Genomic DNA, 57,671 nt, shown 5'->3' on the forward strand with positions numbered 1-57,671 from the left:
GCCATTGTGGGTGTCGCGTGCCGACTGCCCGGCGCGGACGATCCGGGCGCTTTCTGGCGCCTGCTGGCGGACGGCCGCGACGCGGTCACCGAAGCACCGGCGCACCGCTGGGGGAGCGCGGGAGATCGCCCACGCGGCGGCTTCCTGGACCGCGTCGACGGCTTCGACCCGGGCTTCTTCGGAATCGCCCCGCGCGAGGCGGCCACCATGGACCCCCAGCAGCGCCTCATGCTGGAGCTCGGCTGGGAGGCCCTGGAGGACGCGGGCATCGTCCCGGACGCCCTCTCCGGCACGCGGGCCGGTGTCTTCGTCGGCGCGATCGGGGACGACTACGCCACCCTGTTGCGCGGCCTCGGCACCGACGGCATCACCCCGTGGACCCTGACCGGCACCAACCGGGGCATCATCGCCAACCGACTGTCCTACGTGCTCGGGCTGCGCGGCCCCAGCCTCACCGTGGACGCGGCCCAGGCCTCCTCGCTGGTCGCCGTCCACCTGGCCGCGGAGAGCCTGCGCGACGGCCGTTGCAAGGTCGCCCTGGCCGGCGGCGTCAGCCTCAACCTGGTCCCGGAGAGCACCCTCACCGCCGCCGCGTTCGGTGGCCTGTCGCCCGACGGGCACTGCTACACCTTCGACGCCCGGGCCAACGGTTACGTCCGCGGCGAGGGCGGTGTGGTGCTCACCCTCAAGCTGCTCACCGACGCGCTCACCGACGGCGACCAGATCTATGGCGTGGTACGCGGCAGCGCGGTCAACAACGACGGTGGCGGCGACAGCCTCACCACGCCCACCAGCGACGGCCAGACCGACGTGCTGCGCGAGGCGTACCGGCAGGCCGGGGTGGACCCGTCCGTGGTCCAGTACGTGGAGCTGCACGGCACCGGCACCCGGGTCGGTGACCCGGTGGAGGCCGACGCGCTCGGTGCGGTCCTCGGAGTGGCGTCCGGCCGGCGGCAGCCGTTGCTGGTCGGGTCGGCGAAGACGAACGTCGGGCACCTGGAGGGTGCGGCGGGTGTGGTCGGGCTGCTCAAGACCGTCCTGGCGCTGCATCACCGGGAGCTGCCACCGAGCCTGAACTTCGCCACGCCGAACCCGCAGATCCCGTTCGACGAGCTGCGGTTGCGGGTGCGTACGACCCACGGGGCGTGGCCGGAGACGGACCGTCCCCTGGTCGCCGGGGTGAGTTCGTTCGGCATGGGCGGCACGAACTGTCATGTCGTGCTGTCCTCGGCGCCGGCCTGGCCGTCCGTGGCCGGACCGGTGGCCGGCCCCGCGTCCGGTGGGCCGGTGGCGTGGCTGCTGTCGGGGCGTACCCCGGCCGCCGTGCGGGCGCAGGCCGCTCAGTTGCGTGACACGCTCGCGCAGGACGCGCGGCCGGTGGACGTGGCGTACTCGCTGGCCCGGCACCGGAGCGACTTCGACCACCGGGCGGCCGTGGTCGGCGCGGACCTGGCCACCCTGAAGGAGCGACTGACCGCACTGGCCGACGGTGAGTCGCCGGTGCAGCGGGTCGGCGATGGCCCGGTGGCGTTCCTGTTCGCCGGTCAGGGCTCACAGCGGGCCGGGATGGGCCTCGATCTCGCGGACACCTACCCGGTGTTCGCAGACGCCCTCGACGACACCTGCGCCGCACTCGACGTGCACCTGGACCGCCCGCTGCGCGAGATCATCGCGGAGGGGACGGAGCTGGACCGGACCGTCTACACCCAGGCCGCCCTGTTCGCCTTCGAGGTGGCGTTGTTCCGGCTGGTCGAGTCGTTCGGGGTCACCCCGGACTACCTGGTCGGGCACTCGATCGGGGAGATCGCCGCCGCGCATGTCGCCGGGGTGCTGTCCCTGCCGGACGCGGCGAAGCTGGTCACCGCCCGCGGCCGGCTGATGCAGGAGCTGCCGGCCGGCGGCCTGATGGTCGCGGTGCAGGCGTCCGAGGCCGACGTGGTGCCACACCTCACCGAGGGCGTCGACATCGCGGCGGTCAACGGCCCCCGGTCCGTCGTGCTGTCCGGTGCTGCGGACCCGGTCGCTGCTGTCGCGGCGGAGTTCGAGAAGACCAAGCAGTTGCGGGTCAGTCACGCGTTCCACTCGGCGCTGATGGAGCCGATGCTGGCGGAATTCGCCGCGGTTGCGGAGACGCTGACCTATTCGTCACCGAACATTCCCGTCATCTCCAACGTGACGGGGCGGATCGCCGAGACGCAGGACGCGGCCTACTGGGTGCGGCACGTCCGGGAGGCGGTCCGGTTCGCCGACGGCCTCGCGACCCTGGAAGGCGAAGGCGTCACCACGTTCGTCGAGATCGGCCCGGACGGTGTGCTCAGCGCGATGGGCGCCCACTGCGCTCCGGCCGGTGCGTTCGTCCCGGCCCAGCGCCCGGACCGCCCGCAGGCGGAGACCTTCGTCGCCGCCCTGGCCCAGCTGCACGGCCGCGGCGTCCCCGTCGACTGGACGCCGTCGCTGACTGGCGGGATCCGCGTCCCGCTGCCCACGTACGCCTTTCAGCGGGAGTCCTACTGGCTGTCCGCCGACGCCGCCGTGGCACCGGCCGCGCCCAGCGCCGCGCGCACCGAGGACGAGCTCCTCGATCTGGTACGGACGCACGCCGCCGCCGTCCTCGGCCACCCGGACCCGTTCACCCTCGACCCCACCCACTCCTTCAAGCAACTCGGGTTCGACTCGCTGACCGCCGTCGAACTGCGCGACCGGCTCGGTGCCGCCCTCGACCTGGCGCTGCCGGCCACGCTGCTCTATGACAGCCCCGACCCGGTGGCGCTCGCCCGGTGGCTGCACACCGCGTCGGACGGTCCCCGACCCTCGGCCGTCGAGCAGCCCGGGCAGCCGGTGCGGGCCGGCGCCGACGAGCCGATCGCGGTCGTCGCCATGGCCTGCCGTTACCCCGGTGGCATCACCGAACCGGACGAGCTCTGGCACCTGGTGTCCGGCGGCGGTGACGCCATCACCGGCTTCCCCACCGACCGGGGCTGGGACCTGACCGCCCTCTACCACCCGAACCCCGGCCACCCGGGCACCAGCTACACCCGCTCCGGCGGATTCCTGCACGACGCCGCCGAGTTCGACCCGGGCTTCTTCGGCATCTCGCCGCGCGAGGCGCTGGCCATGGACCCGCAGCAGCGACTGCTGTTGCAGGCCTCCTGGGAGGCGGTGGAGCGGGCCGGCATCGTGCCGGGCGCGCTGCGCGGCAGCCGCACCGGCGTCTTCGTGGGCGCCACCTCCCACGAGTACGGGGCACGCCTCGCCGAACCCGCCGACGGTCTCGACGGCTACGTGCTGACCGGCAGCACGATGAGTGTCGCCTCCGGCCGCATCTCGTACGTGCTCGGCCTCGAAGGGCCGGCGCTGACCGTCGACACCGCCTGCTCGTCGTCGCTGGTCGCCCTGCACCTGGCCGCCCAGTCGCTGCGCCGGGGTGAGTGCGAACTGGCCCTGGCCGGCGGTGCCACGGTGATGGCGGGCCCCGGTATGTTCGTCGAGTTCAGCCGCCAGCGGGGTCTCGCCGGCGACGGCCGGTGCAAGGCCTTCGGCGCGGGCGCCGACGGCACCGGCTGGGGCGAGGGCGTCGGGGTGCTGGTCCTGGAACGGCTCAGCGACGCGCAGGCGAACGGCCACCAGGTCCTCGCCGTGATCCGCGGCAGCGCGATCAACCAGGATGGCGCGTCCAACGGCCTCTCCGCCCCGAGCGGCCCCGCCCAGCAGCGGGTCATCCGGGCCGCCCTCGCCGACGCCGGGCTCACCGCCGCCGACGTCGACGTGGTCGAGGCCCACGGCACCGGCACCACCCTGGGCGACCCGATCGAGGCGCAGGCGCTGATCGCGACCTACGGCGCCGACCGGCACGGGGACGCCCCGCTGTGGCTGGGCTCGCTCAAGTCCAACATCGGCCACACCCAGGCAGCCGCCGGTGTCGGTGGCGTGATCAAGATGATCCTCGCGCTGCGGGCCGAGGTGCTGCCCCGCACCCTGCACGCCGACGAGCCGTCACCGCACGTCGACTGGTCCGCCGGCACCGTCCAACTGCTCACCGAGCCCCAGGACTGGCGGCGCTCCGAACAGCCCCGCCGGGCCGGCGTCTCCTCCTTCGGCATCAGCGGCACGAATGCCCACCTGGTGCTCGAAGAGGCACCGGTCGCCACCCTGGTGCTCGAAGAGGCACCCCAAGCTGACGCCCCGGCCCGCCCCGACGTGCGGCGAACCGTGCCGGTGCTGATGTCCGCGCGCACCCCGCAGGCCCTGCGACGGCAGGCCGCCCGGCTGCGCGACCGGATCGGGGAGAACGACACCCACCTCGCCGACATCGCGTACACCCTGAACGTCACCCGGACCCGGTTCGCGCACCGCGCGGTCGTCCTCGCCGAGGGCCCGGACGACCTGCGCGACGGTCTGGCTGCACTGGCCGACGACCGGTCGGCGGGGAACGTCGTCACCGCACACCCGGCCGAGCCGGGCCGGATCGCGTTCGTGTTTCCGGGACAGGGTTCCCAGTGGCTGGGCATGGCGGTCGAACTGGCCGAGGCCGAGCCGGTGTTCCGTGACCACCTGACGGCCTGCGGGGAGGCGCTGCTCCCGTACACCGGTTGGGATCTGCTCGCCGCGCTGCGCGGCGGCGACGACGCGCCGTCGCTGGACCGGGTCGACGTGGTCCAGCCCGCGCTGTGGGCGGTGATGGTCTCCCTGGCCCGGCTCTGGCAGGCCGCGGGCGTCCGACCGGCCGCGGTGATCGGGCACAGCCAGGGCGAGGTCGCGGCCGCGCACATCGCCGGCGCCCTCACCCTGGACGACGCCGCCCGGATCGCGGCCCGCCGCAGCCAGGCCATCGTCGCGCTGGCCGGGCGGGGCGGAATGGTCGCGGTGCAGGCGTCCGCCGCCACAGTGGAGCCGATCCTGGCCCGCTGGGGTGGCCGGATCAGCATGGCCGCCGTCAACGGACCGACCGCCGTGGTGGTCGCCGGGGAGCCCGCAGACCTGGACGACCTCGAACCGGCGCTGGCCGCCGCCGGCATCGAGGCGAAGCGCATCAAGGTCGACTACGCCTCGCACTCCGCCCACGTCGAGGTGATCCGTGAGGACCTGCTGGACGCGCTCGCCGGGGTCGAACCGCGCGTCGCCGAGATCCCGTTCTACTCCACTGTCTACGGCTCCCGGGTGGACACCACCGAGCTGGGCGCCGACTACTGGTACACCAACCTGCGCCGCCCCGTCCGCTTCGCCGAGACGGTCGACGTGCTGCTGTCCGACGGGTACCGGGCCTTCGTCGAGACCAGCCCGCACCCGGTGCTCGTCGCCGCCGTGCAGGACTCGGCCGAGCAGGCCGGAGTGGACGCCGCAGTGCTGCGGACGTTGCGACGCCACGACGGCGGTCCGGCCCGCTTCCGGGTCGCGCTGGCCGAGGCGTACGCGCGGGGGCTCGCTGTCGACTGGACGGACCTGACCCCGGACGGTTCGCTGGTGGCCCTGCCCACCTACTCCTTCGAGCGGGAGCACTTCTGGCATCACCCGGCCGTGCCGGGCAGCGCCGACGACCCGGCCAACGACCCCTTCTGGGCGACTGTGGAGCGCGGGGACGCCGCCGCGCTCGCCGCCGATCTGGCCCTGGCGCCGGGCACCCTGGACGAGATCGTGCCGGTGCTGGCCGCCTGGCGTCGCGAGCAGCGAATCCGCGCAGGTGCCGCCGGTTGGCGCTACGTCGTCGAGTGGAAGCCGCAGCCGGACTCCCCGGTGGCTGCCGGCGGGCACTGGATCGTCGCCGTCGCCGGCTACGACCCCACCACCACTGTCGTCCTGCACGCCCTCGGCGACGCCGGGCTCGCCCTCGACGTGGTCGTCGTGGCGGCCGACGCCGACCGGGCCACCCTCGCCGAGCGGCTCGCGGCACATGCCGACGGTGTCCTCTCCCTGCTCGCCTTCGCGGAAGGACCCCTCGGCGAGGGCCTTCGCCGCACCCTGACCCTCACCCAGGCGCTCGGTGACGCCGGCGCCGACGCCCCCCTCTGGTTGGTCACCCGAGGTGGGGTCGACACCGGGCCCGCGGACCGGGTCGATGACCCCGAGCAGGCCCTGATCTGGGGTCTCGGCCGGATCGTCGCCCTGGAACACGCCGACCGCTGGGGCGGCCTGGTCGACCTGCCCACCGATGTCGACGAGCGGGCCGCCGAGCGGTTGCTCGCCGCGGTCACCGGGGAGGACGACGAGGACCAGGTGGCCATCCGGGTCGACGGCCGCTACCTGCGCCGGCTCGGCCATGCGCCCCGCCCGACCCGGGTGGCCGGCGGCCTGCGCCCGGACGGGCCGGTGCTCATCACCGGCGGCACGGGTGCCCTCGGCGCCACTGTCGCCCGCTGGCTCGCCGAACGCGGCGCGCCGCACCTGATCCTGCTCAGCCGCCGCGGCCCGGACGCCCCCGGCGCCGCCGACCTGGTCACCGAACTGGCCGAACTCGGCGCCACCGCCTCGGTGGTGGCCTGCGACGCCGGCGACCGCGACGCCCTCGCGGCAGTGCTCGCCGAGCACCCGGTGCGCGCTGTCGTACACGCCGCCGGGCTGCTCGACGACGGCACCGTCGACACCCTCACCACCGACCAGGTCGACCGGGTGCTGGCCGCGAAGGTCGCCGCCGCCCGTCACCTCGACGAGCTCACCCGGGACCGGGACCTCAGCGCGTTCGTCCTGTTCTCGTCGATCGCGGCGAGCATCGGCATCCCGGGGCAGGGCAACTACGCGCCGGGCAACGCGTACCTCGACGCCCTGGCGGAGCAGCGCCGCGCCGACGGCCTGGCCGCCACCTCGATCGCCTGGGGCCCGTGGGCCGGCGGCGGCATGGCCGCCGACGCCGCGGTCGGCGACCTCATGCAGCGCCACGGCATCACCCCGATGGACCCGCAGATCGCGCTCGCCGCCCTGCAACAGGCCCTGGACGACGACGCCACCACCCTCACCGTCGCCGACCTCGACTGGGACCGGCTCGCCCTCGCGCTCACCGCCGGGCGTCGCCGCCCGCTGATCGAGGACCTGCCGGAGGTGCAGCGCGCCATCGGTGCCGGCGCGGTCGCCGCATCCGGCCCCCTCGCCGCCGGCGGTCCCGCCGAGAGCCTGGCCACCGCGCTCGCCGCGCTGCCCGAGGCGGCCCGCGAGCGGGCCCTGATCGGCCTGGTGCGCGAGCAGGCGGCGCTCGTGCTCGGCCACGCCGGCCCGGACGCGGTCGACCCGAACCGCCCGTTCCGCGAGCTGGGGTTCGACTCGCTCGCCGGTGTCGAGCTGCGCAACCGGCTTCGCACCGTCACGGGCCTGCGCCTGTCGACCACCCTGGTCTTCGACCACCCCACCCCGGCCGTGCTCGCAGCGCACCTGCACGACGAGCTGACCGGCACGCTGCCGGCCCGGCCCACCGACGACCCCGCCACCGTACGAGGACCCGACGAGCCCATCGCGATCGTGGCGATGGCGTGCCGCTACCCCGGGAACGTCAACTCGCCCGCCGACCTGTGGCGACTGCTGGACGACGGCGGTGACGCGATCGGCGGCTTCCCCGTGGACCGTGGGTGGGACCTGACCCACCTCTACCACCCGGACCCGGACCACCCGGGCACCTCGACCACCCGGCACGGCGGGTTCCTCTACGACGTCGCCGACTTCGACCCGACCCCGTTCGGCATCTCGCCACGGGAGGCACTGGCTATGGACCCGCAGCAGCGGCTCCTGCTGGAGACCTCGTGGGAGGCGTTCGAACGGGCCGGCATCGACCCCGCGACGCTGCGCGGCCGGCACGCCGGGGTCTACGTCGGCCTCACCTACCAGGACTACGCGTCGCGGGTCCGGCAGGCGCCCGCCGACCTGGAGGGCTACCTGCTCACCGGCAGCACCGCGAGCGTCGCCTCCGGCCGGATCGCGTACGCCTTCGGCCTCGACGGACCGGCCGTCACCGTGGACACCGCCTGCTCGTCGTCGCTGGTCGCGCTGCACCTGGCCGTGCGGGCCCTGCGGGCCGGCGAGTGCGACCTGGCCCTGGCCGGTGGCGTCGCCATCATGTCCACCCCGCACATGTTCGTGGAGTTCAGCCGCCAGCGTGGTCTCGCCCCGGACGGCCGCTGCAAGCCCTTCTCCGCCGACGCCGACGGCTTCGGCTCCGCCGAGGGCGTCGGCATGCTGCTGGTCGAACGTCTCTCCGACGCGCAACGGCACGGCCACCCGGTCCTCGCCGTGGTCCGTGGCACCGCGGTCAACTCCGACGGCGCGTCGAACGGTCTCACCGCACCGAACGGCCCCGCCCAGCAGCGGGTGATCCGGGCCGCGCTCGCCGACGCGGCCCTGGCGCCCGCCGACATCGACGTGGTGGAGGCGCACGGCACCGGCACCCCGCTGGGCGACCCGATCGAGGCGCAGGCGTTGGGAGCGACCTACGGCCCGGACCGCCCGTCGCAGCGGCCGTTGTGGCTCGGCTCGGTCAAGTCGAACCTGGGGCACACCCAGGCCGCCGCCGGTGTCGCCGGGATCATCAAGATGGTCGAGGCCATGCGGCACGAGGTGCTGCCCCGCACCCTGCACGCCGGGACCCCGAGCCCGCACGTCGACTGGGCGGACAGCCCACTGCAACTGCTCGACGTGCCCCAACCGTGGCCGGCGGATCTGCCGCGCCGGGCCGCCGTGTCGTCGTTCGGCATCAGCGGCACGAACGCCCACGTGATCCTGGAGGCGCCGGCCGCGGCCGCAGCGCCACCCGACGCCTCTCCGACCGCCGACGGTGAGCCGCGCGGGGTGGTGCCGCTGGTGCTCAGCGGGCAGTCGGCCGAGGCGCTGCGCGCGCAGGCGGGCCGCCTCGCGGACCGGCTGACCGAGCCGGGCGCACCCTCGCTGCGCGACACCGGCTGGACCCTGGCCACCGCCCGGGCCGCGTTCGCGCACCGCGCGGTGCTGCTCACCAGCGAGAGCGACGCGGTGGGTGCGCTGCGCGAGCTGGCGGCGGGCCGGGACCACACGAGCATCCACACCGATGGCGTACGAGCGGGAGGTCTGGCCTTCGTCTTCTCCGGCCAGGGATCGCAGCGACCCGGTATGGGCCTGGAGTTGGCGGCGTCGTTCCCGGTGTTCGCCGAGGCGTTCGACGCGGCCTGCGCGGAGCTGGACCTGCACCTGGACCGCCCGTTGCGCGAGGTGATCGCCGAGGGCGACGACCTGGACCAGACGCTCTACACGCAGACCGCCCTGTTCGCCGTCGAGGTGGCGATGTTCCGCCTCGTCGAGTCGTTCGGCGTGACGCCGGACTACCTGGTCGGCCATTCGATCGGGGAGATCGCCGCCGCTCATGTGGCCGGGGTGTTGTCCCTGTCGGATGCGGCGAAGCTGGTCGCGGCCCGAGGCCGCCTGATGCAGGCCCTGCCCGCCGGTGGCGCCATGGTGGCGGTTCGCGCCACCGAGGCCGACGTGCTGCCGCTGCTGACCGACGGCGTGTCCATCGCCGCGATCAACGGCCCTCACTCGGTGGTGCTGTCCGGTGCCGCCGACGAGGTGACCGCCGTCGCCGCCCAGTTCGAAAAGTCCAAGCGGCTGCGGGTCAGTCACGCGTTCCACTCGGTGCTGATGGAGCCCATGCTGGCCGAGTTCGCACAGGTCGCCGAGACGTTGATCTACTCGTCGCCGCGGATCCCGGTGGTGTCGAACGTGACCGGGCAGGTCGCGGAGACGCAGGACGCCGGCTACTGGGTGCGGCACGTGCGGGAGGCGGTCCGGTTCGCCGACGGCATCGCCACCCTGGAGGGTCTGGGTGTCAGCACGTTCGTCGAGATCGGCCCCGACGGGGTCCTCTCGGGAATGGGCGCCGAGTGCGTAACCGACGCGGTGTTCGTACCCGTGCAACGCGCCGACCGGGACCAGACCGCCGCCCTCCAGACGGCCCTCGCCCGCGTGTTCGTGCGCGGCGTCGCCGTCGACTGGACGCCGTGCCTGACCGGTGGTCGCGTCGTCGACCTGCCCACCTACGCCTTCCAGCGGCAGCGCTACTGGTTCGAGGACGACAGCGCCGGCGACACCCCCGACACCCCGTTCTGGCGGGCCGTCGACAGTGGAAACCTGGCGGACCTGCTCGGCGTGGCCGCCGACCGGCCCCTCGACGAGATCCTGCCCGCGCTGCGCGCCTGGCGTCGGCAGGGCACCGACCTTGGCCTGCGTTACCGCCTCGACTGGCCGGTCCGCGACGTTCCGGCCACCGCCGCCCGCCCGGGCCGCTGGCTGGTCGTCGTCCCCAGCCTCGACCTGCCGGTGGCCGCGAACATCCTGACTGCGGGCGGTCCCGACGTGGTCGCGGTGCCGGCCGGCGACCTGCCCGCCATCGACCCGGACGAGGTCGCCGGGGTGCTGTCCCTGCTCGCCCTGGACGAGCGCCCCGACCCGGACCACCCGCACCTGTCCCGAGGGCTGACCGGCACGGCGGCGCTGCTCCGCGACCTCCCGCCGGGCACGCCGCTCTGGGCCGTGACCAGCGGCGCCGTGCGGGTCGGCGACGAAGCTCGGATCAGCCCGCACCAGGCCACCGTGTGGGGGTACGGCCGGGTCGCCGCCCTCGAACTCCCCGGCACCTGGGCCGGCCTCGCCGACCTGCCCGAGAACCCCGGCGCCGAGGCACTCGCCCAACTCTGGGCGGTCGTGCGCGGCACCGGCACCGAGGACCAGGTCGCGATCCGGCACACCGGTGTGCACGTCCGCCGCGTCGTACCGGCCGCCCCGCCCGCGACGCCACGGCCCTGGTCACCGCGCGGCAGCATCCTGATCACCGGCGGCACCGGCGCGCTCGGCGCGCACGTGGCCCGCTGGCTCGCCGGCGCCGGTGCCCCGCACCTGGTGCTGACCAGCCGGGCCGGCGCGGACGCACCGGGCGCCGACCGACTCCACGCCGAACTGACCGCGCTCGGCGCCCGGGTCACCATCGCCGCCTGCGACGTGGCCGACGCCGACACCCTCGCCGACCTGCTCGCCACCGTCGGGGACCTGAGCGCCGTCTTCCACACCGCCGGCGCCCTGCGGTTCGCCGGGGTGCTCGACGACGACCCGGCCGGGCTCGCCTCGGTCGCGGCGGCCAAGGTGGCCGGCGCCGCCAACCTGGACCGGCTGCTCGGCGACACCCCGCTCGACGCGTTCGTGCTGTTCAGCTCGATCGCCGCGCTCTGGGGCAGCGGCGAGCAGAGCGGCTACGCCGCCGCCAACGCCTACCTGGACGCCCTCGCCGACGACCGGCGGTCCCGTGGTCTGACCGCCACCTCGATCGCGTGGGGTCCGTGGGGCGACGGTGGCATGGTCGACGCCGGCACCGAAACGCTGCTGTTCCGCCGTGGCCTGCCGGTTCTCGATCCGGAAACCGCTGTCGCCGCGCTGCGGCAGGCCCTGGACGCTGACGAGACCTACGTGGCGGTCGCCGACGTCGACTGGTCCCGTTTCGCACCCATCTTCTGCGCCGCCCGGCCCCGGCCGCTGATCGCCGACCTGCCGCAGGTGCGGGCGCTGACCGCCCAGACCGTGGAGGACACCGCCACGCCGCTGGCCGACACGCTGGCCGCGCTGGCGCCGGCCGAACAGGAACATCACCTGCTCACCCTGGTCCGGGTTGTCACCGCCGCCGTGCTCGGCCACGACGGGCCGGACGCGGTCGGCCCCGAACAGGCGTTCCGGGAGATGGGCGTCGACTCGCTCACCGGCGTGGACCTGCGCGACCGGCTGCGACGCGAGGTCGGCTTCGCACCGCCCGCCACCCTCGTCTTCGACCACCCCAATCCGCTCGCGGTGGCCCGCTACCTGCGCGACCGGCTGCTCGACCAGCCCGCCGCCGCACCGGCGCCGGTCCCGGCGCTGGCTGTGGCACCCGACGACGACCCGATCGTCGTGGTCGGCATGTCCTGCCGGTTCCCCGGCGGGGTGCAGGGGCCCGACGACCTGTGGCGACTGGTCGCCGACGAGGCCGACGTCGTCTCCGGCTTCCCCGCCGACCGTGGCTGGGCCCTGGACGCGCTCTACCACCCGGACCCCGACCACCAGGGCACCGCGTACACCCGCTCCGGCGGCTTCCTGCACGACGCGGCCGACTTCGACGCCGACCTGTTCGGGGTGAACGGCCGCGAGGCCCTGGCCATGGACCCGCAACAGCGGCTCCTGCTGGAGACCGCCTGGCAGGCGCTGGAGAACGCCGGCCTGCCACCACGCGGCCAGCGCGGACGCCGGACCGGCGTCTTCGTCGGCGGCGCCCACCTCGGGTACGGGGAGGGCGCGGAACCACCACCCGGAGTCGAGGGCTACCGCCTCACCGGCAACGCCACCAGCGTGATGTCCGGCCGCGTCGCCTACACGTTCGGCTTCGAGGGACCGGCCGTCACCATCGACTCGGCGTGCTCGTCGTCGCTGGTCGCCCTGCACTGGGCGGCCCGCGCGCTGCGGCAGGGGGAGTGCACGCTCGCCCTGGCCGGCGGGGTCGCGGTCATGTCGAGCCCGGCGGTCTTCGTCGAGTTCAGCCGGCAGGGCGGGCTCGCCCCGGACGGCCGGTGCAAGGCGTTCGCCGCCGGGGCCGACGGCACCGGCTGGGCCGAGGGCGCCGGCTTCGTGGTCCTGGAGCGGATGTCGGACGCGCTGGCCAACGGGCACCACGTACTCGCGGTGCTGCGCGGCAGCGCCGTCAACCAGGACGGTGCCTCCAACGGCCTGACCGCCCCGAACGGTCCCGCGCAGCAGCGGGTGATCGCCGAGGCGCTGGCCGACGCCGGTCTGTCCACAGCAGACGTCGACGTGGTCGAGGCGCACGGCACCGGCACCACGCTCGGCGACCCGATCGAGGCGCAGGCGCTGCTGGCCACGTACGGGCAGGGTCGGGCGGCCGACCAACCGCTGCTGCTGGGCTCGCTCAAGTCGAACATCGGGCACGCCCAGGCGGCCGCCGGCATCGGCGGGATCATCAAGATGATCCAGGCGATGCGGTACGGCCTCGCGCCGCGGACCCTGCACGTGGACGAGCCGACCCCCCACGTGGACTGGTCGGCCGGCGCGGTGCGGCTGCTGACCTCGGCGCAGCCGTGGCCGGAGACCGGACGGGCCCGTCGTGCCGCCGTCTCGGCGTTCGGGGTCAGCGGCACCAACGCCCACGTCATCCTCGAACAGCCGGAACCCGCCGCGCAGCCGGTGACCGCGCCGGACGCGGACGCACCGCCGAAGCACCTGCCCTACATCCTGTCCGGACGGTCGGACCGGGCGCTGCGGGAGCAGGCGGAGCGGCTCCTCGCGGCCGGCGTGGACCGGCACGTCGGGGCCGGCGCCGGCGTGGCCCTCGCCCGTTCCCTGGCCACCACCCGCTCCGCCCTCGACCACCGGGCGGTCGTCCTGGCCACCGACGCCGCCACCCTGCGCGACGGCCTGCACGCCGTCGCGATCGGCGAACCCGACCCGTCGGTGATCGGTGGCACCGCCACCGCCACCGGCAAGCTCGCCTTCCTCTTCACCGGCCAGGGCAGCCAACGCGCGGGCGTGGGCCGGGACCTGTACGCCACCGAGCCCGTCTTCGCCGTCGCGCTCGACGAGATCCGGGCCGCCATCGACCCGCACCTCGACCGCCCACTGCTCGACGTCATGTTCGCCGACCCGGGCACCCCCGAAGCGGCACTGCTGGACCGGACCGAGTTCACCCAGCCGGTGCTCTTCGCCCTCGAAGTGGCCCTGTACCGCCTCCTCGAAGCACACGGAGTGACACCCGACTACCTGCTCGGCCACTCCATCGGTGAGCTCGCCGCCGCCCACGTCGCCGGCGTGCTGTCCCTGTCCGACGCCGCGCAGCTGGTCGCCGCGCGGGGCCGGTTGATGCAGGCGCTCCCGTCCGGCGGCGCGATGCTGGCCATGCAGGGCACCGAGGCGGAGATCCGGCCGCTGCTCACCGGCGACGTGTCGATCGCCGCGGTCAACGGACCCGACTCGGTGGTCGTCTCCGGTGACGCGGACACCATCGACCTGATCGCCGAGCGCTGGCGCGCCGACGGGCGACGGGCCAAGCGGCTCACCGTCAGCCACGCATTCCACTCCGCCCAGATGGACGCGATGCTCGACGAGTTCGGGCGGATCGCGGCCGGGCTCACGTACGCGCCGCCGAGCATCCCGCTGATCTCCGACCTGACCGGCGAGCCGATCGGCCAGCCGGACGCCGACTACTGGGTGCGGCACGTACGCGAGGCGGTGCGCTTCGCCGACGGAGTCACCGCCCTGGACGCCCGGGGTGTCACCGCGTACTGCGAGGTCGGCCCGGGTGGGGTGCTGACCGCGCTGGCCCGGGACTGCCTGCCCGCCGCGAAGCAGGTAGACGCCGTCCTGGTCGCCGCGCTGCGCGGCGATCGGAGTGAACCCACCGCCGTCGCCGAGGCGGTGGCCGGCCTGCACGTCGGCGGCGTGCCGATCGACTGGTCGACAGCGCTGCCCGGCACCGGGACCGTGCCGCTGCCGACCTACCCGTTCCAGCGCCGCCGGTTCTGGATCGCCCCGGCCCCGGTCGGCGGCACCGCCGCGGATCCGTCGGACGACCCGTTCTGGTCCGCAGTGGAGCACAACGACCTGGAGACGCTGGGCACGATGCTCGGCGACGCCCGGGTCGGCGAGGTGGCACCGGCGCTGCCGGTCCTGGCCGACTGGCACCGTGGCCGACTGGCCCGTGGCTCCGCCGACCGCAGGCGCTACCGGGCCCAGTGGGAACCGGTCGCCATGCACGGGACCGCCCGTCTGACCGGGACCTGGCTGGTCGCTCTTCCCGGCCCGGTCGACGCGTACGCCCGTACCGTCATCGAGGCCCTGACCGAGGCCGGTGCCCGCACCCGGCCGATGGTGCTGGACGGCCGCGACCGCGCGGCGATCGTCGCCGAACTGGCCACGGCCGACGAGGTCTCCGGCATCCTGTCGCTGCTCGCCCTGGACGACCGGGAGCTGCCCGGCCACCCCGGGGTGCCCAACGGGCTGGCCGCGACCCTGGCCCTGATCCAGGCGGCCGGCGACGCCCACCTCGACGCGCCGCTGTGGGCCGTCACCCGGGGTGCCGTCTCCGCCACCGCCGAGGTCACCCACCCCGCGCAGAACGCCGTGTGGGGTCTCGGCCGGGTCGCCGCCCTGGAACACGCCGCCCGCTGGGGTGGTCTGATCGACCTGCCGGAACGCGTCGACGGCCCCGCGCTCTGCCGGGTGCTCGCCGACGGCGGCGAGGACCAGGTGGCCCTGCGCGACGCCGGCACGTTCGTCCGCCGCCTGGTCCGCGCACCACTGCCGACCACCACAGCCACCCCGTGGACACCGCGCGACACCGTCCTGATCACCGGCGGCACCGGCGCGCTCGCCGGGCACGTGGCCCGCCGGCTCGCCCAGGACGGCGCCGGTCACCTGGTCCTGGCCAGCCGCCGAGGTGGCGACGCCCCCGGCGCGGACGACCTGACCGCAGCGCTGACTGCGCTCGGCGCCCGGGTCACAGTGGTGGCCTGCGACCTGACCGACACCGACGACGTCGCCGAGCTGCTCCGCCGGGCCGACGCCGACGCGTTGCCGCTGCGCGCCGTGGTGCACACCGCCGGCATCGGCGACTCGGCCCCGCTCGCCGAGACCACCCCGGAGCTGCTCGCCGGCATCGTGGCGGCGAAGATCGGCGGCGCCCGGCACCTGGAGGACCTCCTCGGTGACCGTGACCTGGACGCGTTCGTCTGCTTCTCCTCCATCTCGGGGGTCTGGGGCAGTGGCGGGCAGGCCGCCTACGCCGCGGGCAACGCCTTCCTCGACGCGTTCGCCGAACGACGCCGCGCGAGAGGCCTGGCCGGCAGCGCGATCGCCTGGGGACCGTGGGGTGAGGGCGGCATGGTCGCCGACACCGGCACCGAGGAGCACCTGCGGCGCCACGGGCTCACCCCGCTGGTGCCGTCGGCAGCTGTCGACGCCTTCGCCCGCAGCCTCGACCACGGCGACATCACCGTCGCGGTCGCCGACGTGGACTGGGCCCGCTTCGCCCCCGCCTTCACCGCCGCCCGTCCCAGCCCACTGCTCGACGGAGTCCCGGAGGTCCGCGCGGCGGTCGCCGAACCGGTCGCGCAGGTCCAGGCCGCCGGGCCGATCGACGGGCTCACCGACCTGCCCGAGGCCGAACGCGGGCACCTGCTGCTCGACCTGGTCCGGACCGAGACGGCCGCGGTCCTCGGCCCGGGCGGCGGCTTCGAGGCGAACCGCGCCTTCCGCGAACTCGGCTTCGACTCCCTGACCGCTGTCGAGATGCGCAACCGGCTCACCACTGTCACCGGGCTCAGCCTCCCGGCCACCCTGGTGTTCGACCACCCGACCCCGGCGGTGCTCGCCGCGCACCTGGACACGCTTCTGATGCGCGAGCACCGTCCGACCGCGCCGACAGTGGTGGGCCGGCTCGACGACCTTGAGGCGGCCCTCGCCGCCACGCCGGTCGACGACGCCGACCGGCCGGCCCTGGTGGCCCGCCTACAGGCGCTCGCACACCGCTGGGCCACCGCCGAGGAACCGGCGGAGGCGGGCGGCGACGAAATTGGCGACGCGACCGCCGACGAACTGCTCCAGATCATCCAGAACGAATTCGGCAGATCTTGATCCGCGCAGCGGGAACGGGGTACGTGTCATGGCGAACGACGAGAAGCTGCTCGACCACCTCAAGTGGATGACCGCCGAGCTGCGACGCAGCAAGCGACGGCTCGAAGAGGTGGAGACGGCGGCCGGCGAGCCCGTCGCGATCGTCGCGATGACCTGCCGCTACCCGGGCCGGGTCAGCACGCCCGAGCAGCTCTGGGAGCTGGTCGCCGCCGGCGGGGACGCGATCGGTGACTTTCCGGACGACCGTGGGTGGGACGTCGACGGGCTCTACGACCCCGACCCGGACGCCAAGGGCAAGAGCTACGCCCGCGAGGGTGGGTTCCTCGCCGAGGCGGCCGACTTCGACCCGGCGCTGTTCGGTATCTCGCCGCGCGAGGCCCTGGCCATGGACCCGCAGCAGCGCCTGCTGTTGGAGACCGCCTGGGAGGCGTTCGAGCGGGCCGGTATCCCCAGCGACAGCGTGCGGGGCAGCCGGACCGGCGTGTTCGTCGGGATCAGCGGCCGCGACTACGACACCCTGCTGCAGCGGCACACCCAGGACGGCATCGAGGGCTACCGGCTGACCGGCAGCGCGGCCAGCGTGCTCTCCGGGCGGATCGCGTACCAGTTCGGCCTGGAGGGTCCGGCGGTCACCATCGACACCGCCTGCTCGGCCTCACTGGTCGCGCTGCATCTGGCGGTCCAGTCCCTGCGGCAGCAGGAGTGCTCCCTGGCCCTCGCCGGTGGCGCCACAGTGCTCGCCACCCCGGAGGCGTTCGTCGAGTTCAGCCGTCAGCGTGGCCTCGCCCCGGACGGCCGCTGCAAGCCGTTCGCCGCCGCGGCCGACGGCACCGGCTGGTCCGAGGGCGCCGCACTGCTCCTGCTGGAGCGTCTCTCCGACGCCCGCCGCAACGGCCACCCGGTGCTCGCCGTCATCCGGGGCACCGCGGTCAACCAGGACGGCGCCTCCAACGGTCTCACCGCCCCCAACGGGCCCGCGCAGCAGCGCGTCATCCGGGCCGCGCTCGCCAACGCCCGACTCACCGCGGCCGACGTCGACCTGGTGGAGGCACACGGCACCGGCACCCGGCTCGGCGACCCGATCGAGGCGCAGGCGTTGCTCGCCACGTACGGCCAGAGCCGTCCGGACGGCGAACCGCTCTGGCTCGGCTCGCTCAAGTCCAACCTCGGCCACACCCAGGCCGCTGCCGGTGTCGGTGGCGTGATGAAGATGGTGCTCGCACTGCGGGCCGGCGTCATGCCGCGCACCCTGCACGTCGACGAGCCCACCCCGCACGTGGACTGGACGGCCGGCAACGTCCAACTGCTCACCGCCGAGCGCCAGTGGGCGCCGGGGGAGCGACCACGTCGTGCGGCGGTCTCCGCGTTCGGCATCAGCGGCACCAACGCCCACGCGATCATCGAGGAGGCCCCGGCGGCGGACGCCCCGGCGACGCCACCGCCGGCCGGCACCGACCCGGTCTGGGTGCTCAGCGGCCACACCCCGGAGGCGCTGCGGGCCCAGGCCGCCCGTCTGAGCGCCTTCGCGGCCACCGCCACGGCGACCCACGCCGACATCGCCTACTCGCTCGCCGCGACCCGCTCACCGCTGCCGGTCCGGGCCGTGGTCACCGGCACCGACCTGCCGGGTGCCCTGGCGGCCCTGGCCGACGGCGTCGCCACCGCCGGGGCCGTCACCGGCTCGGTCCAGGACGGCCGCACCGCGTTCCTGTTCTCCGGTCAGGGCTCCCAACGCCACGGTATGGGCCTTGAGCTCGCCGCGCGCTTCCCGGCGTACGCGCAGGCACTCGACCTGGTCTGCGCGGAACTGGACCCGCACCTCGACCGTCCGCTGCGCGAGGTGATCGCCGACGGGGTCGACCTGGAACAGACCGCCTACACGCAGGCCGCCCTGTTCGCGGTGGAGGTCGCCCTGTTCCGGCTGGTCGAGTCGTTCGGGGTCACACCCGACTACCTCGTGGGGCACTCGATCGGGGAGATCGCCGCCGCGCACGTCGCCGGCGTGCTGTCCCTCGCCGACGCCGCGACGCTGGTGGCGGCGCGGGGCCGACTGATGCAGGCGCTGCCGGCCGGCGGGGTGATGGTGGCGGTACGGGCGACCGAGGCCGAGGTGCTGCCGCTGGTGACCGAGGGCGTGGACATCGCCGCGGTCAACGGTCCCCGGTCGGTGGTGCTGTCCGGTGCCCCCGACGCGGTGGCGGCGGTCGTCGCCCACTTCGAGAAGTCCAAGCCGCTGACGGTCAGTCACGCGTTTCACTCGGCGCTGATGGAGCCGATGCTGGCCGAGTTCGCGCAGGTGGCGACCACCCTGACCTACCACGCGCCGGTCATCGGTGTCGTCTCCAACCTCACCGGGCAGCTCGCCGGCACGCAGGACGCCGACTACTGGGTCCGGCACGTACGCGACGCGGTCCGGTTCGCCGACGGCATCGCCTGGCTGCGGGGCCGCGGCGTCACCCGGTTCCTGGAGATCGGCCCGGACGGCGTCCTCACCGCGATGGCACGGGAGAGCGACGACAGCGAAGCCGCCTACCTGCCCCTGCTGCGCCGGGGTCGCCCCGAGGTGACCTCCCTGATCACCGGGCTGGCCGAGGCGTACGTGCGGGGCGCCGCGGTGGACTGGACCGTGCTGGCCACCGGCGGCAGCCGTGTCGACCTGCCCACCTACGCGTTCCAGCAGCAGCGGTACTGGCCCGCCACCGGCGTCGCGCCGGCCGGGGACACCCGGGGCCTCGGCCTCACCGGTGTCGACCACCCGCTGCTCGGCGCCTCCGTCTCCCTGGCCGGTGCCGACGAACACCTCTTCACCGGCCACTGGTCCGCCGCCGGGCACCCGTGGCTCGCCGATCACCAGGTCGCCGGGGACCTCGTCGTCCCCGGCACCGCCCAGCTCGAGGCGGTCCTCGCGGCCGGTGCCGAGATCGGCTGCGAGACGGTCGAGGACCTGGTCCTCGCCACCCCGCTCGTGCTGCCGCCCGCGGGCGTGCAGGTGCAGGTCCGGATCGGCGCCCCGGACGCCGACGGCCGCCGCAGCGTCAGCGTGCACAGCGGTGACGGCGAGACGTGGACCGTGCACGCCTCCGGCACCCTTGCCGTCACCGGCAGCGCGGCGCCCGCCCCGGCCGAGTGGCCGCCGCCGGGCGCCGAACCCGTCGACCTCACCGACCTCTATCCCGCGCTGGTCGAACGCGGTCTGGCCTACGGGCCCGCGTTCCGTGGCCTGGAAGCCGTCTGGCGCGGCCCGCTGGGGGACACGTTCGCCGAGATACGCGCCCCCGAGAGCATCGACTCCACAGGCTTCGGGCTGCACCCAGCGCTCCTCGACGCCGCCCTGCACGCCCTCGGCTGCACGGGCACCGGCGACGAACCGGCCGCCGTCCCGTTCGCCTGGAACGGCGTCACCCTGCACGCGGTCGGCGCCGACACGATCCGGGTCCGGCTGCGCGGCACCGGGACCGTCGCCCTGGACGTCTGGGACACCACCGGGCAGCCGGTCGCCACTGTCGGTTCCCTGGTGCTCCGCCCGTACGCCCCGCCCACCCCGAAGGCACTCCCGGTGGCCGACGCCCTGCACCGCCTCGCGTGGGCCCCGATCGTCGCCTCGCCGCCCGCTGGAACGGCCACCGTTCCGGCGCAGGTCTGGCGCCCGGAGACCGCCGGTGACGATCCGGTGGCCACGGTGCACACCGCGACCGCCGCCGCGCTCGACCTGCTCCAGCGGTTCCTGCGCGACACCACCGACGCGGGCAGCCGCCTCGCCGTGGTCACCTCCGGTGCGGTGGCGACCTCGCCCGACGAGGACGTACCCGACCTGGCCGGGGCGGCGGTCTGGGGTCTGGTCCGGACCGCCCAGACGGAGAACCCGGACCGCTTCGTCCTGGTCGACCTGGACGGCCACGACGACGACACGGCGCTCGCCGCCGCGCTCGCCACCGGGGAACCGCAGATCGCCGCCCGCAACGGCGCCCTGTTCGCCCCCCGCCTGGCCCGCGCCGCGACCGGCCCCGCCCTGATCCCGCCGGCCGGCGTCCCCTGGCGCCTCGACGTCCCGGTGAAGGGCACCCTGGACAACCTCGCCCTGGTCCCGTGCCCCGAGGTCGACGAACCGCTCGGCCCGGGCCAGGTCCGGATCGCTGTCCGCGCCACCGGCCTCAACTTCCGCGATGTCCTGATCGCCCTGGACATGTATCCGGACGTCGCCCAGCTCGGCAGCGAGGGCGCCGGTGTCGTCACCGCCATCGGCCCCGGTGTCGACGGGGTGCGGGTCGGCGACGCGGTGATGGGCATGTTCTACGGCGCGTTCGGCCCGGTGACCGTCACCGACCACCGGCTGATCACGCCGATCCCGGCCGGCTGGACGTTCGAGCAGGCCGCCGCCGTGCCGATCGTCTTCCTCACCGCCTACTACGCCCTGGTCGACCTGACCGGCCTGCGTGCCGGGGAGTCGCTGCTGGTGCACGCCGCCACCGGTGGCGTCGGCATGGCCGCCGTGCAGCTGGCCCACCATCTCGGCGCCACCGTCTACGGCACGGCCAGCCCCGCGAAGTGGGACACGCTGCGCGGTCTGGGTGTTGCCGGCGACCGGATCGCCTCGTCCCGGACCACCGGGTTCGAGGAGAGGTTCCGCGCCGCGACCGGCGACCACGGGGTCGACGTGGTGCTCAACTCGCTCACCGGCGAACACGTCGACGCCTCGCTGCGGCTGCTGGCCGCTGGCGGTCGGTTCGCCGAGATGGGCAAGAACGACGTCCGCGACCCCGCCGCGATCACGGCCGCGTACGGCATCAGCTATCAGGCCTTCGACACCATCGAGGCCGGACCGGACCGGATCCAGCAGATGCTGCGCGCCCTGGTCGATCTCTTCGAGGCCGGAGCACTGCGACCGCTGCCGGTGACCACCTGGGACGTCCGCTCGGCCGGCGCCGCGTTCCGGCACGTCAGCCAGGCCGCCCACGTTGGCAAGGTGGTCCTCACCGTCCCGCCCGCCCTGGACCCGGATGGTGTCGTCCTGCTCACCGGCGGCACCGGCGCGATCGGCGCGGCCGTCGCCCGGCACCTGGTCACCACCCACGGCGCCCGGCACCTGGTGCTGGCCGGCCGACGCGGCTCGGACGCCCCCGGGGCCGCCGACCTCGCCGACGAACTGCGCGGCCTGGGCGCGAGCGTGACAGTGGCCGCCTGTGACGTCGCCGACCGCAGCGCCGCCGCGGCCTTGGTCGCGGCCAGCACCACGGACCGGCCGCTGACCGCTGTCGTCCACCTGGCCGGCGTCCTCGACGACGGCGTGCTCGACGCGATGACACCCGATCGGCTGGCCGGCGTGCTGCGCCCCAAGGCCGACGCCGCCTGGCACCTGCACGACCTCACCAGGGATCAGCCACTCGCCGCGTTCGTGCTCTTCTCGTCGCTGTCCGGGCTGCTCGGCGCTGCGGGCCAGGCCAACTACGCGGCCGCGAACGCGTTCCTGGACGGGCTCGCCGCGCACCGGCGCGCCCAGGGCCAGCCGGCGATCTCGCTCGCCTGGGGTCCCTGGACCGCCACGACCAGCATGGCCGGGCGGCTCGACGACACCGACACGCGGCGGATGGACCGCACCGGTGTGCTCGGCTTCAGCACCGCCGAGGGACTGGCGTTGCTCGACGCGGCGCTCGGCATCGACGAGTCGTTGAGCGTGCCGGTGCGGCTGGCCCGTACGGTCGCGGCCGGCACCACCCCACCGCCGCTGCTTCGCGGTCTGGTCCGCGGCGCCACCCGCCCGGCTGGCACCGCCGGACCGGCCGACGCGGCGACCGCGCTGCGCCGTCGCCTGGCCGCCGCCCCCGCCGAGGTCGAACGGATCCTCCTGGAGATCGTCGTGGCGGACGTCGCGGCGGTCCTCGGGCACGACCCGTCCGGCATCGTCGCTGGTCGTGCCTTCAAGGAACTCGGGTTCGACTCGCTGACCGCCGTCGAACTCCGCAACCGGCTCGGCGCGGCGACCGGGCTCCGGCTGTCCGCGACCCTCGCCTTCGACCATCCGAGCCCGCTGGCACTCGTCGCCCACCTGCGCGACGAACTGCTCGGCGGCGCGATCCCGGAGGCACCGCAACCGTCTGCCGAGGTCGCCGGGGACGACGACGACCCGATCGCGATCGTCGCGATGGCCTGCCGCTACCCGGGTGGCATCAGCACCCCGGAGGAGTTGTGGCGGCTGGTCGCCGACGGCGCCGAGGGCATCACCGCCGTCCCGACGGACCGTGGGTGGCGGGCCGACCTCTTCGACACCGGACGGGACGGCGGCTCGGCCACCGACCGTGGGGGCTTCCTGCACGACGCCGCCGACTTCGACGCGGACTTCTTCGGCATCTCGCCCCGCGAGGCCCTGGCGATGGACCCCCAGCAGCGGCTGCTGCTGGAATCCACCTGGGAGGCCCTGGAACGCGCCGGCATCGACCCGGAGACGGTCCGCGGCGAGCCGGTCGGCGTGTTCGTCGGCGCATCGGCCCAGGGGTACGACACCCTGCTCCAGGGTCGCGACGCCAGCGCCGGCTACCTGCTCACCGGCACCGCCGCCAGCGTCATCTCCGGCCGGCTCGCGTACACGTTCGGCTTCGAGGGCCCGGCCGTCACTGTGGACACGGCCTGCTCGGCGTCGCTGGTCGCGCTGCACCTGGCGATCCGGGCGATCCGCAACGGCGAGTGTGCGATGGCCGTCGCCGGCGGCGCCGTGGTGATGGCCACGCCCACCATGTTCCTGGAGTTCTCCCGACAGGGCGGGCTCGCCGCCGACGGGCGCTGCAAGGCGTTCGGGGCGGGCGCCGACGGCACCGGCTGGTCCGAGGGCGTTGGTGTGCTGCTGGTCGAGCGGCTGTCCACGGCGGTCCGGCGCGGTCACCCGGTGCTCGCGCTGGTCCGCGGCACGGCCGTCAACCAGGACGGCGCGTCGAACGGTCTGACCGCCCCGAACGGGCCCGCCCAGCAGCGGGTGATCCGGGCCGCGCTGGCCGACGCCGGTCTGTCCACCGCCGATGTCGACGTGGTGGAGGCCCACGGCACCGGAACGGTGCTGGGTGACCCGATCGAGGCGCAGGCGCTGCTCGCCACGTACGGCCAGGGCCGCGCCGCCGACCGGCCGTTGTGGCTCGGCTCGATCAAGTCGAACCTGGGTCACGCGCAGGCCGCCGCGGGGGTCGGCGGCATCATCAAGATGGTCATGGCGATGCGGGCCGGCCTGATGCCCCGCACCCTGCACGCGGACGAGCCGACCACGCACGTCGACTGGTCGTCGGGTTCGGTCGCCCTGCTCACCGAGGCCCGCGAGTGGGCGGGTGACGGGCGTCCGCGCCGGTCGGCGGTCTCCTCGTTCGGTGTCTCCGGCACCAACGCACACGTCATCCTCGAAGCCGCACCCGACCCGGACCCGGTCCGGGGCAGCGAGCGGGCGGACGCCGCCAGCGACGTACCGCTGGTGCTCACCGCCCGCAGCCCGCAGGCGCTGACCGCGCAGGCCGCCCGGCTGCTGACCGACGGTGACCGGGATCTGGCCGACGTCGCGCACACCCTCGCCGGCCGGGCCCGCCTCCCGCACCGGGCGGTGGCGTTCGGCCGTGCCGCGCTGGAAGCCCTCGCCGCCGGTCAGGCGGCCCCCGCCCTGGTCACCGGCACATCGGTGCCCGGCCGGACGGCGTTCGTGTTCTCGGGCCAGGGGTCACAGCGGCCCGGAATGGGTCTGGAGTTGGCGTCGTCGTTCCCGGTGTTCGCGGAGGCGTTCGACGCGGCGTGCGCGGAGTTGGACGTCCACCTCGACCGGCCGTTGCGCGAGGTGATCGCCGAGGGCGATGACCTGGATCAGACCGTCTACACGCAGACGGCGCTGTTCGCGGTCGAGGTGGCGTTGTTCCGCCTCGTTGAGTCGTTCGGTGTCACCCCGGACTACCTGGTGGGGCACTCGATCGGTGAGATCGCGGCCGCGCACGTGTCCGGGGTGCTGTCCCTGTCGGATGCGGCGAAGCTGGTCGCCGCCCGGGGTCGGCTGATGCAGGCCCTGCCGTCCGGTGGGGTGATGGTCGCGGTGCGGGCCACCGAGGCGGAGGTGCTGCCGCTGCTGACCGACGGGGTGTCCGTCGCGGCGATCAACGGTCCCCGCTCGGTGGTGCTCTCCGGCGTGGAAGGCGAGGTCGCCGCTGTCGCCGCCCAGTTCGAGAAGTCGAAGCGGCTGCGGGTCAGTCACGCGTTCCACTCGGTGCTGATGGAGCCGATGCTCGCCGAATTCGCACAGATCGCCGAAACGTTGACCTACGCGCAGCCCCGGATCCCGGTCGTGTCCAACGTGACCGGGCAGGTCGCGGAGACGCAGGACGCCGACTACTGGGTGCGGCACGTGCGGGAAGCGGTCCGGTTCGCCGACGGCATCGCCACCCTGGAGGGTCTGGGCGTCGCGATGTTCGTCGAGATCGGCCCCGACGGGGTCCTGTCCGCGATGGGCGCGGACTGCGTCAGCGACGCGGTGTTCGTACCCGTGCAACGCTCTGACCGCGACCAACCGACCACGCTGCTCACCGCCCTGGCCCACGTCTTCGTGCGCGGCGTCGCGGTCGACTGGACGCCGTGCTACCCCGGTGGACGCCTCATCGACCTGCCCACCTACGCCTTCCAGCGCCGCCGCTACTGGCCGGCCGCCGCCGTCGGCGAAACCGGCACCGGCGGGCACCCGCTGCTCGGCGCGATGGTCCCACTGGCCGGCAGCGACGACGAGCGGGTGCACACCGGCCACTGGACCACCGGTTCGGTGCCCTGGCTGGCCGACCACCGCATCGCCGGATCGGTCGTCGTGCCCGGCACCGCGCTGCTCGAACTGGTCCTAGCCGCCGGCACCGAGGCCGGCTGCGAGCACGTCGACGACCTCGTCCTCTCCGCTCCCGTGGTGGCCGGCGAACGCGGCGTGCAGCTCCAGGTCCGGGTCGGCCCGGCGGACGACGCCGGCCGCCGCCCGGTCGCGGTGCACGCCACCACCGACGGCGTACGGTGGGCGGCGCACGCCACCGGTACGGTCAGCCCTGCCACCCTGTCGGCCCCGGCGGCCGGCGAGTGGCCTCCGCGCGGCGCGACCCCGCTCGACGTCGGCGACCTCTACGACGACCTGGCCGACCGAGGCCTCGACTACGGTCCCGTCTTCCGTGGGCTGCGCGCGGCCTGGCGTGCCACCGACGGCAGCCTGCACGCCGACCTGGCCCTCGACGGTGACGCCGATGGATACGCGGCGCATCCGGCGCTGCTGGACGCCGCACTGCACGTCCTCGGCCTGACCGGTGACGCCGGCCGGGACGCCAAGGTCCCGTTCTCGTGGACCGGCGTCACCCGGCACGGTCAGACCGGCAGCGCGGCCCGGGCCCGACTGACAGTGACCGCGACGGACACCGTCCGGATCGAGCTGGCCGACGACCTCGGCCGGCCCACTGTCACAGTGGAATCCCTGCTGCTCCGGCCGTACGCCCCGCCCTCGGTGCTGCACACGCTGACGTGGTCGCCGATCCCGGTGCCCGTGGGGTCGACCACGCACGACCTGACCGTGCTGCGCCTCCCGCAGGTCCCGGGCGACCAGGCCGCCGCCGCGCACACCCTGGCCGTGCAGGCGCTCGCCGCCGCGCAGGCCGTCCTCGCGCAGGACGACACTCGTCTGCTCGTCCTCACCACCGGCGCGGTGGCGGCGACCCCGGACGACGCCGTCCCGAACCCGGCCGGCGCCGCGGTCTGGGGCCTGATCCGCAGCGCCCAGTCCGAGCACCCCGGCCGCTTCCTGCTGGCCGACACCGAACCCGGCGACGACCTGGACGACGCCCGGCTCGCGGCCATCACCGCAGCCGGAGAGGATCAGGTCGCGGTACGCGGGGGTGCTGTCCTCGTACCTCGGCTCGTTCCTCACCGCGCGACCGGCGACGGCCCGGCCTTCGGCACCGGAACCGTCCTGGTCACGGGTGCCCTGGGCGCCCTCGGCGGGATCGTCACCCGACACCTGGTGACCCGGCACGGCAGCACCGACCTGATCCTGCTCGGCCGCCGTGGCATCGACACCCCCGGTGCCGCCGAGCTGGTCGCCGACCTGACGGCGCTCGGCGCCACCGCGACCGTGGTCGCCGCCGACGCGGCCGACCGGGACGCCCTCGCGGCCGTCCTCGCCGGAGCACCCGACCTGACCGCTGTCGTGCACGTCGCCGGGGTCCTCGACGACGGTACGGTCGACGGTCTCACCCCGGACCGCGTCGCCGCCGTCCTGCGCCCCAAGGTCGACGCCGCCTGGCACCTGCACGACCTCACCCGCGACCGGAACCTCTCCGCGTTCGTGCTGTTCTCCTCCGCGGCCGGGGTCTTCGGCGGGCCGGGGCAGGGCAACTACGCGGCGGCCAACGCCTTCCTCGACGCTCTCGCGGCGCACCGCCGCTCCGCCGGACTGGCCGCCACCTCACTCGCGTGGGGACCATGGGCGGACGGCATGGCGGCCGGTCTCGCCCCGGCCGAACTGGACCGGATGGCCCGCTCCGGTGTGCTGCCACTGTCCACCGACGTGGCGCTTACCGCGCTCGACCAGGCCTGCGCCGACAACCAGGCGCTTCTCGTACCGGTCCGGCTCGACCCGTCGGCGACCCCGTCGCACGTTCCCGGCGTGCTGCGCGGCATGATCCGCGCGATCCCCCGGCAGCGCGCGGGCCGCGCGTCCGGCGACGAGGCCCTGGTGCGCCGGCTCGCCGGTCTGGCGCCGGCGGCGCGCCGGGACCAACTGCTCGATCTGGTACGCACCCACGTGGCCGGAGTGCTCGGCCACGGCTCCGGGCGGGCCGTCGTCGCCGACCGCCCGTTCAGCGAGTTCGGCTTCGACTCCCTCGCCGCCGTCGAGCTGCGCAACGGGTTGAACTCCGCGACCGGGTTGCGACTGGCCGCCACCCTGGTCTTCGACTACCCGACCCCAGTGGCCCTGGCCGAGCACCTGAACACCGCGCTCGGCGGCTCCGACGAGAGCCCCACCGCCGGTGTGACCAGGGCGGCCACCGCCGACGAGCCGATCGCCATCGTCGGCATGGCCTGCCGCTACCCGGGCGGTGTGACCACGCCGGAGGACCTGTGGCGGCTGGTCGACGCCGGCGGTGACGCGATCGGGGAGTTCCCCCCTGACCGGGGCTGGGATGTAGGGGTGTTGTTCGATCCCGATCCTGACAATCCTGGGACCACGTACACCAAGGAGGGCGGTTTCCTCTACGACGCGGGCGACTTCGACGCGGGATTCTTCGGGATCTCGCCACGGGAGGCTCTCGCCATGGATCCGCAGCAGCGGCTGCTGTTGGAAACCTCCTGGGAGGCGTTCGAGCGGGCCGGGATCGACCCGGCGGTCGTACGGGGAGCGCAGGTGGGTGTGTTCGCTGGGGTGATGTACCACGACTACGTCAGCCGTCTCGGGGCGGCTGACGGAGTCGAGGGTCTGCTGGGCGTCGGCAACGCCGGCAGTGTCGTCTCCGGCCGGGTGGCGTACACCTTCGGCCTGGAGGGCCCAGCGGTCACAGTGGACACCGCCTGCTCGTCGTCCCTCGTCGCCCTGCACCTCGCGGTGCGGGCGCTGCGCAACGGCGAGTGCGCCATGGCGCTGGCCGGCGGTGTGACCGTGATGGCCACCCCGGGTACGTTCATCGACTTCTCCCGGCAGCGGGGCCTGGCGCCGGACGGCCGGTGCAAGTCCTTCTCCGACGACGCCGACGGGACCGGCTGGGCCGAGGGCGCGGGCGTGCTGCTGGTGGAGCGGCTCTCCGACGCGGTGCGCAACGGTCACCGCGTGCTCGCCGTGGTGCGGGGGACCGCTGTCAACCAGGACGGCGCGTCGAACGGGCTGACCGCCCCGAACGGGCCGTCGCAGCAACGCGTCATCCGGGCCGCCCTCGCCGACGCCGGCCTGAGCACCGCCGACGTCGACGCGGTCGAGGCGCACGGCACCGGCACCCGGCTGGGTGACCCGATCGAGGCGCAGGCACTGCTGGCCACCTACGGTCAGGACCGGCCCACCGACGAGCCGCTGTGGCTGGGCTCGATCAAGTCGAACATCGGCCACACCCAGGCCGCCGCGGGTGTCGCCGGCATCATCAAGATGATCGAAGCGATGCGGCACGACACCATGCCGCGGACCGTCCACGTCGAGCGGCCCAGCGGGCACGTCGACTGGTCGGCGGGTGCGGTGCAGCTGCTCGTGGACGCGCGGCCGTGGCCGGCGGGGCAGCGCCCGCGCCGGGCCGGGGTGTCGTCATTCGGGGTGTCCGGCACCAACGCGCACGTGATCATCGAGGAGCCGCCGGCCGCGCCGGTGGTCGAGTCGGCGGTGACCGAGTCGGGTGTGCCGTGGTTGTTGTCCGGGCGCAGCCCGAAGGCGGTCGCCGGTCAGGCGCAGCGGCTCACCGAGTGGGGCGGCGCTGCCGGAGAGGTGGCGTACTCGCTGACGGTGTCGCGGGCGGCGTTCGACCACCGCGCGGTCGTACTCGGTCCGGACCACAGCAGTGGCCTCGCGGCCCTGGCCGACGGGTTGCCGTCCAGCACGGTGATCTCCGGTGCGGCCCGTACGGCCGGTGTGGTGTTCGTGTTCCCCGGTCAGGGTTCGCAGTGGGTCGGCATGGCCACTGGGTTGCTGGATGCGGAGCCGGTGTTCGCGGCGCGGATCGCGGAGTGCGCGGCGGCGCTGGACCCGTTCGTGGACTGGAACCTGTTGGAGGTCTTGCGCTCGGACGATCCGTTGGAGCGGGTGGATGTGGTGCAGCCGGTCCTGTGGGCGGTGCACGTGTCCCTCGCGGAGGTGTGGCGGGCCAGGGGTGTGACCCCGGACGCGGTGATCGGCCATTCGCAGGGGGAGATCGCGGCGGCCTGCGTGGCCGGGGTGCTCTCACTGAGCGACGCGGCAAAGGTCGTGGCGTTGCGCAGCAAGGCTCTGTTGTCGATCGCGGGCAGTGGTGGGATGGTGTCGGTCAACGCCGGCCTGGACGTGGTCACACCCCTGCTGACCGACGGGGTCAGCGTCGCCGTGGTCAACGGCCCGACCAGCGTCGCCGTCGCGGGTGCTGACCTGGATGCGTTCCTGGCGGCCGCCGAGGCGGCCGGGGTGCGGGCGAAGCGGGTCAAGGTCGATTACGCCTCGCACTGCGCTCTGGTCGAGCCCGTGGAGGCGGAGCTGGCCCGTCTGCTCGACGGGGTGCAACCTCAGCCCGGTGCGGTGCCCTTGTTCTCCACCGTCGAGAACGGCGGTCAGATGGACGCCGGCTACTGGTATCGCAATCTGCGTCAGCCGGTCCGGCTGGATCTGGCGGTCGAAGCGGCATACGCGGCGGGGCACCGGATCTTCGTCGAGGTCAGCGCGCACCCCGTGTTGACCGGTGCGATCGCTGACACCGCCGAGGTGGCCACGGTGGGCACGTTGCGTCGTGGCGAGGGCGGGCCCGAGCAGGTGCTCCGGTCGCTGGCCGAGGCATGGGTATGCGGCGCACCCGTCGACTGGACCACCGTCATCCCGGCGACCCGGACCGTCGACCTGCCCACCTACCCCTTCCAGCACCAGCGTTTCTGGCCGGTCGGCGATGCGCCAGTGCCGGTCGTGGACCCGATGGACAGCGAGTTCTGGCAGGCCGTGGAGAACGGCGACCTCACCCCACTCGGCATCACCGACGACGGCACCGACCTGCTGCCCGCCCTGACCGCCTGGCGGCGTACCCGCAAGGAACGCGGCACCACCGACACCTGGCGCTACACCGTCGGCTGGGCCGCGCTGCCCGAGCCGACCGACGCGTTGCTCACCGGCACCTGGCTGCTGCTCACCACCCCGACCGCGCGGACGGAGACCACATTCGCCACCGCCGCGATCGAGCAGGCCGGCGGCACCGCCGTCATCGTCGAGGTCGACCCGGCGACAACCGACCGGGCCACCCTGACCGCACAACTGAGCGCGGCGACCGGCCCGGGCCCCGCCATCTCGGGTGTGCTGTCCCTGCTGGCGGTCGCCCCGGACAGCGACGGCGCCGTCCCGCCGTGCCTGACCGCGACCGTCCTGCTGATCCAGGCCCTGGCCGACGCCGGGATCCCCGGACGGCTCCGGATCGTCACCCGCGGCGCGGTCACCGTCACCGCCACCGACGAACCGCCACTGACCGGGCCGGCCCAGGTCTGGGCCACCGGCCGGGTGTTCGGCCTGGAGCAGCCGGACCGCTGGGGCGCACTGATCGACCTGCCGGCCCGGCTCGACGCCGCCGCGCTCACCCGCTTCCAGGCCGCCGTCGCCGGCATCGACGACGAGGACCAGATCGCGGTACGCGACAACGGCGTCCACGCCCGACGCCTGCGCCCCGCCCCCCTCAGCGGCCCGGCACCGACGACCGGCTGGACGCCGACCGGCACCACACTGATCACCGGTGGCACCGGCGCGATCGGCGCGCACGTGGCCCGCTGGCTGGCCGGACGCGGCGCCGAGCACCTGGTGCTCACCAGCCGCCGAGGCCCCGACGCCCCCGGCGCAGACGACCTGCGCACCGAGTTGGAACACCTCGGCGCCCGGGTGACCATCGCCGCCTGCGACACGGCCGACCGCGACGGGCTCAGCGGCGTGCTCGACGGCATCGACAACCTCACCGCCGTCTTCCACGCCGCCGGTGTCGCCCGCTCGGCGTCGCTCGCCGACACCGGCCTGGACGAGTTCGCCGACGTGGTCGACGGCAAGGCGGCAGGCGCCGCCCTGCTCGACGACCTCGTCGGAGACGTGAGCGCGTTCGTCCTGTTCTCCTCCAACTCCGGTGTCTGGGGCGGTGGCGGGCAGGGCGCGTACGCGGCGGCCAACGCGTACCTCGACGCCCTCGCGGTCCGTCGCCGGGCCCGCGGCCTGCGCGCCACCTCGATCGCCTGGGGGGTGTGGGACGGCGGCGGCATGTCCGACGCCGCGATCGTCGAGCAGCTGCGCCGACGCGGCCTCGCCGCGATGGCACCCGACCTGGCCATCGCCGCCATGGCCCGGACCCTGGACCACGACGAGACCTTCGTCGCCATCGCCGACGTCGACTGGCAGCGGTTCGCGCCCGCCTACGAGTCGGCCCGACCCCGGCCGCTGCTGCACGAACTGCCGCAGGTGCGCCGGATCCGCGAGGCCGACCAGGCCGCCATCAGCGGCCAGGGGGCGTCCGCGCTCCACACCCGACTGCGCGACCTGTCCCGCGGCGAGCGGCACCGGGCCCTGCTCCAGACGGTACGGGCGGAGGCCGCCGCCGTCCTCGGCCACCCGTCGGCCGAGTTCGTCGAGCCGGAGCGGGCGTTCCGGGAGCTGGGCTTCGACTCGGCGACCGCGATCGAGATGCGCAACCGGCTCAACGCGAGCACCGGTCTGCGGCTCAGCACCACCCTCATCTTCGACTACCCCAACGCCCTGGTCCTCGCCGAGCACCTGCACGACGAGCTGTTCGGGCCGGACGAGCTCGACGACGACGCCCGCATCCGGCAGGCGCTCGCCGAGATATCCCCGGCCCGGCTGCGGGCCGCCGGGTTGCTGGACGCCCTGCTGCGCCTCGCTGACGGCACCGGTGACGACGCCGAACCAACCGCCGGGGAGCACGACGGCACCGACCTCGACGGACTGGATGAGGACGACCTCATCCGGCTGGCACTCGATTCCTCTCGCTGAACCACCGACGTGCGGAGCTCATGATGGCCACCTCCAACGACAAGCTCGTCGAGGCACTGCGCTCCTCCCTCAAGGAGAACGAGCGTCTGCGCCACCAGCACCGCCGACTCACCGAGGCGCAGCGGGAACCCATCGCCGTCGTCGGAATGGCCTGCCGGTACCCCGGCGGCGTCGACTCGCCCGAGGCCCTCTGGCGACTCGTCGCCGACGGCGCCGGGGCCCTGTCCGACTTCCCGGACGACCGCGGCTGGGACCCGGCCGCCTCGTACGCCCGCCCGGCCGGCTTCCTGGACGCGGCGGGTGAGTTCGACGCGGCGCTGTTCGGCATCTCGCCGCGCGAGGCCGTCGCCATGGACCCGCAGCAGCGGCTGCTCATGGAGACGGCCTGGGAGGCCCTGGAGCGCGGCGGCGTCGACCCGCTCTCGCTGCGAGGCCGCCAGGTCGGCGTCTTCGTCGGCTCCAACACGCAGGACTACGCGTCGGTGCTGATGCGCACGCCGATCGCCGACGAGGGGCACCTGCTCACCGGAAACGCGGCCGCCGTGGTCTCCGGCCGCCTGTCGTACTTCTTCGGCCTTGAGGGCCCGGCCATCACCGTCGACACCGCCTGCTCGTCGTCGCTGGTCGCGCTGCACCTGGCGGTCCAGTCGTTGCGGCAGGGCGAATGCACGATGGCGCTGGCCGGCGGGGCGACCGTCATGTGCACCACCGGCGCGTTCGAGGAGTTCGAACGACAGGGCGGGCTCGCCGCGGACGGCCGCTGCAAGTCGTTCGCCGCTGCTGCCGACGGCACCGGCTGGGGTGAGGGCGTCGGGCTGCTGCTGGTCGAACGGCTCAGCGACGCCCGCCGGCTGGGCCACCCGGTGCTCGCCGTCATCCGCGGCACCGCTGTCAACCAGGACGGCGCGTCCAACGGCCTCACCGCCCCGAACGGCCCGTCCCAGCAGCGAGTCATTCGCGCAGCCCTGGAGAACGCCGGGCTCACCGGCGCCGACGTGGACGCGGTCGAGGCGCACGGCACCGGCACCGTGCTCGGCGACCCGATCGAGGCGCAGGCGCTGCTCGCCACCTACGGCCGGGACCGGGCAGAGGGCGACCCGCTCTGGCTCGGCTCGATCAAGTCGAACATCGGTCACACCCAGGCCGCCGCCGGTGTCGCCGGGATCATCAAGATGGTCATGGCGATGCGGCACCGCACCCTGCCGCAGACGTTGTCCGTCGACGCGCCCACCCCGCACGTCGACTGGTCGACCGGTGCGGTGGAGCTGCTCACCGAGGCCCGTCCCTGGCCGTCCGGAGACCACCCGGCCCGGGCCGGGGTGTCCGCCTTCGGCGTCTCCGGCACCAACGCCCACGTCATCGTCGAGCAGGCCCCTCCCGGGGACGAGGAGCCGGCCCGCGAGCCGGTCACCGTCCCGGCGCCGCTGCTGCTCTCCGGCCACGACGACGCCGCCCTGCACGCCCAGGCGGCCCGCCTCGCCCGCCACCTCACCGACCGCGACGCCGACCCCGGTGACGTCGCGCACTCGCTGGCCACCACCCGCGCCGGTCTACGGCACCGCGCCGCGATCACCACGACCGACCCGGCGGAACGGCTCGCCGCGCTGACGGCGCTCGCCGAGGGACGCGGCACGGCCGGCGTCGTGCGGGACACCGTCACGCTCGGCCCGCTCGCGTTCGTGTTCTCCGGTCAGGGGTCACAGCGGCCCGGCATGGGCCTGGATCTCTACGACACGTTCCCGGTGTACGCGGAAGCGTTCGACGCGGCCTGCGCCGAGCTGGACCGTCACCTCGACCGGCCGATCCGCGACGTGATCGCCGACGGCGACGACCTGGACCAGACGCTCTACACGCAGACCGCGTTGTTCGCCGTCGAGGTGGCGTTGTTCCGCCTCGTTGAGTCGTTCGGTGTCACCCCGGACTACCTGGTCGGCCATTCGATCGGTGAGATCGCCGCCGCGCACGTCGCCGGGGTGCTGTCCCTGCCCGACGCGGCCAAGCTGGTTGCCGCACGGGGTCGCCTGATGCAGGCCCTTCCGACCGGTGGGGTGATGGTGGCGGTGCGGGCCACCGAGGCGGAGGTGCTGCCGCTGCTGACCGACGGGGTGTCGGTCGCGGCGATCAACGGTCCGCGTTCCGTGGTGCTCTCCGGCGTGGAAGGTGAGGTCGCCGCCGTCGCCGCCCAGTTCGAGAAGTCGAAGCGGCTGCGGGTCAGTCACGCGTTCCACTCGGTGCTGATGGAGCCGATGCTCGCCGAGTTCGCACAGGTGGCGCAGACGTTGACCTACGCGCAGCCGCACATTCCGGTGGTGTCCAACCTGACCGGGCAGATCGTCGACGTGCAGGACGCGGCCTACTGGGTGCGGCACGTCCGGGAGGCCGTGCGGTTCGCCGACGGCATCGCCACCCTGGAAGGCCTCGGCGTCAGCACGTTCGTGGAGATCGGCCCCGACGGGGTCCTGTCCGCAATGGGCGCGGACTGCGTCAGCGACGCGGTGTTCGTACCCGTGCAACGCTCTGACCGGGACCAACCGACTGCGCTGCTCACCGCGCTGGCCCAGGTCTTCGTGCGCGGCGTACCGGTGGACTGGACGCCGTGCCACCCCGGCGCTCGCACTGTGGATCTCCCCACCTACGCCTTCCAGCGCCGCTACTTCTGGCCCGACCTGCCGAAACCCGTGAGCGGCACGCCCGACGAGTGGCGCTACCGGGAGAGCTGGCAGCCCGTCGACGTCGCGCCCACCGAGGCCCTCGCCGGGCGGTGGGGCATTGTCGCCGACCCGGCGGACCCGACCGCCCAGCAGCTGCACGACCTGCTGACCCGGCACGGCGCCACCCCGGACATCGGCATCGCCCCGGAGATCACCGACGGGCTGGCCGGCATCCTGCACGTGCCCTCCCGCACCGGCGACCTTGACGCCACGGCCAGCCTGCTCACCCTCATCAGCGCGGCGGCCACCGCCGGCAGCACCGCGCCGATCTGGACCGTCACCACCGGCGCCGTCACCACGGGAACCGACGGCATCGCGCCCGACCCCGCCCAGGCCGCGCTCTGGGGCCTCGGCCGGGTGGCCGCCCTCGAAGTCCCGGACACCTGGGGCGGTCTCGTCGACCTGGCCGGGGACGTCACCGACCAGCTCGTCGCGGTCCTGACCGGCACCACCGGCGAGGACCAGATCGCGGTCCGCGCCGACGGCCTGCACGCCCGCCGAATCGACCGCGCACCCGCCACCGCCGCCGAACCCTGGCAGCCGACCGGCACCGTCCTGGTCACCGGCGGGACCGGGGCGCTCGGCGCCCACGTCGCCCGCTGGGCCGCGCACTCCGGCGCCGACCGGGTCGTCCTGGTCAGCCGCCGTGGCCCGGACGCGCCCGGCCTCGACGCCCTGACCACCGAACTGGCCGAAACCGGGTGCCAGATCACCGCCGCAGCCTGCGACGTCACCGACCGCGACGCCCTCGCCGCCCTCGTCGCGACGCTCCGCGCGGACGGCACACCGGTCCGTTCGGTCGTGCACACCGCCGGTGTCGCCCACCTGACCCCGCTCACCGGCCTGAGCCCCGCCGACATCAGCGAACTCGGCGCCGCGAAGGTGCTCGGTGCCCGACACCTCGATGAGATCCTCGGCGACGACCTGGACGCCTTCGTGCTCTTCTCGTCGATCGCGGGCGTGTGGGGCAGCGGCGACCAGGGCGGATACGCCGCCGCGAACGCGTACCTCGACGCCCTCGCCGCCCGCCGCGCCGCCCACGGTCGGCCCGCCACCGCGATCGCCTGGGGTCCGTGGGCCGGCGGCGGCATGGCCGACGCCGACGTCTCCGCCCACCTCGCCCGGCGCGGCATCACCGCCATGCACCCGACCCGCGCCATCGCCGCGCTGGCCCACGCCGTCTCCGCCGGCGACGCCACTGTCGTGGTCGCCGACGTGGACTGGTCGCGCTTCGGACCCGCCTTCACGGTACGACGCGACAGCCCTCTGCTCACGCCGCTGCTCGCCAGCGCGCCGGACGAGGCACAGCCCAGCGGTCCGGCCGCTGATCTCCTGGCCGGCCGCACCGTCGAGGAGCGCCGCGCGTACCTGCTGCACCTGGTGCGCAGCGAGGCCGCCGCGGTCCTCGGCCACGAGTCCGCCGACGCCGTCCCGGCCGACCGCCCGTTCCGGGAACTCGGCTTCGACTCGCTGACCGCCGTGGAACTGCGCAGCCGCCTCGCCGCCGCGACCGGCCTGCGCCTGCCCACCACCGTCGCATTCGACTACCCGTACGCCGCCGTCCTGGCCGCCGAGCTGGACGCCCTGCTGTCCGGCGCGGATCGCACCGCGAACATCGTCGCGCCGGCCGTCGGCGTCTCCGACGAACCGATCGCCATCATCGGGATGGCCTGCCGCTACCCGGGCGACGTCGGTTCACCCGAGGACCTGTGGCGGCTCGTCGAGTCCGGCACCGACGCGATCGCCGGTTTCCCCACCGACCGTGGCTGGGACCTGGACTCCCTCTACGACCCGGACCCGGACCAGCCCGGCGCCTCCTACACCCGGGCCGGCGGCTTCGTCGCCGACGTCGCCGGCTTCGACGCGGCCTTCTTCGGCATCTCACCGCGCGAGGCACTGGCCATGGACCCGCAGCAGCGGCTGCTGATGGAGACCGCGTGGGAGGCGGTCGAGCGGGCCGGAATCGACCCCGCCGGCCTGCGTGGCGAGCCCGCCGGTGTCTTCGTCGGGGCGTCCTTCTCCGGCTACGGCACCGGTGACCAGATCGCCGACGGCGTCGAGGGCTACCGGCTCACCGGAACGGCGGCCAGCGTCACCTCCGGCCGCATCGCGTACACCCTCGGCTGGGAGGGCCCGGCCGTCACGGTGGACACCGCGTGCTCGTCGTCGTTGGTGGCGCTGCACCTGGCGGTCCGCTCGCTGCGGTCCGGCGAGTGCTCCCTGGCCCTGGCCGGCGGCGTCACGGTGATGGCCAGCCCTGACGCGTTCGTGGAGTTCTCCCGCCAGCGGGGTCTGTCCGCCGACGGGCGCTGCAAGTCGTTCGCGGCGGGCGCGGACGGCACGGGCTGGTCCGAGGGCGCCGGGCTCCTGCTGGTCGAACGGCTCTCCGACGCGGTCCGCAAGGGTCACCGCGTCCTCGCCGTGGTCCGGGGCACCGCTGTGAACCAGGACGGCGCCTCCAACGGCCTGACCGCCCCGAACGGTCCCGCCCAGCAGCGGGTCATCCGGGCGGCACTGGCCGACGCCGGCCTCACCCCGGCCGACGTGGACGCGGTCGAGGCGCACGGCACCGGCACCCGGCTCGGCGACCCGATCGAGGCGCAGGCCCTGCTCAGCGCGTACGGCCAGGACCGCCCGACCGGTCGACCGCTGTGGCTCGGCTCGGTCAAGTCGAACATCGGGCACACCGTCGCGGCGGCCGGTGTCGCCGGAATCATCAAGATGGTCATGGCGATGCGGCACCGGGTGCTGCCGCGCACGCTGCACGTGGACGCACCCACCCCGCACGTCGACTGGTCCTCCGGGGCGGTGTCCCTGCTCACCGAGGCCCAGCCGTGGCCCGACGTGGACCGTCCGGCCCGCGCTGCGGTCTCCTCCTTCGGCATCAGCGGCACGAACGCCCATGCGATCCTGGAAGCGCCCCCGACGCCGGAGCCGCAGGTCGCCCCAGAGCCGCAGGTGGTGCCGGAGCCGCAGGCCGTGCTCGTGCCGGCGACGCTGCCGGTGCCGTGGACACTCGGCGCCGCCGAGCCGGCCGCGCTGAGCGCACAGGCCGGGCGGCTGCTGCCGTACCTCGACGCGAATCCGGTCGACGTCGGTCACTCACTCACCCGGCGCGGTTCGTTCCCGCACCGGGCGGTGGTGTTCGGGCCGGACGCTCTCAACGCGGCGGCCGACGGGCTGACCGATCCCGGCCTGGTGACCGGTGACGTGGTCGACGGCAGGCTGGCGTTCGTCTTCTCCGGTCAGGGGTCGCAGCGGCCGGGTATGGGTCTGGAGTTGGCGTCGTCGTTCCCGGTGTTCGCGGAGGCGTTCGACGCGGCCTGCGCCGAGCTGGACGTCTACCTCGACCGGCCGATCCGCGACGTGATCTCGAACGACGCGGAGGCGTTGGACCAGACCGTCAACACGCAGGCGGCGCTGTTCGCGGTCGAGGTCGCCCTGTTCCGCCTGGTCGAGTCGTTCGGTGTGACTCCGGATTACCTGGTCGGGCATTCGATCGGTGAGATCGCCGCCGCGCATGTTTCCGGGGTGCTGTCCCTCGCCGACGCGGCGAAGCTGGTCGCCGCCCGAGGTCGGTTGATGCAGGCCCTGCCGGCCGGTGGCGTGATGGTGGCGGTGCGGGCCACGGAAGCGGAGGTGCTGCCGCTGCTGACCGAGGGGGTGTCCGTCGCGGCCATCAACGGCCCGCGCTCGGTGGCGCTGTCCGGTGCCGGCGACGAGGTGGCCGCGGTGGCGGCGAACTTTGAGAAGTCCAAGCGGTTGCGGGTCAGTCACGCGTTCCACTCGGTGCTGATGGAGCCGATGCTGGCCGAGTTCGCACAGGTCGCGGAGACGTTGACCTACGGGCAACCGCGCATTCCGGTGGTGTCGAACCTGACCGGGCAGGTCGCGGAGACGCAGGACGCCGGCTACTGGGTGCGGCACGTCCGGGAAGCGGTCCGGTTCGCCGACGGAATCGCCACCCTGGAGAACCTGGGTGTCAGCACGTTCGTCGAGATCGGCCCCGACGGCGTCCTGTCCGCGATGGGCGCGGACTGTGTGACGGACGCGGTGTTCGTACCCGTGCAACGCTCTGACCGGGACCAACCGACCGCCCTGCTCACCGCCCTGGCTCAGGTCTTCGTGCGCGGCGTCGCGGTGGACTGGACGCCGTGCCTGACCGGCGGGCGCCTCATCGACCTGCCCACCTACGCCTTCCAACACCAGCGTTACTGGCCCGCGGCCACGGTCACCGGCAACAGCGACGCGGTCGACCACCCGCTGCTGGGCGGCATGCTCACCCTCGCTGGCGACGGCGACGAACGGATCTTCACCGGCCGCTGGTCGCGCACCGCTCTGCCGTGGCTCGGCGACCACCAGGTCGCCGGCGACGTCGTCGTCCCGGGCACCGCACTGCTCGAACTCGCCCTCGCCGCCGGTGCCGAGGTCGGCTGCGACCAGGTCGACGATCTCGTCCTCGCCGCCCCGCTGATCCTCGGCGAGCAACGGGTGGAGATCCAGGTACGCACCGGCGCGGCGGACAACTCCGGCCACCGCGCCGTCACCATCCACGCCAGCTCCGACGGCGACCGGTGGACCACCCACGCCACCGGCACCCTCAGCACCGCCGGGCGCGCCGACGACACCACGCCGACCACCTGGCCGCCCGTCGGGGCCGAGGCGATCGACACCACCGGCCTCTACGACGCCCTGCGCCGTCGGGGCCTCGACTACGGGCCCGCGTTCCGCGGGCTGCGCCAGGCGTGGTTGGGCACCGATGGCGCCGTGTACGCGGAGGTGGAGCTGCCCGACACGGTGGACGGCAGCCGCTACGGCGTGCACCCGGCGCTGCTGGACACCGCCCTGCACCCGCTCGGCCTCGGCGTCCTGGGCAGCGACGACGGTCAGGCCCGGGTGCCGTTCGCGTGGTCCGGCGTCACAGTGCGGGCTGCCGGCGCGGTCACCGCCCGGGTCCGGCTGGCCGACGCCGGCACCGACGCCGTCAGTGTCCACCTCACTGACACCGTCGGCCGGACACTGCTGACCGCCGACTCCCTCGTGCTGCGCCGCTACGCCGAGCGCACCGCCAGCACCGACGGCCTGCACCACCTCGACTGGATCCCGGTCGAGGCGCCCGGCACGTCCGACCGCACCGGAACCGAGGTGCTGCGCGTACCCGCCACCGACCCCACCGACCCGGTCACCGCCACCCATGCCACCACCGCCGCCGTCCTGGCCGCGCTGCGCGACGCCGTCGAACGGGACACCCGGCTCGCGATCGTCACCAGCGGCGCGGTCGGCTGCGCTCCCGGCGACCCGGTCACCGATCTGGCCGCCGCAGCCGTCTGGGGCCTGGTCCGCAGCGCCCAGACCGAGAACCCCGGCCGGTTCCTGCTCATCGACACCGACGGCGACGAACAACTGGGTGCGGTGCTCGCCACCGGCGAGGAGCAGATCGCGATCCGGGACGGCGCCCTGCGCGCCCCCCGACTGGCCCGGGTCACCGAGCCCGCCGCCAGCCACGACTTCGGCACCGGCACGGTCCTGGTCACCGGCGCGTTCGGCACCCTCGGTCGGCTGGTCACCCGACACCTGGTCACCCGTCACGGCGTCACCGACCTGCTGCTGCTCAGCCGCCGCGGCCCGGACGCCCCGGAAGCCGCCGACCTCACCACGGAACTCGCCGCGCTCGGCGCGACCAGCACCGTCCTGGCGTGTGACCTGGCCGACCGCGACGCTCTCGCCGCGGTGATCGGCAGCGCGGGCAGCCTGACCGGGGTCGTCCACATCGCCGGCGTGATCGACGACGGTGTTGTCACCGCGCTCACGCCGGAGCGACTCGGCGCGGTGCTCCGACCAAAGGTCGACGCCGCCTGGCACCTGCACGAACTCACCGCCGGGCACCCGCTGACCGCGTTCGTGATGTTCTCCTCGGCGGCCGGTCTGCTCGGCAGCCCCGGCCAGGCCAACTACGCGGCCGCGAATGCCTTCCTCGACGCCCTGGCCGACCTGCGCAACCGGGCCGGGCTCCCGGCCTCCTCGCTCGCCTGGGGACCCTGGGCCGCCGGCATGGCCGCCGACCTGGACCCGGACGCCGTCCAGCGGATCAGCCGTGGCGGACTGGCCCTGATCACACCCGAGGACGGCCTCGGCCTCCTCGACGCGGCCGGTCAGCGCACCGCTGTCGTTCCGCTGCGGCTCACCTCCGGGCGGACCGCGCCGACCACCGTCCACCCGCTCCTGCGCAACCTCGTCAGGGCCGGGCGGCGTGGCACCGCCCGGGCCGCCACCGGTGATGCCTCCCTGGTCCAGCGGCTGGGCGCCCTACGCCCGGCCGAGCAGCGCGAAGCGCTCCTCGACCTGGTCCGCACCCACGTCGCGAGCGTGCTCGGCCACGGCTCGGGTCAGGCCGTCGCCCCCGGCAAGGCGTTCCAGGAGACCGGGTTCGACTCCCTCGCCGCCGTCGAGCTGCGCAACGGCCTGAACGCGGCAACCGGCCTGCGGCTGCCGGCCACCCTCGTCTTCGACCACCCGAGCCCGGCCGCTCTCGCCGCCCACCTGCACGAGACGCTGTTCGGCGCCGACCTGACCGGCGCGCCCGAGGTCACCGCGCCCGTCCGGGCCGACGAGCCCATCGCCATCGTCGGTATGGCCTGCCGCTATCCCGGCGGGATCAGCTCACCCGAGGACCTGTGGCGCCTCGTCGAGTCCGGCAGCGACGCGATCGGTAACTTTCCCGCCGACCGGGGCTGGGACGTGGACCGCCTCTACCACGCCGACCCGGACCACCCCGGAACCTCGTACACCCGCTCCGGTGGCTTCCTCGCCGACGCCGCCGACTTCGACGCCCCGTTCTTCGGGCTCGGCCCACGCGAGGCCCTCGCCACGGACCCCCAGCAGCGGTTGCTGCTGGAAACCTCGTGGGAGGCCTTCGAGCGGGGAGGCATCGACCCGGCGACCGTACGCGGCAGCCGCACCGGCGTCTTCGCCGGAGTGATGTACCACGACTACGTGTCCCGCCTGGACCCCGACGGCGACGCCGTCGAGGGTCTGCTCGGCATCGGCAACGCGGGCAGCGTCATCTCCGGCCGGATCGCGTACACCTTCGGGTTGGAAGGCCCGGCGGTCACCGTCGACACCGCCTGCTCGTCCTCCCTGGTGGCGCTCCACCTGGCCATCCAGGCGATCCGCAGCGGCGAGTGCACGATGGCGCTCGCCGGTGGGGTCACCGTGATGGCCACCCCGGGCACCTTCATCGAGTTCTCCCGCCAGCGTGGGCTCTCCGCCGACGGTCGCTGCAAGTCCTTCGGCGCCGGAGCCGACGGCACCGGCTGGTCCGAGGGCGTCGGCATGCTCGTGGTCGAACGCCTCTCCGACGCCCGCCGCAACGGCCACCCGGTCCTCGCCGTCATCCGCGGCAGCGCCGTCAACTCCGACGGCGCCTCCAACGGTCTGACGGCCCCGAACGGTCCCGCCCAGCAGCGGGTCATCCGGGCCGCACTGGCCAGCGCCGGCCTGGGCGCCGCCGACGTCGACACCGTCGAGGCGCACGGCACCGGCACGGTGCTCGGTGACCCGATCGAGGCGCAGGCCCTGCTCGCCACCTACGGTCAGGACCGCCCCGACGACCGACCACTGTGGCTCGGCTCGATCAAGTCGAACATGGGCCACACCCAGGCCGCCGCCGGTGTCGCCGGCATCATCAAGATGATCGAGGCGATGCGGCACGGCGTCCTGCCGCGCACCCTGCACGCCGACGATGCGTCCCCGCACATCGACTGGTCCGCTGGCGCCGTCGCACTGCTCACCGAGGAACGGCCGTGGACGGTGGACGGCCGTCCCCGCCGCGCCGCCGTCTCGTCGTTCGGTGTCTCCGGCACCAACGCCCACGTCATCCTCGAAGCCGCTCCCGAGCCCACCCCGGCACCCCGGCAGCCGCACACCGGGCCGACGATCTGGCCGCTCACCGCGACCACCACCGACGGTGTACGCGACCAGGCGACCCGGCTGCTGGCCCACCTGGAGAGCCACCCCGGACTGGACCCCGCCGACGTCGGGCACACCCTCAGCACGCGCGGCACCTTCCCCCATCGGGCGGTGGTGCTCGGGCGGGACGCCCTCGACGCGATCGCCGAAGGGCGGACGGATCCCGGCCTGGTGACCGGTGACGTGGTCGACGGGAAGCTCGCGTTCGTGTTCTCCGGTCAGGGGTCCCAGCGGCCCGGTATGGGTCTGGAGTTGGCGTCGTCGTTCCCGGTTTTCGCGGAGGCGTTCGACGCGGCCTGCGCGGAGCTGGACCGTCACCTCGACCGGCCGATCCGCGACGTGATCGCCGACGACGCGCAGGCCCTGGACCAGACGGTCTACACCCAGACCGCCCTGTTCGCGGTCGAGGTCGCCCTGTTCCGGCTGGTCGAGTCGTTCGGTGTGACTCCGGACTTCCTGGTCGGGCATTCGATCGGTGAGATCGCGGCCGCGCACGTTTCCGGGGTGCTGTCCCTGCCCGACGCCGCGAAGCTGGTCGCGGCGCGCGGTCGCCTGATGCAGGCCCTTCCGACCGGTGGTGTGATGGTCGCGGTGCGGGCCACCGAGGCCGACGTGCTGCCGCTGCTGACCGACGGGGTGTCCATCGCCGCCATCAACGGCCCGCGCTCGGTGGTGCTCTCCGGCACGGAAGGCGAGGTCGCCGCGGTGGCGGCGAACTTCAAGAAGTCGAAGCGGTTGCGGGTCAGCCACGCGTTCCACTCGGTGCTGATGGAGCCGATGCTCGCCGAGTTCGCTCAGGTCGCCGAAGCGTTGACCTACGCGCCGCCGCGCATCCCGGTGGTGTGGAACCTGACCGGGCAGGTAGCGGAGGCGCAGGACGCCGACTACTGGGTGCGGCACGTGCGGGAGGCCGTGCGGTTCGCCGACGGCATCGCCACCCTGGAGAACCTGGGTGTCAGCACGTTCGTGGAGATCGGCCCCGACGGGGTCCTGTCGGCGATGGGCGCGGACTGCGTCAGCGACGCGGTGTTCGTACCTGTGCAACGCTCTGACCGGGACCAACCGACCGCCCTGCTCACCGCCCTCGCCCACGTCTTCGTGCGCGGCATCGCGGTGAACTGGACACAGTGCCACCCCGGTGGGCGCCTCGTCGACCTGCCCACCTACGCCTTCCAGCACCGCCGCTACTGGCCCGCCGGCCCGGCCGCCGCCGCGCGCCGCGACCGCACCGGCCACCCGCTCTTCGACACCGCCGTCACCCTCGCGGAGGCGGGCGGGGAACGAGTCCTCACCGGCCACTGGTCGGTCGCCACCTTGCCGTGGCTCGCCGACCACCGGGTCGACGGCGCCCTCCTGGTGCCCGGAACCGCGCTGGTGGAAGCCGCCCTCGCCGCCGGCACCGGCGACCGCCTCGACGACCTGGTCCTCGCCGCCCCGCTCATCCTGGACGAGGGTGGCGCCCAGATCCAGGTACGGGTCGGCGCGGCCACCGACGAGGGCCGCCGCCCGGTCACCATCCACTCCAGCACCGACGGCACCACCTGGACCGCCCACGCCACCGGCACCCTCGCTCCCACCGACGACGCATTGGCCCTCCCGGTGGGCCGCTCGGCCGCCGCGGCACCGCTGAACGTGGACGGACTCTACGACGAGCTGTTCCGACGCGGCCTCGACTACGGCCCGGCGTTCCAGGGGGTCCGGACCGCCTGGCGCGACACCGACGGCACCCTGCACGCTGACGTCGTCCTGCCGGACGAGGTGGACACCGCCGGCTACGGCATCCACCCGGCCCTGCTCGACGCGGCCCTGCACACCCTCGGCCTCGGCGAGCACACCGGCGACGGTGCCGCTAAGGTGCCGTTCGCGTGGTCCGGGGTCACCGTCCACCAGCCCGGCGCCACCGCCGCCCAGGTCCGCCTGAGCGTCGGCGACGCGGTCCAGGTCACGCTGGCCGACGCCGTCGGCGACCCGGTCGTCTCCGTCGCCGCCCTGCGACTGCGGGCGTACGCGCCGCCGTCGGTGCTGCACCGCCTCGACTGGACGCCGATCGACCTGCCCGACACCGGCGACACCGAGACCGTGATCCTGCGGATCGCGGCGGACGGCGGCGACCCCTTGGCAGCCACCCGCACCGCGACCGCCCGGACGCTCAGCGCCCTCCAGTCGGCCATCGCGGACGACACCCGCCTCACCGTGGTCACCGCCGGCGCCACCGGCCGCGACGTCACCCACCTCTCCGGAGCCGCCGTCTGGGGGCTCGTCCGCGCCGCCCAGTCGGAGCACCCCGGCCGGTTCACCCTGGTCGACGCCGAACCCGGCACCGGCGAGGAGGAGATCCGTGCCGCGGCGGCAGCCGAACAGTCCCAGATCGCCATCGGTGTGGACGGCGTCTTCACCCCCGTTCTCACGCCGTACGTGGCGAGCGGCGACGAGGCCGCCAGCCCGGGCACCGGCACCGTGCTGATCACCGGTGCCCTCGGTGGGCTCGGCCCTGTCGTCGCCCACCACCTGGTCACCCGGCACGGCGTCACCGACCTGGTGCTGCTCAGCCGGCAGGGCCCCGACGCGCCGGGCGCCGACGCTCTCGTCCGCGACCTCGCCGCCGCCGGAGCCACCGCCACAGTGGTGGCCTGTGACGCCGCCGACCGGGCAGCCCTCGCCAAGGTGCTCGACGGCCTCCCCGACCTGACCGGTGTCGTGCACCTCGCCGGGATGCTCGACGACGGGGTGGTCACCGCGCTGACCGATGAGCGCGTCGCCACGGTCCTGCGCCCCAAGGCCGAGGTCGCCTGGCACCTGCACGAGCTGACCCGCGACCGGCACCTGACCGCGTTCGTGCTGTTCTCCTCGGCGGCCGGCGTCGTGGGTGGCCCGGGGCAGGGCAACTACGCCGCCGCCAACGCGTTCCTCGACGCGCTCGCCGCCCACCGCCGGCGTGCCGGCCTGCCCGGCACGTCCCTGGCCTGGGGACCGTGGGCGGCCGGCATGGCCGCCACCCTCGCCGGGACCGACCTGGCCCGGATGGCCCGCACGGGCATCCTGCCGATGACCGAGACCCAGGCACTGACCGCGTTCGACCTGAGCCTCGGCGCCGCGGAACCGGCCCTGGTGCCGCTGCGGCTCGACCCGACAGCCACCCCGGCCAGTGTGCCGGCGGTGCTGCGCGGCCTGCTGCGGGAGGCACCGAAGCGCCGGGCCAGCCGGCGCGGACCGGACCGTACGCTCGCCGAGCAGCTCGCTGCGACCGACCCCGCCGGCCGCAGCGAGGCGGTGCTGAACGTGGTCCTCACCCAGGTCGCCGCCACGATCGGCGACGGGGCGGCGCACACCGTCGACCCGGACCTGGAGTTCACCGGCCTCGGGTTCACCTCGCTCGCGGCCGTCGAACTGCGCAACGGCCTCAACGCCGCCACCGGGCTCAGCCTGCCGGCGACGCTCACCTTCGACTACCCGACGCCGCGCGCTCTCGCCGACCACCTGCTGAGCACGCTCGCCCCGGCCCGTACGCCGCGTCTGCTCGACGAACTGGCCCGGCTGGAGCAGGCGTTCACCGCCCTCCTGCCGGACGAGGTCGCCGAACTGGCCGTACGCGACGGCGTCGCGGCCCGGCTGAAAGCACTCACCGGCCAGTGGGCCGAGGTGACCGGAGCGGCCGCACCGGTTACCGAAACGCTCGACGAAGCCAGCGACGACGAGCTCTTCGCGTTCATCGACCGCCGCCTCGGCGCGTCCTGACCGGCTCGCACACTCTCTCGGACAGGTGATTCCCATGGCGAACGAAGATCGGCTCCGCGAATACCTCAAGCGCGTCACCGCCGAACTGCACGAGACCAGCGAGCGGTTGCAGGAAGTGGAGGCCCGGCACCGCGAGCCGATCGCCATCATCGCCATGAGCTGCCGGTTCCCCGGTGGCGTGGACTCCCCGGAGTCGCTGTGGCAGCTCGTCGACTCGGGTGTCGACGCCATCGGGGAGTTCCCCGCCGAACGCGGCTGGGAGGTGGAGAAGCTCTACCACCCCGACCCGGACCACCCCGGTACGTCGTACACCAGGCACGGTGGCTTCCTGCACGACGCCGGTGACTTCGACCCCGCGTTCTTCGGCATCTCACCTCGGGAGGCGCTGGCCACCGACGCGCAGCAGCGCCTGCTGCTGGAGACGTCCTGGGAGGCCTTCGAGCGCGCCGGGGTCGACCCGGTCGCCCTCAAGGGCAGCCGGACCGGGGTCTTCACCGGGGTGATGTACCACGACTATGCCGCGCTGGTCGGCGAGCTGGGCGACTCCGCTGAGGGTTCGCTGGGCACCGGCAGCACCGGCAGCATCGCGTCCGGCCGGATCGCCTACACGTTCGGCCTTGAGGGCACCGCCGTCACCGTCGACACCGCCTGCTCGTCGTCCCTGGTCGCCTTGCACCTGGCCGCCCAGGCGCTGCGCCAGGGTGAGTGTGACCTCGCGCTGGCCGGCGGCGTCACGGTGATGGCCACCCCCGGAGCGTTCCTGGCCTTCTCCCGCCAGCGGGGCCTCGCCCCGGACGGCCGCTGCAAGCCGTTCTCCGACGACGCCGACGGAACCGGTTGGGGTGAAGGCGTCGGCATGCTGCTGGTGGAGCGGCTCTCCGACGCGGTCCGCAACGGGCACCCGGTGCTCGCCGTGGTGCGGGGGAGCGCGGTCAACCAGGACGGCGCCTCGAACGGCCTGACCGCCCCGAACGGGCCGTCGCAGCAACGCGTCATCCGGGCCGCGCTGACCAACGCCGGCCTGGGCACCGCCGACGTCGACGCGGTCGAGGCCCACGGCACCGGCACGACGCTGGGCGACCCGATCGAGGCGCAGGCGCTGCTGGCCACCTACGGTCAGGACCGTCCGGCCGACCAGCCGCTGTGGCTCGGCTCGGTCAAGTCGAACATCGGCCACACCCAGGCCGCCGCCGGTGTCGCCGGCATCATCAAGATGGTCATGGCGATGCGCCACGGCCGGATTCCCCGCAGCCTGCACGCCGACCAGCCGTCCACGCACGTCGACTGGACCGCCGGAGCGGTCCGCGTCGCCGCCGAGCCCCAGCCGTGGCCGCAACGCCCCGGACCCCGCCGCGCGGGTGTCTCCTCGTTCGGCGTGTCCGGCACCAACGCCCACATCATCCTCGAAGAGCCCGCGCCGGCCGCCGTCCCGGCGGGGGAGCGGCCCCCGGCCGGCGGGGTGGTGCCATGGGTGATCTCGGCGCGCTCCCCGGAGGCGTTGCGCGGGCAGGCCGCCCGGCTCGTGCCGGTGGAGGCCGACCCGGTGGATGTCGGGTTCACCCTGGCCGCGCACCGCACGGCACACCCGCAGCGCGCGGTGGTGTTCGGGCCGGAGGAACTGGCGGCGCTGGCCAACGGTGAGCCGGGGCCGATCATCGGGTCGGTGGTGCGCGGGAAGACGGCGTTCGTGTTCTCCGGTCAGGGGTCGCAGCGGCCGGGTATGGGCCTGGAGTTGGCGTCCACGTTCCCGGTGTTCGCGGAGGCGTTCGACGCGGCCTGCGCGGAGCTGGACCTCCACCTCGACCGCCCGATCCGCGAGGTGATCGCCGAGGGCGACGACCTGGACCAGACCGTCTACACGCAGACCGCCCTGTTCGCCGTCGAGGTCGCTCTGTTCCGCCTCGTCGAGTCGTTCGGCGTCGCCCCGGACTACCTGGTCGGACATTCGATCGGTGAGATCGCCGCCGCGCACGTGTCCGGGGTGCTGTCCCTGGCCGACGCCGCGAAGCTGGTCGCGGCCCGAGGCCGGCTGATGCAGGCACTGCCGGCCGGTGGGGTGATGGTCGCGGTGCGGGCCACCGAGGCCGAGGTGCTGCCGCTGCTGACCGACGGGGTGTCCATCGCCGCCATCAACGGTCCCCGCTCGGTGGTGCTGTCTGGTGCCGCCGACGAGGTCGCCGCGGTGGCGGCGAACTTCAAGAAGTCCAAGCGCCTGCGCGTGAGCCACGCGTTCCACTCGGTGCTGATGGAGCCGATGCTGGCCGAGTTCGCTCAGGTCGCGGGTTCGTTGACCTACGCGCAGCCGCGGATCCCGGTCGTGTCCAACGTGACCGGGCAGGTCGCGGAGGCGCAGGATGCGGCGTACTGGGTGCGGCACGTGCGGGAAGCGGTCCGCTTCGCCGACGGCATCGCCACCCTGGAGGGCCTGGGCGTCGCGACGTTCGTCGAGATCGGCCCGGACGGGGTCCTGTCGGCCATGGGCGCGGACTGCGTCAGCGACGCGGTGTTCGTACCCGTGCAACGCTCTGACCGCGACCAACCGACCACGCTGCTGACCGCCCTCGCCCAGGCCTTCGTGCGCGGTGTCGCGGTCGACTGGACCGGTTGCTACCCCGGCGCGCGGCGCGTCGACCTGCCCACCTACGCCTTCCACCATCAGCGTTTCTGGCCGGTCGGCACCGGCACGCCCACCGGCAGCGGCGGCACCGGCCACCCGATGCTGGACACCGCCATCACCCTCGCCGGCGCGGACGAACTCGTCGTCACCGGCCGGTGGACTCTCGCCACCCAGCCCTGGCTCGCCGACCACGCCCTCTCCGGGACGGTCGTCGTCCCCGGAGCGGCCCTCGTCGACCTGGCCCTCGCCGCCGGCGACCGGGTCGGCTGCGACCGGGTCGAGGAACTCACCACCGGAACACCGCTCACCCTCGGCAGCGACGCCGTGCACGTCCAGGTCCGGGTCGGACCCGCCGACACCGACGGGCGTCGTGCCGTCGGCATCCACGCGAGCCCCGACGGCGAGTCGTGGGTCGAGCACGCCGCCGGCGTACTCATGCCTGACCGTGGCGCGGCGAACCCGCCGCCGACCACCTGGCCGCCGTCCGGCGCGGCCGCCGTCGCCCTGGACGGCCTCTACGAGGCCTTCGCCGACCGCGGCCTGGTCTACGGCCCGACCTTCCGCGCGCTGCGCGCCGCGTGGCGTGACCACGAGCAGGTGTACGCGGACATCGCCTTCGACGACACCGTGCAGACCGAAGGCTTCCAGCTGCACCCGGCGGCCCTCGACGCCGCCCTGCACGCCATCGGCGCCGGTGACCTGCTGCCCGCCCACGCCGACGGCGCCAGCGTGCCCTTCAGCTGGTCCGGCGTCACCCTGCACGCGATCGGCGGCGCCGCCGTCCGCGCCCGGATCCGCTCCCTCGGCGCCGACGCCGTCCGACTGGACCTCACCGACGCCACCGGCCAGCCGGTCCTCACCGTCGACCGTCTCGTCCTGCGCCCGCTCACCACCCCGACCGTCGGCGCCGCCACCGCCGACGCGCTGCTGCACCTCGGCTGGCTTCCGCTGGCGCCGTCCGCCGCGAGCGTCACCGGCCCGGTGGTGATCCACCGGGTCGACCCCGCCGGCAACGACGTCGTCACCGGCACCCACGACCGCGCCGCCGCCGTCCTGGAAACCCTCCAGTCCTGGCTGGGCGCCGGACCGCAGGAAGGCGAACGGCTGGTCGTCGTCACGACCGGCGCGGTCGCCACTGCCGGCGAGCCGGTCACCGACCCCGGGGCCGCAGCCGTCTGGGGACTCGTCCGGGCGGCTCAGTCCGAGCACCCCGGTCGCGTCGTCCTGGTCGACGTCGACGGCACGGACGAGTCCGAGGCGGCACTGCCGGGGCTGCTCGCCACCGGGGAGCCGCAGGCCGCGTTGCGCGACGGCGACGCGACCACGCCACGGCTCACCCGACCACCGTCCGGCACCGAGCCGCGGGCTCTCGATCTGGCCGACGGCACGGTGCTGGTCACCGGCGCCACCGGGCAGCTCGGCCGGTACGTGGCGCGGCACCTGGTAACGGCGCATGGCGTACGTGACCTGCTGCTGCTGAGCCGCCGTGGCGCTGACGCACCGGGTGCGGCGGAACTCCTGGCGGAGTTGTCCGAGCTGGGAGCGTCCGCGCGGCTGGTCGCGGTGGACGTGGCCGACCGGGCGGCACTGGCCGAGGTGGTCGCCGACGCCCCGGAGCTGTCCGGCGTGGTGCACGCGGCCGGTGTGCTCGACGACGGCGTCGTCACCGGGCTGTCCGCGGAGCGGTTGTCGGCGGTGTTGCGGGCGAAGGTGGATGCGGGGTGGTATCTGCACGAGTTGACGCGGGATCGGGAGTTGTCGGCGTTCGTGTTGTTCTCGTCGGCTGCGGGGGTGTTCGGCAACGCGGGCCAGGGCGCGTACGCGGCCGGCAACGCGTTCCTCGACGGCCTCGCACAGCACCGCCACGGGCTCGGACTGCCGGGCACCTCGCTGGCCTGGGGACCCTGGGACGTAGGCATGGCGGCCGGCATCGACGCCGCCGACCGGGAACGCCTCCTCCGGGGCGGCGCCCGGGAACTCACCGCGGAGCAGGGCCTCGCGCTCTTCGACCGGGCGGCTGCCGAGGACACGGCCGTCACCGTGCCGGTGCGGCTCGACCTGCGGGCGATCCGGGCAGCCGGGGCCGTCCCGGCCGTCCTCCAGCACCTGGTACGCGTCCGTCGTACCGCTGCGGCCTCCGCGCCGCTGCGTGACCGCCTCGCGAACCTCGATCATGCGGCTCGGCGGGCTGTTCTTTTGGAGGTGGTGTCGTCGCGGGTGGCGGTGGTTCTGGGTCATCCGCAGGGGTGGTCGGTGGATGGTGGTCAGGCGTTTGGTGAGTTGGGTTTTGATTCGTTGACGGCGGTGGAGTTTCGGAATGGGTTGGCGGCGGTGACCGGGTTGCGGTTGTCGGCGACGACGGTGTTCGACTATCCGACTCCGGACGCGCTGGTTGATCACTTGATAGGTGAGTTGGTCGGGGCGGCTGCGGTTGTTCCGGTTGCGGCGGCGGTGGCTGTGGATGAGCCGATCGCGATCGTCGGGATGGCCTGCCGTTTCCCGGGTGGCGTGGACTCTCCCGAGAGCCTCTGGCGGTTGGTCGAGTCCGACGGTGAGGGGACAGGCGACTTCCCTACGGATCGCGGTTGGGATCTGGAGACGCTGGCGGAGACGTCCCTGACGGGCCGGGGCGGTTTCCTGCCGAACGCGGCCGATTTCGACGCCGAGTTCTTCGGCATTTCGCCGCGTGAGGCGTTGGCCATGGACCCGCAGCAGCGGTTGTTGCTGGAGGCGAGTTGGGAGGCGTTGGAGCGGGCCGGAATTGAACCGTCCTCCTTGCGCGGATCGGACACGGGAGTGTTCGCCGGTCTGATGTACCACGACTACGCCGGCCTGGCACAGCAGAGCCCCGATGGTCTCGAGGGCTTTTTGGGGACGGGTAATTCGGGGAGTGTGGTGTCGGGTCGGGTTTCGTATTCGTTTGGGTTTGAGGGTCCGGCGGTGACGGTGGATACGGCGTGTTCGTCGTCGTTGGTGGCGTTGCATTTGGCGGTGCAGGCGTTGCGTGGTGGTGAGTGTTCGTTGGCGTTGGCTGGTGGGGTGACGGTGATGGCGACGCCGTCGGCTTTTGTGGAGTTTTCGCGGCAGCGTGGGTTGTCGGTGGATGGTCGGTGTCGGTCGTTTGCGGAGGGTGCGGAGGGGACGGGTTGGTCTGAGGGTGTGGGTGTGTTGTTGGTGGAGCGGTTGTCGGATGCGGTGCGGGGTGGGCATCGGGTTTTGGCGGTGGTGCGGGGGAGTGCGGTTAATCAGGATGGTGCGTCGAATGGTTTGACGGCGCCGAATGGTCCGTCTCAGCAGCGGGTGATTCGGGCGGCGTTGGGTGCTGCGGGGTTGTCTGCCGGTGATGTGGATGTGGTGGAGGCGCATGGGACGGCGACGAGGTTGGGTGATCCGATCGAGGCGCAGGCGTTGTTGGCGACCTATGGTCAGGGCCGGCCCGAAGACCGGCCGTTGTGGCTCGGTTCAATCAAGTCGAATCTGGGTCATACGCAGGCCGCGGCGGGTGTTGCGGGGATCATCAAGATGGTTGAGGCGATGCGGCATGGGGTGTTGCCGCGCACGTTGCATGTGGATGCTCCGACGTCGCAGGTGGACTGGTCGGCCGGTGCGGTTCGGCTGTTGACCGAGGCCCAGCCGTGGTCGGCCGACGGACGCCCACGCCGGGCTGGGGTGTCGTCCTTCGGGATCTCCGGCACCAACGCCCACGTCATCATCGAAGAGCCGCCCACCGTCGACGTCTCCTCCGAGGCGAAGCCGGAAGCACCCGAGGTGGTGCCGTGGGTGCTGTCGGCCCGGTCGCCGGAGGCGTTGCAGGGGCAGGCCTCCCGGCTCGTGTCGGTGGAGGCGGACCGGGTGGATGTCGGGTTCACCCTGGCTGCACACCGTACGACGCACGCCCATCGGGCGGTGGTGTTCGGGCCGGAGGAACTGGCGGCGCTGGCCGCTGGTGAGTCGGGTCCGGTCACCGGGTCGGTGGTGCGCGGGAAGACGGCGTTCGTGTTCTCCGGTCAGGGGTCACAGCGGCCGGGCATGGGTCTGGAGTTGGCGTCGTCGTTCCCGGTGTTCGCCGAGGCGTTCAATGCGGCCTGCGCCGAACTGGACCTCCACCTCGACCGGCCGATCCGCGACGTGATCGCCGAGGGAACCGAACTGGATCAGACCGTCTACACCCAGACCGCCCTGTTCGCGGTCGAGGTCGCCCTGTTCCGCCTGGTCGAGTCGTTCGGCGTCACCCCGGATTACCTGGTGGGGCACTCGATCGGTGAGATCGCGGCGGCGCACGTGGCCGGGGTGCTGTCCCTGCCCGACGCCGCGAAGCTGGTCGCGGCCCGAGGCCGGCTGATGCAGGCATCGCCGACGGGCGGGGTGATGGTCGCGGTTCGGGCCACCGAGGCTGAGGTGCTGCCGCTGCTGACCGACGGCGTGTCCGTCGCGGCTATCAACGGTCCGCGTTCCGTGGTGCTCTCCGGCACGGAAGGCGAGGTCGCCGCGGTGGCGGCGAACTTCAAGAAGTCGAAGCGGCTGCGGGTCAGTCACGCGTTCCACTCGGTGCTGATGGAGCCGATGCTCGCCGACTTCGCGCAGGTGGCGGGGTCGTTGACCTACGCGCAGCCCCGGATCCCGTTGGTGTCGAACCTGACCGGGCAGGTCGCGGACACGCAGGACGCCGACTACTGGGTGCGACACGTGCGGGAAGCAGTCCGCTTCGCCGACGGCATCGCCACCCTGGAAGCCTCAGGCGTGACCACGTTCGTGGAGATCGGCCCCGACGGCGTCCTGTCGGCCATGGGCGCGGACTGCGTGACGGACGCGGTGTTCGTACCCGTGCAACGCTCTGACCGGGACCAACCGACCGCCCTGCTCACCGCCCTGGCTCAGGTCTTCGTGCGCGGCGTCGCGGTCGACTGGACGCCGTGCCTGACCGGCGGACGCCTGATCGACCTACCCACCTACGCCTTCCAACACCAGCGCTACTGGCCGACCGCGCCCGACACCGCCACCGACGCGGCCGGCATCGGACTCGCGACCGTCGACCACCCGTTCTGGGCCGCCGCCGCCGACCTGCCCGAGCAGGACAGCGTGCTCCTCACCGGCCGCCTTTCCGCCCGCGCCCAGCCCTGGCTGGCCGACCACGTGATCGGCGGCGCACTGCTGGTGCCCGGTGCCGCGCTGGTCGACCTCGCACTGGCCGCCGGCGACCACGCCGGCCTGAACCACCTCGACGAACTCACCATCGAAGCCCCGATGGTGCTGCCCACCAGCGGCGGCACCCTGACCATCCGCGCCGTGGTCGGCCCGCTCACCGGGGACAACCCGGCCGCGAACGGCGAGCGGCGCGACATCACGCTCTACGCCCGCCCGGACGACACCGGCGAATGGCAGCGACACGCCTCCGGCACCCTCACCACCGTCGAGGCGGTCGACACCCGGGGTCACTGGACGCCGGGAGCAACCGACGAGGTGTCGGTCGACGGCGTCTACCCCGGCTTCGCGAAGGTCGGGTTCGACTACGGGCCGCACCTGCGGGGCCTGCACGGTGCGTGGCGCCGCGACGGTGAGCTGCTCGCCGACGTGGCCCTCGCCGACGACCTCACCCCGGACGGTTTCCTGCTGCACCCCGCGCTCCTCGACGCCGCCCTGCACGGCCTCGCCCTGGGTGTCCTCGACGGCGACACGACCGGCCTCCCGTTCTCCTGGACCGGCGTCACCGTGCACGCCACCGGGGCGCGCGCGGCCCGGGTACGCATCAGCCGGTCCGGCACCGACGCGGTCACCCTCGATCTGCGCGACGCCGAGAACCGGCCCGTCGCCACAGTGGACCGGCTCGTGCTGCGCCCCTACACGCCGACGACGGGCGCGACGCTGCGCCCGTACCGGATGGAATGGACGCCGATCCCCCAGCTCGACGTCCCCGCGACACTGCTCACCGACCACGCGGATCTGGCCGCGACGCTGGCCGCCGGCCGCGTGCCGGCCGGCCCTGTCCTCTGGTACGCCGAGCCCGGCCCCGCCGCCGACCCCGTGATCGCCGCGCACGCCGCCACCACCCGCGCCCTGGAGGTGCTGCAGTCCTGGGTGGCCGACGAGCGGCTCGCCGGTGTGCGGCTGGTCGTCGCGACCCGGCACGCCGTGCAGACCGGCGACGAGCCGTTGACCGATCTCGCCGGTGCCGCCGTGCACGGGTTGGTGCGCAGCGCCCAGGCCGAACACCCGGACCGGTTCGTGCTGGTCGACATCGACGACGGGCCCGGGTCCGTTGCGCTGCTCCCCGCCGCCGCGCACTGCGGTGAGCCGCAGCTGGCGATCCGCGGCGGAGTGGTCAGCGTGCCGCGACTCGTCCGACCGCCGGCCGAGGAACCGCGCCCGTTCTCCTTTGGCACCGGGACGGTGCTGGTCACCGGCGCGTTGGGCACGCTCGGCCGACTCGTGGTGCGACACCTGATCACCACCCACGGTGTGCGCGACCTGTTGCTGGTCAGCCGTCGCGGCGCGGAATCCCCCGGAGCGACCGAGTTCCTGGCGGACCTCGCCGGGCTCGGTGCGTCCGCCCGGCTGGTGGCCGCGGACGCGACCGATCGGACCGCACTGTCCCAGGCCATCGCCGAGGCACCGGAGCTGACCGGCGTCGTACACCTCGCCGGTGTGCTCGACGACGGCGTCGTCACCGGGTTGTCCGCGGAGCGGTTGTCGGCGGTGTTGCAGGCGAAGGTGGATGCGGGGTGGTATCTGCACGAGTTGACGCGCGATCGGGAGTTGTCGGCGTTCGTGTTGTTCTCGTCGGCTGCGGGGGTGTTCGGCAACGCGGGCCAGGGCGCGTACGCGGCCGGCAACGCGTTCCTCGACGCCCTCGCACAGCACCGCCACGGGCTGGGACTCCCAGCGATCTCTCTCGCCTGGGGGCTCTGGGCCGACGCCAGCGACCTGAGCGCGAACGCCGACCAGCGGCGCCTCGGCCGTGGCGGGGTGCTCCCGCTGACCGCCGAGCAGGGACTCGCCCTGCTTGACGCCGGCTGTGTGTCGTCACCGCCGGTCAGCGTGCCGATCCTCCTGGACCTCGCGGCGGTCGCCGCGTCTGGCAGCGTGCCCGCGCTCCTGCGGCGCCTGGTCCGGCCCGCGCGCAGGGTGGCCGCCGCCGCGACCGACACGTCGTCGCTGCGAGCCCGGCTCGCCGACCTCGATCATGAGGCTCGTCGGGCTGTGCTTTTGGGTGTGGTGTCGTCGCGGGTGGCGGTGGTTTTGGGTCATTCGCCGGGGTGGTCGGTGGATGGTGGTCAGGCGTTTGGTGAGTTGGGTTTTGATTCGTTGACGGCGGTGGAGTTTCGGAATGGGTTGTCGGCGGTGACCGGGTTGCGGTTGTCGGCGACGACGGTGTTCGACTATCCGACTCCGGATGCACTGGTTGATCACTTGATAGGGGAGTTGGTTGGGGCGGCTGCGGTTGTTCCGGTTGCGGCGGCGGCGGTGGCTGTGGATGAGCCGATCGCGATCGTCGGGATGGCCTGCCGTTTCCCGGGTGGGGTGGATTCCCCCGAGAGCCTCTGGCGGATGGTCGAGTCCGACGGAGAAGGGATCACCGACTTCCCGACCGATCGTGGCTGGGACCTGGAGACGCTGTTCGACCCGGACGAGTCTCGGACGGACACCTCGTACACGCGCCGGGGTGGCTTCCTCTCCACCGCCGCCGAGTTCGACGCGGAGTTCTTCGGGATCTCACCGCGCGAGGCGTTGGCCATGGACCCGCAGCAGCGACTGTTGCTGGAGGCGAGCTGGGAAGCCGTGGAACGGGCCGGAATCGACCCGCATTCCTTGCGCGGATCCGACACCGGGGTGTTCGCCGGCTCGATGTACCACGACTACGGGCCATTCGCACAGCAGAGCCCCGACGGTCTCGAGGGATTCCTGGGGACGGGTAATTCGGGGAGTGTGGTGTCGGGTCGGGTTTCGTATTCGTTTGGGTTTGAGGGTCCGGCGGTGACGGTGGATACGGCGTGTTCGTCGTCGTTGGTGGCGTTGCATTTGGCGGTGCAGGCGTTGCGTGGTGGTGAGTGTTCGTTGGCGTTGGCTGGTGGGGTGACGGTGATGGCGACGCCGTCGGCTTTTGTGGAGTTTTCGCGGCAGCGTGGGTTGTCGGTGGATGGTCGGTGTCGGTCGTTTGCGGAGGGTGCGGAGGGGACGGGTTGGTCTGAGGGTGTGGGTGTGTTGTTGGTGGAGCGGTTGTCGGATGCGGTGCGGGGTGGGCATCGGGTTTTGGCGGTGGTGCGGGGGAGTGCGGTTAATCAGGATGGTGCGTCGAATGGTTTGACGGCGCCGAATGGTCCGTCTCAGCAGCGGGTGATTCGGGCGGCGTTGGGTGCTGCGGGGTTGTCTGCCGGTG

Annotated in this window: 4 protein-coding genes (2 of these 4 cut by a window edge); all 4 read left to right on the forward strand. The window is 73.8% G+C overall.

Features of this window, described 5'->3' with window-relative positions; genetic code table 11:
* Tightly spaced (at most 28 nt apart), the 4 genes in view from KBX34_RS33980 to KBX34_RS33430 form a layout consistent with a single transcriptional unit that may run on beyond the window.
* Positions 1–16,605, forward strand: partial view of a type I polyketide synthase gene (locus KBX34_RS33980; protein WP_210924089.1) — the 3' portion only. Its footprint begins 51 nt before the window's first position; 16,605 of the gene's 16,656 nt are visible here — the last part of the coding sequence; its start codon lies off the left edge, out of view; its stop codon occupies positions 16,603–16,605.
* Positions 16,606–16,633: 28 nt separating this feature from the next.
* Positions 16,634–32,266, forward strand: coding sequence for a type I polyketide synthase (locus KBX34_RS33425; protein ID WP_247671572.1), 15,633 nt, complete (start codon positions 16,634–16,636; stop codon positions 32,264–32,266).
* A gap of 23 nt (positions 32,267–32,289) precedes the next feature.
* Complete coding sequence (locus tag KBX34_RS07580; RefSeq protein ID WP_210924091.1) at positions 32,290–46,680, forward strand: type I polyketide synthase; 14,391 nt, start codon at positions 32,290–32,292, stop codon at positions 46,678–46,680.
* A 25-nt stretch (positions 46,681–46,705) separates the two neighbouring features.
* Positions 46,706–57,671, forward strand: partial view of a type I polyketide synthase gene (locus KBX34_RS33430; protein WP_374223666.1) — the 5' portion only. It continues 7,976 nt past the right edge of the window; 10,966 of the gene's 18,942 nt are visible here — the first part of the coding sequence; it begins with the start codon at positions 46,706–46,708; its stop codon lies off the right edge, out of view.

This window comes from Micromonospora sp. M61 (assembly GCF_018070245.1).
Lineage (GTDB): Bacteria > Actinomycetota > Actinomycetes > Mycobacteriales > Micromonosporaceae > Micromonospora > Micromonospora zamorensis.

Bases quoted from the DNA above. Each gene is read 5' to 3' on its own strand.
- KBX34_RS33425 (WP_247671572.1), top strand. From the start codon at position 16,634: ATGGCGAACGACGAGAAGCTGCTCGACCACCTCAAGTGGATGACCGCC.
- KBX34_RS07580 (WP_210924091.1), top strand. From the start codon at position 32,290: ATGGCCACCTCCAACGACAAGCTCGTCGAGGCACTGCGCTCCTCCCTC.